This is a genomic window from Micromonospora sp. C41 (genome assembly GCF_018070485.1).
Classification (GTDB): Bacteria; Actinomycetota; Actinomycetes; order Mycobacteriales; family Micromonosporaceae; genus Micromonospora; species Micromonospora chalcea.
Genome location: NZ_JAGPXP010000024.1, coordinates 1 through 56,379 on the forward strand (window position 1 = coordinate 1; position 56,379 = coordinate 56,379).

55 protein-coding genes and 1 pseudogene (1 of these 56 only partly in view) are annotated in these 56,379 nt (G+C 72.7%); 35 read left to right on the forward strand and 21 right to left on the reverse strand.

Going from position 1 to position 56,379, the window contains the following annotated elements:
* The 3 genes and pseudogenes from KBX43_RS22970 to tkt all read right to left on the reverse strand — a co-directional run.
* Window positions 1-759, reverse strand: a pseudogene (locus KBX43_RS22970) (glucose-6-phosphate isomerase); the annotation flags it as partial.
* A 79-nt stretch (window positions 760-838) separates the two neighbouring features.
* Complete coding sequence (gene tal, locus KBX43_RS22975; RefSeq protein WP_043331133.1) at window positions 839-2,017, reverse strand: transaldolase; 1,179 nt, start codon at window positions 2,015-2,017, stop codon at window positions 839-841.
* A gap of 16 nt (window positions 2,018-2,033) precedes the next feature.
* Window positions 2,034-4,172, reverse strand: a complete 2,139-nt coding sequence (gene tkt, locus KBX43_RS22980; protein WP_043329631.1) for a transketolase — start codon at window positions 4,170-4,172, stop codon at window positions 2,034-2,036.
* A gap of 264 nt (window positions 4,173-4,436) precedes the next feature.
* On the opposite strand from tkt, the gene KBX43_RS22985 reads away from it, so the two are divergent.
* From KBX43_RS22985 to KBX43_RS22995, 3 genes are all read left to right on the forward strand, one after another.
* The gene (locus tag KBX43_RS22985) at window positions 4,437-5,396 is read left to right on the forward strand and encodes a heme o synthase (protein ID WP_043329632.1); all 960 of its coding nucleotides are present in this window, start codon (window positions 4,437-4,439) and stop codon (window positions 5,394-5,396) included.
* Window positions 5,397-5,615: 219 nt separating this feature from the next.
* A complete protein-coding gene (locus KBX43_RS22990) occupies window positions 5,616-5,948 on the forward strand; it encodes a hypothetical protein (RefSeq protein WP_013287454.1) in 333 nt (110 codons plus the stop codon).
* Window positions 5,949-5,957: 9 nt separating this feature from the next.
* Complete coding sequence (locus KBX43_RS22995; RefSeq protein WP_069089090.1) at window positions 5,958-6,875, forward strand: RimK family alpha-L-glutamate ligase; 918 nt, start codon at window positions 5,958-5,960, stop codon at window positions 6,873-6,875.
* 605 nt (window positions 6,876-7,480) lie between these two features.
* On the opposite strand, the gene KBX43_RS23000 is transcribed toward KBX43_RS22995, so the two are convergent.
* Together KBX43_RS23000 and KBX43_RS23005 are read right to left on the reverse strand one after the other, a co-directional pair.
* Window positions 7,481-9,148, reverse strand: coding sequence for a right-handed parallel beta-helix repeat-containing protein (locus tag KBX43_RS23000; protein WP_069089091.1), 1,668 nt, complete (start codon window positions 9,146-9,148; stop codon window positions 7,481-7,483).
* Window positions 9,149-9,221: 73 nt separating this feature from the next.
* Complete coding sequence (locus KBX43_RS23005) at window positions 9,222-10,184, reverse strand: heme A synthase (RefSeq protein WP_176722841.1); 963 nt, start codon at window positions 10,182-10,184, stop codon at window positions 9,222-9,224.
* Between the two features lie 208 nt (window positions 10,185-10,392).
* Here KBX43_RS23005 and KBX43_RS23010 point away from each other — a divergent pair, with 208 nt between their 5' ends.
* The 12 genes from KBX43_RS23010 to KBX43_RS23065 all read left to right on the forward strand — a co-directional run bounded on the left by KBX43_RS23010 (window position 10,393) and on the right by KBX43_RS23065 (window position 24,106).
* Window positions 10,393-11,058: a metalloregulator ArsR/SmtB family transcription factor gene (locus KBX43_RS23010; RefSeq protein ID WP_223201463.1), complete on the forward strand. Its 666-nt coding sequence runs from the start codon at window positions 10,393-10,395 to the stop codon at window positions 11,056-11,058.
* Window positions 11,055-12,485 (forward strand): Fe-S cluster assembly protein SufB, encoded by a 1,431-nt coding sequence (gene sufB, locus KBX43_RS23015; RefSeq protein WP_013287447.1) that lies wholly within the window; start codon window positions 11,055-11,057, stop codon window positions 12,483-12,485. Before KBX43_RS23010 ends, sufB begins: the two co-directional genes overlap by 4 nt.
* Before the next feature lie 56 nt (window positions 12,486-12,541).
* Window positions 12,542-13,684: a Fe-S cluster assembly protein SufD gene (sufD, locus tag KBX43_RS23020; protein ID WP_069089093.1), complete on the forward strand. Its 1,143-nt coding sequence runs from the start codon at window positions 12,542-12,544 to the stop codon at window positions 13,682-13,684.
* On the forward strand, window positions 13,684-14,028 hold the full coding sequence (locus tag KBX43_RS23025; protein WP_064445305.1) for a non-heme iron oxygenase ferredoxin subunit: 345 nt from the start codon (window positions 13,684-13,686) through the stop codon (window positions 14,026-14,028). Before sufD ends, KBX43_RS23025 begins: the two co-directional genes overlap by 1 nt.
* Window positions 14,028-14,801 carry a Fe-S cluster assembly ATPase SufC gene (sufC, locus tag KBX43_RS23030; RefSeq protein WP_064445306.1) on the forward strand — a complete coding sequence of 258 codons (774 nt, stop codon included), beginning with the start codon at window positions 14,028-14,030 and terminating at the stop codon, window positions 14,799-14,801. The genes KBX43_RS23025 and sufC overlap by 1 nt, the downstream gene beginning before the upstream one ends.
* A 6-nt stretch (window positions 14,802-14,807) precedes the next feature.
* Complete coding sequence (locus KBX43_RS23035; RefSeq protein ID WP_064445307.1) at window positions 14,808-16,112, forward strand: cysteine desulfurase; 1,305 nt, start codon at window positions 14,808-14,810, stop codon at window positions 16,110-16,112.
* Complete coding sequence (gene sufU, locus KBX43_RS23040; protein WP_064445308.1) at window positions 16,112-16,585, forward strand: Fe-S cluster assembly sulfur transfer protein SufU; 474 nt, start codon at window positions 16,112-16,114, stop codon at window positions 16,583-16,585. The genes KBX43_RS23035 and sufU overlap by 1 nt, the downstream gene beginning before the upstream one ends.
* Before the next feature lie 11 nt (window positions 16,586-16,596).
* A complete protein-coding gene (locus tag KBX43_RS23045; RefSeq protein ID WP_064446423.1) occupies window positions 16,597-17,019 on the forward strand; it encodes a metal-sulfur cluster assembly factor in 423 nt (140 codons plus the stop codon).
* Between the two features lie 423 nt (window positions 17,020-17,442).
* Window positions 17,443-18,096, forward strand: coding sequence for a LysE family transporter (locus tag KBX43_RS23050; protein ID WP_210887096.1), 654 nt, complete (start codon window positions 17,443-17,445; stop codon window positions 18,094-18,096).
* Window positions 18,097-18,312: 216 nt separating this feature from the next.
* Window positions 18,313-22,005 (forward strand): M12 family metallo-peptidase, encoded by a 3,693-nt coding sequence (locus tag KBX43_RS23055; protein WP_247677653.1) that lies wholly within the window; start codon window positions 18,313-18,315, stop codon window positions 22,003-22,005.
* Window positions 22,006-22,090: 85 nt separating this feature from the next.
* Window positions 22,091-22,729 (forward strand): acVLRF1 family peptidyl-tRNA hydrolase, encoded by a 639-nt coding sequence (locus KBX43_RS23060; RefSeq protein ID WP_166456856.1) that lies wholly within the window; start codon window positions 22,091-22,093, stop codon window positions 22,727-22,729.
* 165 nt (window positions 22,730-22,894) lie between these two features.
* Window positions 22,895-24,106, forward strand: coding sequence for a hypothetical protein (locus KBX43_RS23065; protein ID WP_210887098.1), 1,212 nt, complete (start codon window positions 22,895-22,897; stop codon window positions 24,104-24,106).
* Window positions 24,107-24,175: 69 nt separating this feature from the next.
* Here KBX43_RS23065 and KBX43_RS23070 read toward each other — a convergent pair whose 3' ends face one another.
* A complete protein-coding gene (locus tag KBX43_RS23070; protein ID WP_043331134.1) occupies window positions 24,176-25,090 on the reverse strand; it encodes a neutral zinc metallopeptidase in 915 nt (304 codons plus the stop codon).
* A gap of 247 nt (window positions 25,091-25,337) precedes the next feature.
* Here KBX43_RS23070 and KBX43_RS23075 point away from each other — a divergent pair, with 247 nt between their 5' ends.
* The 4 genes from KBX43_RS23075 to KBX43_RS23090 all read left to right on the forward strand — a co-directional run bounded on the left by KBX43_RS23075 (window position 25,338) and on the right by KBX43_RS23090 (window position 30,482).
* Entirely contained in the window at window positions 25,338-26,945 is a 1,608-nt protein-coding gene (locus KBX43_RS23075; protein WP_064445312.1) for an ABC-F family ATP-binding cassette domain-containing protein, read from the forward strand.
* A 377-nt stretch (window positions 26,946-27,322) separates the two neighbouring features.
* Window positions 27,323-27,550 (forward strand): helix-turn-helix domain-containing protein, encoded by a 228-nt coding sequence (locus tag KBX43_RS23080; RefSeq protein ID WP_007072022.1) that lies wholly within the window; start codon window positions 27,323-27,325, stop codon window positions 27,548-27,550.
* Window positions 27,551-27,596: 46 nt separating this feature from the next.
* Window positions 27,597-28,364: an enoyl-CoA hydratase/isomerase family protein gene (locus KBX43_RS23085; RefSeq protein ID WP_210887101.1), complete on the forward strand. Its 768-nt coding sequence runs from the start codon at window positions 27,597-27,599 to the stop codon at window positions 28,362-28,364.
* A gap of 135 nt (window positions 28,365-28,499) precedes the next feature.
* A complete protein-coding gene (locus KBX43_RS23090) occupies window positions 28,500-30,482 on the forward strand; it encodes an ABC transporter ATP-binding protein (protein WP_210887158.1) in 1,983 nt (660 codons plus the stop codon).
* Between the two features lie 126 nt (window positions 30,483-30,608).
* Here KBX43_RS23090 and mug read toward each other — a convergent pair whose 3' ends face one another.
* The 6 genes from mug to KBX43_RS23120 form a co-directional block, all read right to left on the reverse strand.
* Entirely contained in the window at window positions 30,609-31,229 is a 621-nt protein-coding gene (gene mug, locus KBX43_RS23095) for a G/U mismatch-specific DNA glycosylase (RefSeq protein WP_210887103.1), read from the reverse strand.
* A 43-nt stretch (window positions 31,230-31,272) separates the two neighbouring features.
* Complete coding sequence (locus KBX43_RS23100; protein WP_043329653.1) at window positions 31,273-32,034, reverse strand: SDR family oxidoreductase; 762 nt, start codon at window positions 32,032-32,034, stop codon at window positions 31,273-31,275.
* A gap of 32 nt (window positions 32,035-32,066) precedes the next feature.
* A complete protein-coding gene (locus KBX43_RS23105) occupies window positions 32,067-32,513 on the reverse strand; it encodes a hypothetical protein (RefSeq protein ID WP_210887105.1) in 447 nt (148 codons plus the stop codon).
* A complete protein-coding gene (locus KBX43_RS23110; protein WP_210887107.1) occupies window positions 32,510-33,328 on the reverse strand; it encodes a DUF692 domain-containing protein in 819 nt (272 codons plus the stop codon). The genes KBX43_RS23105 and KBX43_RS23110 overlap by 4 nt, the downstream gene beginning before the upstream one ends.
* Entirely contained in the window at window positions 33,325-34,227 is a 903-nt protein-coding gene (locus KBX43_RS23115; RefSeq protein WP_043329655.1) for a TIGR04222 domain-containing membrane protein, read from the reverse strand. Before KBX43_RS23115 ends, KBX43_RS23110 begins: the two co-directional genes overlap by 4 nt.
* 102 nt (window positions 34,228-34,329) lie before the next feature.
* Window positions 34,330-34,902, reverse strand: a complete 573-nt coding sequence (locus KBX43_RS23120) for a TetR/AcrR family transcriptional regulator (protein ID WP_030503274.1) — start codon at window positions 34,900-34,902, stop codon at window positions 34,330-34,332.
* 104 nt (window positions 34,903-35,006) lie between these two features.
* On the opposite strand from KBX43_RS23120, the gene KBX43_RS23125 reads away from it, so the two are divergent.
* The 3 genes from KBX43_RS23125 to KBX43_RS23135 all read left to right on the forward strand — a co-directional run bounded on the left by KBX43_RS23125 (window position 35,007) and on the right by KBX43_RS23135 (window position 37,677).
* Window positions 35,007-35,852, forward strand: a complete 846-nt coding sequence (locus tag KBX43_RS23125; RefSeq protein ID WP_210887109.1) for a carbon-nitrogen hydrolase family protein — start codon at window positions 35,007-35,009, stop codon at window positions 35,850-35,852.
* A gap of 56 nt (window positions 35,853-35,908) precedes the next feature.
* The gene (locus tag KBX43_RS23130) at window positions 35,909-36,553 is read left to right on the forward strand and encodes an HAD family hydrolase (RefSeq protein WP_030503276.1); all 645 of its coding nucleotides are present in this window, start codon (window positions 35,909-35,911) and stop codon (window positions 36,551-36,553) included.
* 197 nt (window positions 36,554-36,750) lie between these two features.
* Window positions 36,751-37,677, forward strand: coding sequence for a serine protein kinase RIO (locus tag KBX43_RS23135; RefSeq protein ID WP_210887111.1), 927 nt, complete (start codon window positions 36,751-36,753; stop codon window positions 37,675-37,677).
* A gap of 51 nt (window positions 37,678-37,728) precedes the next feature.
* On the opposite strand, the gene KBX43_RS23140 is transcribed toward KBX43_RS23135, so the two are convergent.
* Window positions 37,729-37,977 (reverse strand): DUF2630 family protein, encoded by a 249-nt coding sequence (locus tag KBX43_RS23140; protein WP_030503278.1) that lies wholly within the window; start codon window positions 37,975-37,977, stop codon window positions 37,729-37,731.
* A gap of 311 nt (window positions 37,978-38,288) precedes the next feature.
* Between KBX43_RS23140 and KBX43_RS23145 the strand changes: the two genes are divergently transcribed.
* The 8 genes from KBX43_RS23145 to KBX43_RS23180 all read left to right on the forward strand — a co-directional run bounded on the left by KBX43_RS23145 (window position 38,289) and on the right by KBX43_RS23180 (window position 46,563).
* On the forward strand, window positions 38,289-39,626 hold the full coding sequence (locus KBX43_RS23145; RefSeq protein ID WP_176722849.1) for a cytochrome P450: 1,338 nt from the start codon (window positions 38,289-38,291) through the stop codon (window positions 39,624-39,626).
* Complete coding sequence (locus tag KBX43_RS23150) at window positions 39,623-40,498, forward strand: terpene synthase family protein (protein ID WP_113972473.1); 876 nt, start codon at window positions 39,623-39,625, stop codon at window positions 40,496-40,498. The genes KBX43_RS23145 and KBX43_RS23150 overlap by 4 nt, the downstream gene beginning before the upstream one ends.
* Entirely contained in the window at window positions 40,495-42,042 is a 1,548-nt protein-coding gene (locus KBX43_RS23155; protein ID WP_210887114.1) for a prenyltransferase/squalene oxidase repeat-containing protein, read from the forward strand. Before KBX43_RS23150 ends, KBX43_RS23155 begins: the two co-directional genes overlap by 4 nt.
* Before the next feature lie 80 nt (window positions 42,043-42,122).
* The gene (locus tag KBX43_RS23160; protein WP_210887117.1) at window positions 42,123-44,603 is read left to right on the forward strand and encodes a nitrate- and nitrite sensing domain-containing protein; all 2,481 of its coding nucleotides are present in this window, start codon (window positions 42,123-42,125) and stop codon (window positions 44,601-44,603) included.
* Window positions 44,604-44,668: 65 nt separating this feature from the next.
* Complete coding sequence (locus KBX43_RS23165) at window positions 44,669-45,094, forward strand: roadblock/LC7 domain-containing protein (protein WP_030503283.1); 426 nt, start codon at window positions 44,669-44,671, stop codon at window positions 45,092-45,094.
* Entirely contained in the window at window positions 45,091-45,480 is a 390-nt protein-coding gene (locus tag KBX43_RS23170; RefSeq protein ID WP_030503284.1) for a DUF742 domain-containing protein, read from the forward strand. Before KBX43_RS23165 ends, KBX43_RS23170 begins: the two co-directional genes overlap by 4 nt.
* A complete protein-coding gene (locus KBX43_RS23175) occupies window positions 45,461-46,069 on the forward strand; it encodes an ATP/GTP-binding protein (RefSeq protein ID WP_043329666.1) in 609 nt (202 codons plus the stop codon). Before KBX43_RS23170 ends, KBX43_RS23175 begins: the two co-directional genes overlap by 20 nt.
* Before the next feature lie 11 nt (window positions 46,070-46,080).
* Window positions 46,081-46,563 carry a GNAT family N-acetyltransferase gene (locus KBX43_RS23180; RefSeq protein ID WP_064445324.1) on the forward strand — a complete coding sequence of 161 codons (483 nt, stop codon included), beginning with the start codon at window positions 46,081-46,083 and terminating at the stop codon, window positions 46,561-46,563.
* A gap of 9 nt (window positions 46,564-46,572) precedes the next feature.
* Here the strand turns inward: KBX43_RS23180 and KBX43_RS23185 are convergent, their stop codons facing one another.
* Window positions 46,573-47,421, reverse strand: coding sequence for a LysR family transcriptional regulator (locus tag KBX43_RS23185; RefSeq protein ID WP_043329670.1), 849 nt, complete (start codon window positions 47,419-47,421; stop codon window positions 46,573-46,575).
* 95 nt (window positions 47,422-47,516) lie between these two features.
* Here KBX43_RS23185 and KBX43_RS23190 point away from each other — a divergent pair, with 95 nt between their 5' ends.
* Window positions 47,517-48,248 carry an SDR family oxidoreductase gene (locus KBX43_RS23190; RefSeq protein WP_064445325.1) on the forward strand — a complete coding sequence of 244 codons (732 nt, stop codon included), beginning with the start codon at window positions 47,517-47,519 and terminating at the stop codon, window positions 48,246-48,248.
* Between the two features lie 146 nt (window positions 48,249-48,394).
* On the opposite strand, the gene KBX43_RS23195 is transcribed toward KBX43_RS23190, so the two are convergent.
* Both KBX43_RS23195 and KBX43_RS23200 read right to left on the reverse strand, forming a co-directional pair.
* Window positions 48,395-49,171 (reverse strand): hypothetical protein, encoded by a 777-nt coding sequence (locus tag KBX43_RS23195; protein WP_210887120.1) that lies wholly within the window; start codon window positions 49,169-49,171, stop codon window positions 48,395-48,397.
* Between the two features lie 79 nt (window positions 49,172-49,250).
* Window positions 49,251-49,721 carry a YfbM family protein gene (locus KBX43_RS23200; RefSeq protein WP_247677654.1) on the reverse strand — a complete coding sequence of 157 codons (471 nt, stop codon included), beginning with the start codon at window positions 49,719-49,721 and terminating at the stop codon, window positions 49,251-49,253.
* Window positions 49,722-49,805: 84 nt separating this feature from the next.
* Here KBX43_RS23200 and KBX43_RS23205 point away from each other — a divergent pair, with 84 nt between their 5' ends.
* Together KBX43_RS23205 and KBX43_RS23210 are read left to right on the forward strand one after the other, a co-directional pair.
* Window positions 49,806-50,210: an SRPBCC family protein gene (locus KBX43_RS23205; RefSeq protein WP_210887125.1), complete on the forward strand. Its 405-nt coding sequence runs from the start codon at window positions 49,806-49,808 to the stop codon at window positions 50,208-50,210.
* A 56-nt stretch (window positions 50,211-50,266) separates the two neighbouring features.
* Window positions 50,267-50,497, forward strand: a complete 231-nt coding sequence (locus KBX43_RS23210) for a hypothetical protein (protein WP_043329678.1) — start codon at window positions 50,267-50,269, stop codon at window positions 50,495-50,497.
* 109 nt (window positions 50,498-50,606) lie between these two features.
* On the opposite strand, the gene KBX43_RS23215 is transcribed toward KBX43_RS23210, so the two are convergent.
* Together KBX43_RS23215 and KBX43_RS23220 are read right to left on the reverse strand one after the other, a co-directional pair.
* Entirely contained in the window at window positions 50,607-50,813 is a 207-nt protein-coding gene (locus KBX43_RS23215) for a hypothetical protein (RefSeq protein WP_043329680.1), read from the reverse strand.
* Window positions 50,814-50,886: 73 nt separating this feature from the next.
* A complete protein-coding gene (locus KBX43_RS23220; protein WP_210887128.1) occupies window positions 50,887-51,855 on the reverse strand; it encodes a serine protease in 969 nt (322 codons plus the stop codon).
* A gap of 237 nt (window positions 51,856-52,092) precedes the next feature.
* Here KBX43_RS23220 and KBX43_RS23225 point away from each other — a divergent pair, with 237 nt between their 5' ends.
* A complete protein-coding gene (locus KBX43_RS23225; RefSeq protein ID WP_210887131.1) occupies window positions 52,093-52,608 on the forward strand; it encodes a GNAT family N-acetyltransferase in 516 nt (171 codons plus the stop codon).
* A gap of 5 nt (window positions 52,609-52,613) precedes the next feature.
* Here KBX43_RS23225 and KBX43_RS23230 read toward each other — a convergent pair whose 3' ends face one another.
* Together KBX43_RS23230 and KBX43_RS23235 are read right to left on the reverse strand one after the other, a co-directional pair.
* The gene (locus KBX43_RS23230) at window positions 52,614-52,799 is read right to left on the reverse strand and encodes a DUF397 domain-containing protein (RefSeq protein ID WP_064445331.1); all 186 of its coding nucleotides are present in this window, start codon (window positions 52,797-52,799) and stop codon (window positions 52,614-52,616) included.
* Window positions 52,790-53,557, reverse strand: coding sequence for a DUF5753 domain-containing protein (locus KBX43_RS23235; protein ID WP_064445332.1), 768 nt, complete (start codon window positions 53,555-53,557; stop codon window positions 52,790-52,792). Before KBX43_RS23235 ends, KBX43_RS23230 begins: the two co-directional genes overlap by 10 nt.
* Before the next feature lie 88 nt (window positions 53,558-53,645).
* On the opposite strand from KBX43_RS23235, the gene KBX43_RS23240 reads away from it, so the two are divergent.
* Complete coding sequence (locus KBX43_RS23240; protein ID WP_043329691.1) at window positions 53,646-53,960, forward strand: hypothetical protein; 315 nt, start codon at window positions 53,646-53,648, stop codon at window positions 53,958-53,960.
* A gap of 65 nt (window positions 53,961-54,025) precedes the next feature.
* Here the strand turns inward: KBX43_RS23240 and KBX43_RS23245 are convergent, their stop codons facing one another.
* On the reverse strand, window positions 54,026-56,379 hold the 3' portion of the coding sequence (locus KBX43_RS23245) for an aconitate hydratase (protein WP_043329693.1). The gene runs 502 nt beyond the window's last position; 2,354 of the gene's 2,856 nt are visible here — the last part of the coding sequence; its start codon lies off the right edge, out of view; the stop codon is at window positions 54,026-54,028.

Here is a 56,379-nt window from a genome sequence, read left to right on the forward strand (position 1 = left end):
CTTGGCCGAGGGCAGGTCGTTGCCGAACGGCTTCTCCACCACCACGCGGCGCCAGCCGCCGGACCTGTCGTTGTCCGCCATGCCGGTGCGGGCGAGCTGCTTGAGCACCACCGGGAAGGCCGCCGGGACCACGCCGAACGCGGTGAGCGCGGCCCACGGCCCGGCCACGCCGGGCTCGGCCGGGAGCACCACCGCGCCCAGCTCGTCGGCGCGCGCCGCGAGGTCCGTGCCGGGCTCGGTGACCACCACGACGTGCCGGGCGGCATCCGGGCCCTCGTCCGCCCACGCCTGCCGGTAGGCCCGCAGGTGGGCGTCGGTGGTCCGGTCCAGGCCGTGCCGGGCGGCGAGCACCAGGAGGGTACGCGCCGGGCGGTCGGCGAGCGCGGCCCGGACCGGCCCCGGATCGGCGGTGTCGAGCACCGTCACCGGCCGGCCCAGGCATTCGGCCAGCACCTCGGCGGCGAGCGTGTCGTCGGGGGCGCCGGCCAGCACCACGTGGTCCAGGTCGCTCAGCTCGGCGGCCAGCTCGGCGAGCTGGGGGAGCAGGTCCCGGCTGCGCCGGTGGGCGTGCAGCCAGCCCAGCCGGTCGAGGGCCGCCGGCTCGGCGGCGGGCCCCCAGAGGGCCGGGTCGGCGGCGGCGAGCCGGGCCGGGACGTCGTGGGCGACGAGCGTGGCGCGCGCCGACGCGCCCAGGGCGTCCGCGCCGCGCACGGCCAGACCGGCGGCCATGTCGGCCCGCCCGGCCAGCAGGTCACTCACGGTGCCGCCCCTCACCCAAACCACGGTACGGCGCGACGCGCCCCGGGGCCGGGCCCCGGGACGCGTCGGACGCCGTCTGTCACGCGTTGCCGCCGGCCTGCTGCGCCGCCTGCGCGTTCTTCCCGGCCGCCCGGTGCGGGCTGCCCGAGCCCTTGGCCGCCTCGGCGAGGGACTTCTTGACCCCCTCCAGCAGCTCCACCCAGCTCGCCTCGAACTTCTCCACGCCCTCGCGCTCCAGCGTGGCGATCACGTCGGACAGGTCAACGCCCACCGCCAGCAGGTCGGCGAAGACCTGGCGGGCGTCGTCGTACGCGACGGTGACGGTGTCCGGCTTCGTCTCGCCGTGCTCGGCGTAGGCGTGGATCACCGGCTCCGGCATGGTGTTGACGGTGCCGGGCGCGATCAGCTCCTCGACGTAGATGACGTCCCGGTAGTCCGGGTTCTTCGTCGAGGTGGAGGCCCACAGCGGGCGCTGCGGGTGGGCGCCCGCGTCGGCCAGCTTCTGCCAGCGCGCCGAGGAGAACACCTCGCCGTAACGCTCGTACGCCAGCCGGGCGTTGGCGACAGCGGCCTTGCCGCGCAGCGCCTTGGCCCGGTCCGAGCCGATCTTCTCCAGCCGCTTGTCCACCTCGGTGTCGACCCGGGAGACGAAGAACGAGGCGACCGAGCCGATCTTCGAAAGGTCGTGCCCGTTCGCCTGCGCCTGCTCCAGCCCGGCCAGGAAGGCCTCCATCACCTGCGAGTACCGGTCCAGGCCGAAGATCAGCGTGACGTTGACGCTGATCCCCTCGGCCAGCGTCGCGGTGATCGCGGGCAGGCCCTCCTCGGTGGCCGGGATCTTGATGAACAGGTTCGGCCGGTCGACCAGCCACCACAGCGCCTTGGCCTCGGCGACGGTCTTCGCCGCGTCGTGCGCCGAGCGCGGGTCCACCTCGATCGACACCCGGCCGTCCACGCCGCCGCTGGTCTCGTACGACGGGCGCATCACGTCGCAGGCCCACCGCACGTCGTACGTGGTGAGCATGCGGACCGCCTCCTCGACGTCCACACCACGTACGGCGAGGTCACGAAGCTGCCAGTCGTACTCGCCGGCGTCGCTCAGCGCCTTGGCGAAGATCGTCGGATTGGTGGTCACCCCGGCTACGTGGCTCTCCCGGCGCAGCTTGTCCAGCCCGCCGGAGCTCAGCCGTACCCGGGAGAGATCGTCGAGCCAGATCGCCACCCCGGCGCCCTGGAGCTCCTTCAGCCTGTCCGTCATGCCGTCCACGCTCCCCTCAGTTGCCGGTCGTGAAACCGGTGATGTCGCCCACCCGGGTCAGCGCCGCGTGCGCGGCGGCCACGATCCGGTCGGGGGTGAACCCGAACTGCTCGAAGAGCACGGTGTGCGGCGCGCTGGCGCCGTAGTGCTCGATGCTCACGCACTCGCCGCTGTCGCCGACGATCGCGCGCCACGACATCGCGATGCCCGCCTCCACGCTCACCCGTGCCTTTACCCCGCGCGGCAGCACCGACTCCCGGTACGCCTCGTCCTGCGCGAAGAACCACTCCTGGCAGGGCATGGAGACGACCCGGGTGGGGGTGCCGTCGGCCTCCAGCCGCTCCCGTGCGGTGAGGCAGAGCTGCACCTCGGAGCCGGTGCCGACGAGGATCACCTGCGGCTTGCCGTTCGACGCCTCGGCCAGCACGTACCCGCCCTTGGCGACGCCCTCGGCGCCGGCCAGGTCGGTGCGGTCGAACGTCGGCAGCGCCTGGCGGCTGAGCGCCAGCGCGGTCGGCCGGTCGGTGTGCTCCAGCGCCTGCCGCCACGCCCAGACCGTCTCGTTGGCGTCGGCTGGGCGCACCACGTCCAGGCCGGGGATGGCCCGCAGCGCGGTCAGGTGCTCGATCGGCTGGTGCGTCGGGCCGTCCTCGCCGAGGCCGATCGAGTCGTGCGTCCAGACGTACGTCACCGGCAGCTTCATCAGCGCGGCCAGCCGCACCGCCGGGCGCATGTAGTCGCTGAACACCAGGAACGTGCCGCCGTACGGGCGGGTGCCGCCGTGCAGGGCGATGCCGTTGAGGATCGCGCCCATGGCGTGCTCGCGGATGCCGAAGTGCAGCGTGCGGCCGTACTCGTCACCGGGGAAGTCCTTGGTGGCGTGCGCGGCCGGGACGAACGACGGCTCGCCCTTCATCGTGGTGTTGTTGCTCTCGGCCAGGTCGGCCGAGCCGCCCCACAGCTCCGGCAGCACCGGCGCCAGGGCCTCCAGGATCTTGCCGGAGGCGGCCCGGGTGGCGACGCCCTTGGCATCCGCCGGGAAGGTCGGCAGCGCGTCGGTCCAGCCGGTCGGCAGCGTACGGGTGGCCATCCGGTCCCACAGCGCCTTGCGCTCCGGGTTGGCCTGCGCCCAGGCGTCGAACCCGGTGGTCCACTCGGCCTGCTCCTGCGCGCCACGCTCCAGCACCTGACGGGCGTGCTTGAGCACCTCCTCGTCGACCTCGAAGGTGCGCTGCGGGTCGAAGCCGAGGATCTCCTTGGTGGCCTTCACCTCGTCCGCGCCGAGCGCCGAGCCGTGGATCTTGCCGGTGTTCTTCTTGTTCGGCGCGGGCCAGCCGATGATGGTGCGCAGCGCGATGAACGACGGCCGGCCGGTCTCCGCCTTGGCGGCCAGCAGCGCCTGGTACAGCGCCTCCACGTCCTCGTGGTAGTCGCCCTGGTCGGCGTCGCCGCTGCGCCAGTCGACGGTCTGCACGTGCCAGCCGTACGCCTCGTAGCGGGCCGCCACGTCCTCGCTCTTGGCGATGCGGGTGTCGTCCTCGATCGAGATCTCGTTGTCGTCGTAGATCACGCAGAGGTTGCCGAGCTGCTGGTGACCGGCGAGCGCGCTGGCCTCGTGGGTGATGCCCTCCTCGATGTCACCGTCGGAGGCGATGCACCAGATGTCGTGCCGGAACGGCGAGTCGGCGCGGTCCGGCTCGCTGTCGAACAGGCCGCGCTCGCGGCGGGCCGCCATCGCCATGCCGACCGCGTTGCCGAGGCCCTGGCCGAGCGGCCCGGTGGTGGTCTCCACGCCCGGGGTGTGGCCGTGCTCCGGGTGGCCCGGGGTGAGCGAGCCCCACTGGCGCAGCGCCTTGAGGTCGTCCAGCGACAGCGGGTAGCCGGAGAGGAAGAGCTGGATGTAGAGCGTCAGGCTGGAGTGGCCGGCGGAGAGCACGAACCGGTCGCGCCCGGCCCAGTTCGGGTCGGCGGGGTTGTGCCGCATGACCCGGTTGAAGAGCAGGTACGCCACCGGGGCGAGGCTCATCGCCGTCCCCGGGTGGCCGTTGCCGGATTTCTCCACGGCGTCCATGGCCAGCACGCGGACCGTGTCGACGGCCCTGCGGTCGAGGTCGGACCAGTTGAGAGCGGGAAGCTCGGGTCGGTTGGCAGCCACGATGGTTGTGCTCCTCGGCAGATGGGCGGAACCCTCACTGATGACCCTATCGAGCGGTGCTAAACGTCCGCCCGGGGATCTCAGCATGCTGTTCTGTACGGATCGCGGACGTCCGGTCGTTCAACCCCAGGTGTGACGGCTCGCACCGTTGCCGGGTCTGCGGGGCAGCCAAAACGACGCCGCGTAGTGTGTGGGGCGGTGTGTGGACCTCGACGGGTCCGGGCCGAACGACCTCCCCCCGCCGATGCCGGAAGGTGGCAATCCGTGAGCATGATCACCGAGCGCCCCGTCAGCAACCCTGCCGGGCAGCCGCCGGTGGGCGCGGTGGCGGAGGCGCCGGCGAGCGGCCGGCGGGACGTACGCGCCGTGGTGGCGGCGTACGTGGCGCTGACCAAGCCGCGGATCGTCGAGCTGCTGCTGGTCACCACCGTTCCGGCGATGATGCTCGCGGACGGCGGCATGCCGTCGCTGTGGCTGGTCGCCGTCGTGCTTGTCGGCGGCTCGCTCGCGGCCGGCGCGGCGAGCGTCCTGAACTGCTACATCGACCGGGACATCGACCAGCTCATGCGGCGCACCAAGCGCCGCCCACTGCCCGCGCACACGGTTTCTCCGCGCAGCGCGCTGATCTTCGGTCTGGTGCTGGCGGCCGTCTCGGTGGCGCTGATGGCGGCGACCACCAACTGGCTGGCGACGGTGCTGACGCTCGCCGCGATCGCCTACTACGACCTGGTCTACACGCTGTGGCTGAAGCGGACCACCGCCGCCAACACGTTCTGGGGCGGCATCTGCGGGGCCGCGCCGGTGCTGATCGGCTGGGCCGCCGTCACCGGCTCGCTGGCGCCGGCCGCGTGGGGCCTCTTCGCCGTGGTCTTCTTCTGGCAGATGCCGCACTTCTACGCGCTGGCCATCAAGTACAAGGCCGACTACGCGCGCGCCGGCGTGCCGATGCTGCCGGTGGTGGCCTCGGTCCGGCGGGTCAACGCCGAGATCATCGGGTTCTCCTGGCTGACCGTGCTCTCCTCGCTGGCGGTCTGGCCGCTCGGGATGAGCCCGATCTACGGTGTCACCGCGCTCGTGGTCGGCGGGATCTTCCTCGTCGAGGCGCACAAGCTGTGCCGTCGCGCGACGCGGGGCGAGGCGGTCAAGCCGATGCGGCTGTTCCACTGGTCCACCACGTACCTCACGATCCTCTTCGCGGCCGTCGCGCTCGACGCGCTGCTCTGACGCGCCCGTCCGGCGGTTCATCAGAAATTTTTTTCGGGCTTCCCCGGAGGGGTCCAACCCGGACAGATTGTGACGATCTCGCCCGCCCGCTTCGCCCAGATATAAGCGACATATGCAGGCGAATTACCTGTGGTTCTTCTTAAACCGGCGGGTAATTGGCATCACATTCAGTTCATGGTTCTCGCACATCCGGGTGGAACTCTGCTTAGGCTTCGCGTCATGGCAGATGGTTCCGATACGACGCTGACGGCTGACAAGACCGCGGAGCAGGCCCCCAACGGCCTGGTCGCGGGCATCAAGTCGTTCGCCGCCGGACACGGCGGCGCGAAGGCGGTCATCGAGTACGTCGGCAAGCGCGGCGCACGGATCGTCCTCGTGGGTTCCGACGGGGTATGGGCAGACCAGTTCGCCGACGGCACCGACGTCGCGCGGCAGGCCTGCGCGAAGGCCGGGGTCGACGTCGAGAACGCCTGGGAGCGTGAACTGATGGACCAGATGCGTCCGAGCAACGACCTGTGGCGGTCGATGGCCCGGCGCACGATGGCCCGTTGACATAACCGAATGACCAACCACCACCAGTCGACCCGGGGGAGACCCCGGGTCGCTTTCGTCACCTGCGCCGAGCTGCCCGACCTCGACCCGGACGACCGGCTCGCGCTCGGCCCGCTCGCCGCCCGCGGGGTCACCACCGAGATCGCGGTCTGGGACGACCCGGCCGTCGACTGGTCCGGGTACGACCTGGTCGTGATCCGCTCCCCGTGGGACTACGCGCGGCGGCGCGACGAGTTCGTGGCCTGGGCGCGTACCGTGCCGGCCCTGGTCAACCCGGCCGACGTGGTCGCCTGGAACACCGACAAGCGCTACCTGTCCGAGCTTTCCGCCGCCGGAGCGCCCACCGTGCCGACGCAGTGGGTCGAGCCCGGGCGGGAGTGGACCCCACCGGCGGGCGGCGAGTACGTGATCAAGCCGGCGGTCAGCGCCGGCAGCCAGGACACCGGCCGCTACGACCTGACCGACAGAGAGCACCGGGAACTGGCGGTGGCCCACGTACGGCGGCTCTCCGACGCCGGGCGGGTCACCATGGTCCAGCCGTACCTGGAGGCGGTGGACACCGCCGGGGAGACCGCGCTGCTGTTCCTGGCCGGGCCCGACGGCCTGGCGTTCAGCCACGCGATCCGCAAGGGTCCGATGCTGACCGGGCCGGACCTGGGCGAGGCCGCGCTCTACAAGGAGGAGCGCATCGACGCGCGCACCGCCACCGCGGAGCAGCGCGCGGTGGCCGAGAAGGTGCTGGCAGCCGTGCCGGGCGGCCCGGACCGGCTGCTCTACGCCCGGGTCGACCTGATCCCCGGCCCGGACGGCACGCCGGTGCTGGTCGAGCTGGAGCTGACCGAGCCGAGCCTGTTCGTCGGGTACGCCGACGGCGCCCCGGACCGGCTCGCCGACGCGGTGCTCACCCACTTGACCCCCCGCGCCTGACCCGTCCCGCCTGGCCGTGGCTGTGGGCCTGGCGGTGGCCGTGGCCGTGGCGAGCGTGCCGGCCCTGGCGGCGTCCGGGCTTCGGCAGCGGGCCCGGGACCGCGACCCTCCCCGCTGCGGACGCACCTCGCCGACCCACCCAACGCGGTGCACGCAACGCCAGGCTGTCTCAGGGCTCGAGGCACCCACGGTGTTCCACTCGCTGTCTGCCGGGGCCCTGGGTGGAACGGCATGGGTGTCTCAGGGCTGTCCAGGCACCCATGGTGTTCCACTCGCGATCCGTCCGTGCCGTGAGTGGAACGCCATGGGTGGCACGAGGGGGCGCGTTTCCACTCGGGCTGGCGGCGCGTTTGCCGGCCGTCGCCGCCATCGTGGCGTCGGCGGCTTTCGCCGGGGCCCACCGGGCCGCGTCTTCGATACCATCAGCGCGCGCTGCTCGGCCTGCACGTCGCCAGGCTGCTGCACCGCGACGGCGATCTCTGGGTGCTGATCGTCGCGTACGCGGTCAGCAACGGCAGCTTGGTCATGCTGGCTGCCACCACCGACGCCGGCCCGGCTGAACCGGAGCCGCCCGAGCCGCCGGTGCCGCCCGCGCCGCCGGGAGGTCAGTCGCGGTCGCTGTGGTTGCGTGCCCAGCGGCCGCCGATCGGCGGCGTGTCCAGCCGCAGCGCGGCCTCGGTGCCGGCCAGGTCGTTGTCCTCGAACGCGCACGAGACGCAACTGCCCGCCTCGGTGACCCAGATGCCGTACGCCTGGGTGTCGGCGTCCCGGTGCCAGATCCGGTTGCCGCGCACGGTGGCCGAGTCGAACGGCGCGGCGATGGTGATGCCGCCGCAGGCCGGTGGGCCGTCCGGCAGCTCGTACCTCGTGCCCGGCCCCGGGGTGGCCTCGTTCCAGCCGGTGGTGCCGTCCGGGCGTACCTCGGCCAGGGAGAGCCGGGTGGCGCTGTTGTCGGACACCACCGCGTCCCGTGAGCCGACCCGGACCACCTTGCCCCGGTGCCCGCCGTCGGGCCAGTCCGCGTTGCCGTCGGTGAGCTCGCGCGGGCCGTAGCGCACCGCCTCGCCGGAGCCGGAGCAGGCCGGGGCGGAGCGGCGGCCGTTGTCCCGGATCCGGTTGCCCACGATCGAGGTGTCCAGCATCGGCCGGTCGATCCGGATGCCGTCCAGCGCGTTCTCCCGGATGTCGTTGTCCTGGATCACCACGTCGGCCGCCGCGCCCCGGTAGCCGTGGCCCAGGTCGTGCTCGTGGTAGCCGAAACCGCCGTTGCGGCTGATCCGGTTGCCCTGCACCGTGTACGGGCCGGGGGTGTTGCCCATGCTGATCCCGTCGCCGACGTTGGCGTCGATCACGCAGCCGGTGAGCAGGCCGCCGCGCCCGGCCACCCCGGCGGTGCCGTTGCCGGACACGTCGAAGCCGGCCTCCAGGTTGTTGGTCATGGTGCAGCCGGAGACGATCAGCCCGTCGGCGCCCCAGTCGGAGATGCCGAACCGGTTGGCCTGGCTGTGGCAGCCGATGATCCGGAAACCGCGCGGTGGGGTCCAGTAGTCCTTCTGCAACTCCAGGAAGATCCCGTTGGTGCCGTTGCCGATGGTGGTGCAGTTGGCGATGGTGAGGCGCTCCACGTCGCCCCAGCCGCCGATGCCGACGCCGATCCCGGCGCCGCCCATCTGGTCGCCGTTGTCCAGCCGGCCGCACCCGACCACGACCACGCCGTCGATCAGGCTGTCCTGGAGGAAGTCACAGCCCAGGCCGGTCGCCCCGGTGTGGTGGATGTAGAGGTTGCGGAACACGCCGCGCACCACGTACTGCAGGCCCAGCCCCTTGGCCAGGTAGTCGTAGGAGGTCTGGGCGACCCCGGAGCCGTCGATCTCGAAGTCGGCGAACGTGCAGTCGGCGATGTGCCGGTCCCGGTCCGCGCCGTGCTGCACGGTGGTCCAGTACGCCAGCGGGACCGGTGCGCTGCGGTCGCCCTCGTTGCTGAGCAGGAACCGGGTCGCGGCCGGTCCGGCGCCGATCAGCGAGACACCGCTGCGCCAGACGGTGCCGGCGTCGCGGATCGAGTACAGGCCGGGCGGACAGTAGATCACCCGGGCCCGGCCGTCGGCGTCGTACCCGGCGCCGAGCCGGTCCACCAGGGCCGCCAGCGCCGGCTGGTCGTTCGTCACCCCGTCGCCGGTGAGGCCGTGCTCGTGGGCGTCGCACCACAGCGGCGCGCCGGCGACCGGCGTCAGCCGTTGCGGCGTGGTGGTGGCGAGGCTCTTGCGCGGCACCGGGAACTCCCCTCGGGCGTACGGTCCGTGGCCCGGACCGCTTTCCCGTTCCCGTCGCGCGATAACGCCCCGCTCAGGCGCCGGCGCCCACCGGCTCGGCGACCGGCTCGGCCGGGGCTGGCGGGGCGGCCGGCAGCCGCTCCCGGGTCGCGAACAGGACGCCGAGCGTGGCCAGCAGCACCAGGCAGGAGCCGAGCATGTGCGCGCCGACCAGCACGCCCGGCAGGTGGGTGAAGTACTGGACGAAGCCGATCACGCCCTGGCCCAGCTCGACCGCGATCAGCACCGCGGCGGCCCGCGCCGCGCGCTCCGCGCCGACCGCCCGGAACGCGAAGTACAACGCCACCGAGAGACCGATCAGCAGGAAGACGCCGTCGGCGTGCACCTGCGAGATCTGCGTCGGGTCCAGGCCGTTGCGGGCCGCGCCGTGGTCGCCGGCGTGCGGGCCGCTGCCGGTCACCCAGGTGCCGACCACCAGCACCGACGCGCTCACCGCCGTGGTGATCCAGGCGAGGGTACGCAGCGGCGCCGGCACGGTCGGGCTGTCCGGCCCGTCCGGCTCCTTGATCCGCCGCCAGAGCGCGTACGCGGCGGCGATGACCGCCATCGAGGCGAGGAAGTGCAGCCCGACCACCCACGGGTTGAGGTCGGTCAGCACGGTGATGCCGCCGATGACCGCCTGGGCCGGGATGCCGAACAGCACGCCGACGGCCAGCGGGAGCAGCCCGCGCCGGCGGGGACGGTGGGCCAGCACGGCCAGCACGACGGCGAGTGCGATGATCCCCACCGCGAAGGTGAGCAGCCGGTTGCCGAACTCGATCACCCCGTGCACGCCCATCTCGGCGGTCGTGGTGTAGGAGTCGTCGGTGCACCGGGGCCAGGTGGGGCAGCCGAGGCCGGACGCGGTGAGCCGGACGGCCCCGCCGGTGACCACGATCGCGACGTTCGCGATGATCGAGGCGAGCGCGAGGCGGCGCAGCAGCGTGGACGAGACCGGGAACCGGACGGAACGCTTCACGGAGCGAATCCTACGCACCGTAGTTGATCCCGATCGGGTGACTCCGCCACCCCGGTGGTCGGAATCACCGGACCCGGGTTTGCGAGCCCCGGACGATTTACGTAACGTTGCCGTTGTGAAAAACGCGGCGGCGCTGTCCCGGGCGTCGGTGACCGGTGCGGTCACCGGCGGTTCGCGGTCGCGTCGTGGCACCCGGCACGTCGAGCGGGAGTCCGCTCCGGCCGACCTGTCGACCCGTGACCGGGTCACCCAGCTCCTGCTGGAGCGGGGCGCCACCACCGCAGCGCAGCTCGGTTCGGCGCTCGGCCTCAGCCCGGCCGCGATCCGTCGGCACCTCGACGCCATGCTCGCCGACGGCGACGTGGTCGCCCGCGACCAGGTCGTGCGCGGCAGCCGGGGGCGGGGCCGGCCGGCCAAGGTCTTCGCGCTCACCGAGGCGGCCCGGGGCCGCTGCGGCACCCACCACTACGACAACATGGCCACCGCCGCGCTGCGGTGGATCGCCCGCACCGGCGGCGCCGAGGCGGTCGCGGCGTTCGCGGCCGAGCAGGTCTCCGCGCTGGAGACCCGCTGCCGGGCGGCCATGGAGGACGCGGGAGACGCGCCGCTCGCGCGGGCCGAGGCGCTCGCCGGGGCGCTCACCGCCGAGGGTTACGCTGCCAACGCGTCCACGATCGCCTCCGGCGGCCAGCTCTGCCAGCACCACTGCCCGGTGGCGCACGTGGCCGCCGAGTTCCCTCAGCTGTGCGAGGCCGAGACCGAGGTCATCTCCCGTCTGGTCGGCACCCACGTACAGCGCCTGGCCACCATCGCGCACGGCGACGGCGTGTGCACCACGCACATTCCCGCCCAGTCCGGTTCCACCGTCACCACTGTGAGGACAGATAGATGACCGAGCAGATCGTTCAGCCCCTGACCCAGGAGGAGCAGCTCGCGGCCCTCGGTCGTTACGAGTACGGCTGGGCCGACCCCGACGTCGCCGGGGCGTCCGCCCAGCGCGGCCTCAGCGAGGCGGTGGTGCGGGACATCTCGGCCAAGAAGAACGAGCCGGCCTGGATGCTCGACCTGCGGCTCAAGGGCCTGCGGCTGTTCGGCCGCAAGCCGATGCCGAACTGGGGCGCCGACCTCACCGGGATCGACTTCGACAACATCAAGTACTTCGTGCGGTCCACCGAGAAGCAGGCCACCTCCTGGGAGGACCTGCCCGAGGACATCAAGAACACCTACGACAAGCTCGGCATCCCGGAGGCGGAGAAGCAGCGCCTGGTCGCCGGTGTCGCGGCGCAGTACGAGTCCGAGGTGGTCTACCACCAGATCCGTGAGGACCTGGAGGAGCAGGGCGTCGTCTTCCTGGACACCGACACCGCGCTCAAGGAGCACGAGGACCTGTTCAAGGAGTACTTCGGCACGGTCATCCCGGTCGGCGACAACAAGTTCGCCGCGCTGAACACCTCCGTCTGGTCCGGTGGCTCGTTCATCTACGTGCCGAAGGGCGTGCACGTGGACATCCCGCTGCAGGCCTACTTCCGGATCAACACGGAGAACATGGGCCAGTTCGAGCGGACGCTGATCATCGTCGACGAGGGCGCGTACGTGCACTACGTCGAGGGTTGCACCGCGCCCATCTACTCCTCCGACTCGCTGCACAGCGCGGTCGTGGAGATCATCGTCAAGAAGAACGCCCGGTGCCGGTACACGACCATCCAGAACTGGTCGAACAACGTCTACAACCTGGTCACCAAGCGTGCCGTGTGCCACGAGGGCGCGACCATGGAGTGGGTCGACGGCAACATCGGCTCCAAGGTCACCATGAAGTACCCGGCGGTCTACATGACCGGCGAGCACGCCAAGGGCGAGGTGCTCTCGGTGGCCATGGCCGGCGAGGGCCAGCACCAGGACGCCGGCGCCAAGATGGTGCACGCCGCGCCGCACACCTCCTCGACCATCGTGTCGAAGTCGATCGCCCGGGGCGGCGGCCGCACCTCGTACCGCGGTCTGGTGCAGGTGCTGGAGGGCTCGACCAGCAGCAAGAGCACGGTCAAGTGCGACGCGCTCCTGGTCGACACGATCTCCCGCTCCGACACCTACCCGTACGTCGACATCCGCGAGGACGACGTGTCGATGGGGCACGAGGCGACCGTCTCCAAGGTCAGCGAGGACCAGCTCTTCTACCTGATGAGCCGGGGCCTGAGCGAGGACGAGGCGATGGCGATGATCGTGCGCGGCTTCATCGAGCCGATCGCCAAGGAGCTTCCGATGGAGTACGCGCTGGAGCTCAACCGCCTGATCGAGCTGCAGATGGAGGGCGCGGTCGGCTGACGCCGGCCCCCGTCCTCCGCCTTACCTGACACCTCGTCGCAGAACACAAGGAAGAGATGACTACCCAGGCTTCCGCGCCGCCCACGACCAAGTCGCAGGCGCTCCGCTCGTACGACGTCGCCGACTTCCCGGCCCTGACCGGCCTGGAGGAGGAGTGGCGCTTCACCCCGCTCAAGCGCCTGCGCGGCCTGACCGGGTCGGCGCAGGGCGCGACCGGCGCGGTCCGGCACGAGTACGGTGACCTGCCCGAGGGCGTCACCGTCGACCGGATCGGCCGGGACGACCCCCGGGTGGGCAGCGTGCTCACCCCGTTCGACCGGGTCAGCGCGCTCGCGTACGGCGGGGCCGACCGCGCGCTGCTGGTGCGGGTCGCCCGCGACGCGGTGGTGGAGGCGCCGGTGCGCCTGCGGGTGGTCGGCGAGAACGCCGAGGCGCTCGCCTTCGGCCACACGTTCGTCGAGGTGGACCGGTTCGCCGAGGCCACCGTGGTGATCGAGCACGTCGGCTCGGCCACGCTGGCCGACAACGTCGAGGTGTCGGTGGGCGACGGGGCGAAGCTGACCCTGGTCACCGTCGCCGACTGGGCCGACGACGCGGTGCAGGCGCAGCACCTGAAGGTGCGGCTGGGCCGCGACGCCCGGATCCTGCACGTGCAGGTCAGCCTCGGCGGCGACCTGGTCCGGCAGTACACGTCGGTGGAGTACACCCAGCGCGGCGGCGAAGCCGAGCTGTACGGCGTCTACTTCGCCGACTCCGGCCAGCACCTGGAGCACCGGCAGCTGGTCGACCACACCGTGCCGGACTGCCGCAGCAACGTCGGCTACCGGGGCGCGCTGCAGGGCGACGACGCGCACACGGTCTGGGTCGGCGACGTGCTGATCCGCGCCGAGGCCACCGGCACCGACACGTACGAGATCAACCGGAACCTGCTGCTCACCGACGGCGCGCGGGCCGACTCCGTACCCAACCTGGAGATCGAGACCGGCGAGATCGCCGGCGCCGGGCACGCCAGCGCGACCGGCCGGTTCGACGACGAGCAGCTGTTCTACCTGATGGCCCGGGGCATCCCGGAGGCCGAGGCGCGGCGCCTGGTGGTGCGCGGCTTCTTCGCCGAGCTGATCAACAAGATCCCGGTCGAGGACCTGCGCGAGCGCCTCGGTGACGCCATCGAGGCCCGGCTGGCGAAGGCCGGCGCCTGATGCTCAAGATCTGCTCCACCGAGGACGTGCCGAAGGGCACCGCGATCAGCGCCGACGTGGACGGCGTGCAGGTCGCGATCGTGCACGGCGAGGACGACGTGTTCTACGCGGTGCACGACGAGTGCTCGCACGCCGCCGTGGCGCTGTCCGAGGGCGAGGTCGAGGGCTGCACGCTGGAATGCTGGCTGCACGGATCCCGTTTCGACCTGCGTACCGGTGAGCCCACCGGGCTGCCCGCGACCGAACCCGTACCCGTCTATTCCGTCGAAGTCCGCGACGGCGACATCTACCTTTCCGTGGACGGCGACGGCCGTCCGCTGCCGAGCAATGGAGTGACCCGCTGATGAGCACCCTGGAGATCCGCGACCTGAAGGTGTCGGTCAAGCTGCCCGAGGGTGAGCTCAAGCCGATCCTGCACGGGGTCGACCTGACCGTGCGCTCCGGCGAGACGCACGCCATCATGGGCCCGAACGGCTCCGGCAAGTCGACGCTGGCGTACTCGATCGCCGGTCACCCGAAGTACGAGATCACCGGCGGCGAGGTGACCCTCGACGGCGAGGACGTGCTGTCCATGTCCGTCGACGAGCGGGCCCGCGCCGGTCTCTTCCTGGCCATGCAGTACCCGGTCGAGGTCCCCGGCGTGTCGGTGGCCAACTTCCTGCGTACCGCCAAGACCGCCATCGACGGTGAGGCGCCGAAGCTGCGCACCTGGGGCGGCGAGCTGCGCGGCGCCATGGAGCGCCTCCAGATGGACCCGGCGTTCGCCCAGCGCAACGTCAACGAGGGCTTCTCCGGCGGCGAGAAGAAGCGGCACGAGATCGTGCAGCTGGAGCTGCTCAAGCCGAAGATGGCGATCCTCGACGAGACCGACTCCGGCCTGGACGTGGACGCGCTGCGCGTGGTCAGCGAGGGCGTGAACCGGGTACGCGACACCGGTGACACCGGCCTGCTGCTGATCACCCACTACACGCGCATCCTGCGTTACATCAAGCCCGACTTCGTGCACGTCTTCGTGGCCGGCCGGATCGTCGAGCAGGGCGGCCGGGAGCTGGCCGACAAGCTCGAGGAAGAGGGCTACGAGCGCTACGTCGCCGGAGCCGGCGCGGCACGGGCCTGACCTGCCATGACCTCGATGGCCATCCCGGCGGGCATGCCGCAGTACGACGACGTGCCGCGCTTCGACGTGGCGAAGGTGCGGGCCGACTTCCCGATCCTCGACCGGGAGGTCAACGGCCACCCGCTGGTCTACCTGGACAGCGCCAACACCTCGCACAAGCCGCGGCAGGTGCTCGACGTGCTCGCCGAGCACTACGCGCTGCACAACGCCAACGTGTCGCGCTCGGTGCACACGCTGGGCACCGAGGCCACCGAGGCGTACGAGGGCGCGCGGGCGAAGATCGCCGCGTTCATCAACGCGCCGAGCGTGGACGAGGTGGTGTTCACCAAGAACTCCACCGAGGCGATCAACATCGTGGCGTACGCCTTCTCCAACGCCTCGCTGCGCGCGGACGGCGACCCCCGGTTCCGGCTGGGCCCCGGCGACGAGATCGTGATCTCCGAGATGGAGCACCACTCGAACATCGTCCCGTGGCAGCTGCTGGCGGAGCGCACCGGCGCGACGCTGCGCTGGTTCCCGGTCACCGACCAGGGCCGGCTCGACGAGTCCGGCCTGGACGACCTGGTCACCGAGCGGACGAAGATCGTCTCGCTGGTGCACATGTCGAACATCCTCGGCACCGTCAACGCCACCTCGCGGATCACCGCGCGGGTCCGCGAGGTCGGCGCGCTGCTGCTGCTCGACTGCTCGCAGTCGGTGCCGCACCTGCCGATGGACGTGGTCGACCACGACGCCGACTTCATCGTCTTCACCGGGCACAAGATGTGCGGCCCGACCGGCATCGGCGTGCTCTGGGGCCGGGGCGAGCTGCTCGCCGCGATGCCCCCGGTGATGGGCGGCGGCTCGATGATCGAGACGGTGACCATGGGCGGCTCGACGTTCGCCGCGCCGCCGGCCCGGTTCGAGGCGGGCACCCCGCCGATCGCCGAGGCGGTCGCGCTCGGCGCCGCGGTGGACTACCTCACCGCGATCGGCATGCCGGCCATCCAGTGGCACGAGAAGGAGCTGACGGCGTACGCGCTGGACGCCCTCGCCACCGTGCCCGGCCTGCGGATCTTCGGCCCGACGGTGCCGGTGGGCCGGGGCGGGACGATCTCGTTCGCGCTCGGTGACGTGCACCCGCACGACGTCGGGCAGGTGCTCGACTCGCTCGGCGTGCAGGTGCGGGTGGGCCACCACTGCGCCCGGCCGGTGTGCACCCGGTTCGGGGTGCCGGCCACGACGCGGGCGTCGTTCTACCTCTACACCACCACCGCGGAGATCGACGCCCTGGTGGCGGGTCTGGAGCGGGTGCGGAAGGTGTTCCAGTGATGCAGCTCGAATCCCTCTACCAGGAGATCATCCTGGACCACTACAAGCACCCGCACGGCCGCGGCCTGCGGGACGCGGCGGACCCGGCCGCCCGGGTCGGCGAGGCGCACCACGTCAACCCGACCTGCGGCGACGAGATCACCGTACGGGTGGCGACCGACGGCACGGTGTTCACCGACATCTCGTACGACGGGATGGGCTGCTCGATCAGCCAGGCGTCGGCGAGCATCCTGCACGAGCTGCTGCGCGGCAGGGCCGCGAGCGACGCCGCGGTGGTGCACGAGGCGTTCGTGCAGTTGATGTCCGGGCGGGGCCAGGTCACGCCGGACGAGGACGTGCTCGGAGACGGGGTGGCGTTCGCGGGTGTCGCGCGCTACCCGGCCCGGGTGAAGTGCGCGCTGTTGTCGTGGATGGCGTTCAAGGACGCCGCGGCACGCGCCGGGGTGGGCGTGAGCCCGGAGGTGAAGGCATGAGCGACGAGAACATGACCCCCGAGGCTGGCGCGGTGGCGACGGACGGCGCGGCCGTCAACGGTGCTGTTGCCGGCGGCGCGGCCGCGGGCGCGGCGGCGCCGGCCGGCGGCAAGGCCGCTATCGGCGACATCGAAGAGGCGATGAAGGACGTCGTCGACCCCGAGCTGGGCATCAACGTGGTCGACCTGGGCCTGGTGTACGGCGTCCACGTCGACGACGACAACGTGGCCACCCTGGACATGACGCTGACCTCGGCGGCCTGCCCGCTGACCGACGTGATCGAGGACCAGGCCCGGCAGGCGCTGACCACCGGTCCCGGTGGCGGCCTGGTGAACGACATCCGGATCAACTGGGTCTGGCTGCCGCCGTGGGGCCCCGACAAGATCACCGACGAGGGGCGCGACCAGCTCCGCTCGCTCGGCTTCAACGTCTGACAGTTCTCCCGGTCACCGCCACGGGCGCGGCACCCTTGAGGGGTGCCGCGCCCGCGGTGTTCTCTCGGCATGATCGACACCGTTACGCCGATGTGGTGTGGTCGGAGTGGCTCTGATGCCGCCACATCGGCGAAGTGGTGTCGATCAAGGTGACCTGGCGGCACTGCCACGGGCGTTAGTGCCCCGAACAGCGAGATCTTGGTACGAGATCGCCCCCTGCGGGGGCCCCCTGCGGGGGCAGATTCGTACCAAGATCTTCAGTTCAACCGAGGCGCGGGAAAACCGGTTCCGGGGTGGGGGAACCAGGGGGCAGGATGAGCGGGTGATCGAGGCGTACCCGAAGCAGGCTCCTGTCCGTGCGGCCACTGCCGCGCGTCGACAGCGCATCCTGCCCCCGGCCGCCTCGGCCCACCACCCCTCGTCGTGACCGGGGCGTTCCTGGCCGGCCTGGTCGCCGGCTACGGCGTCGCCATCCCGGTCGGCGCGATCGCGATCCTCATCCTCGGGCTCAGCGCGCGTACCTCGTTCCGGGTCGGTTCGGCGGCGGCGCTCGGCGTGGCCACCGCCGACGGGCTGTACGCGGCCGTGGCGGCGCTCGGCGGGGCCGCGGTGGCCAGCGGGCTCGCGCCGTTCGCGGGTCCACTGCGAATGATCGCCGCGGGGGTGCTGCTGGCCCTCGCCTGCCTCACCGCCTGGCGCGCGATGCGCCCACCCGCCCCGACGCAGGAGCCGAACTCACCCGCCCCGGCGCAGGAGCCGAGTCCGCGGGGTGGCCTGGACACGCCGGTGCGGGCGTTCGCCGCGGTTCTCGCGCTGACCCTGCTCAACCCGGCCACCGTCGTCTACTTCGTGGCGCTCGTCCTCGGCCGGGGCGACGTGCTCGGCTCGAGCCCGGTCGGCGCGGCCGCCTTCACCGCAGGCGTGTTCCTCGCCTCGGCCAGCTGGCAGTTGCTGATCGCCGGCGGCGGCTCGCTGATCGGCCGGGCCCTCACCGGTCCCCGTGGGCGGCGGGTCACCGCGCTGCTGTCCAGTGTCATCATCGCCGCCCTCGCGGTCGCCACGGTGCTCGGCGTCTGACCGAAGGGGACGGCCGCGGCCCGACGGCATCGATCGGATTCCGGGAGCCGGGACGACCTGGAGCATCGTCCGGACGCAACCGCATCATCTTCGCGGCTGATGTTCGGAGTCGCGAGTGGTCCTAGGGTCACGGAACAATCCGTGGATCGTTCACGTACATCCGGTCATCCCCACCGGTCGTGCGTCGATCCACACCAGACCCAGCAGGGAGAAGACTTGAGGATCACCCTGTGGCGTCCGCCGCGCGACCGGCAACCCGCCCGGCGCGGACGGACCGCTGCCCTCCTCGTCGCCGCGCTGGCCGCGGCGACGCTTCCCGTTCTCGCGGCGCCCGCGCCCGCCTCCGCCGCACCCGGCGTCCACGGGCCGTGGCAGAAGGTGGACGGCAAGCCGGCGGCCACCAAGGCGGGCCGCCAGGCCGCGATCAAGGCCAAGCGGCTGACCGCGTACAAGCTGGACCGCGGCACCATGAAGGGCCTGCTGGACAAGGCGCCGGCCGAGAAGCGCGTCGCGGTGGCCCGGGTGGCGAAGCAGGTGGTGTCGCTGCCCGCTCCGGACGGCACGTTCCAGCGCTTCGAGCTGGTCGACTCGCCGGTCATGGAGGCCGGCCTGGCCGCGAGGCACCCGGAGATCACCACGTACGCCGGCAAGGGCCTGGACGACCCGGCCGCGACCATCCGCGCGGACCTCACCCCGCTCGGGTTCCACGCCTCGGTCCGGTCGGCCAAGGGCAACTGGTACATCGACCCGTACTACCAGCGTGACCAGAGCCTGTACGCGAGTTACTTCGCCCGCGACCTGGAGCACCCGGAGGGCGAGTTCGTCGAGCGTGCGGACGTCACGCAGGAGGCGCACGCGCTGGCCGAGGAGATTGCCGAGGCGGACGTCCCGGCCGGGCCGCTGGTGAAGCTGCGCACGTACCGGGTGGCGCTGGTGACCGACCCGTCGTACGCCACCTACTTCGGCGCGGAGAACGTCACCGCCGCGAAGGTGACGCTGATGAACCGGGTCACCCAGATCTACGAGGACGAGACGGCGATCCGGCTCGTGCTGATCAACGACACCGACAAGACCAACCTGAACACGCCGGCCCTGGCCACCGAGCCGAACGGCCCGTGCGGCGCGGCGGCATGCTTCACGCCGGCGCAGCTCACCTCCTGCGGCAGTGGCACGCTCAGCCGTAACCGGATCGTGCTCGGCCAGCTGGTCGGCGCGAGCAACTACGACGTGGGCCACGTCGGCCTGGGCGTCAACGGCGGCGGCGTGGCCAGCCTCGGCGTGATCGGCGGCAACGGCAAGGCGCAGGGCTGCACCGGCCTGCCGACACCGGTCGGCGACTTCTACGCGGTCGACTACGTCTCGCACGAGATGGGTCACCAGTTCGCCGGCAACCACACCTTCAACGGCACCCAGTACAACTGCTCGGGCGGCAACCGCAGCGCGGCCAACTCGTACGAGCCGGGCAGCGGTTCGTCGATCATGGCGTACGCGGGCATCTGCCAGCAGGACAACCTCCAGCCGCACAGCGACCCGTACTGGTCGCACCGCAGCTACACCGAGATCACCAACTACGTCACGTCGAACCGCCCGGCCATCAACGAGGTGCAGAACGTCTCGCTGTACGGGTTCGACGCCGACGGTGACTCGTTCACCATCAGCTACGCGGGCAGCGACTCGGCGCCGATCACGCGGGGCGTCAACTACACCACCGCGGGCATCAAGGCGGCCATCGAGGGCATCGCCGGCTGGCCGGCCGGCGCGACGGTCACCGTGGCCGCGTTCGGTGGCAGCGGCACGCTCAACGACAACGGCTTCCAGGTGACCTTCGGCGGCACGCTGGCCACCACCAACGTGGCGTCGCTGGAGCTGACGAACGCCTCCGGCGCGTCCGGTTTCGTCGGTGAGACGGCGAAGGGCGGCGCCATCGACAACGGCGGCTGGCTGGTCGAGGAGACCACCAACCACGCCCCGGTGGTCACCGTCCCGGAGACCGTCACCATCCCGGTGCGTACGCCGTTCGCGCTGACCGGCAGCGCCACCGACGCCGACGGCGACACCGTCACGTACCTGTGGGAGCAGAACGACAGGGGCGCCACGACCGGCACCGCGCTGACGAACAACACGAAGGTCAACGGTCCGCTGTTCCGGGTGTTCGGCGAGGCGGCGATCGTGTCGCCGACGGACACGCTGAAGTACTACTCGCCGGGGCTGAACGCGGTCACCACCGACTCGACCCGGGTGTTCCCGGACATGCGGCAGATCCTGGCCGGCAACACCAACGCGGCCACCGGCGCCTGCCCGGCTGCCCCGGCGCCGCCGGCCACCGGTGGCGCGTCGAACGTGCCGGCCGAGCTGGTCGACTGCTACTCCGAGTTCCTGCCCACCCGCGACTGGGTCGGCATCGCGGGTGACCGGACCCTGCACTTCAAGCTCACCGCCCGGGACGGGCGGCTGGGCGGCGGCGGCATCGGCAGCGGCGACGTCGCCGTGGTGCTGGCGCCGGACGCGGGTCCGTTCCTGGTGACCTCGCAGGGCGCCGCCGCCGTCCTGGACGGCGGCTCGACCCAGACCGTGACGTGGGACGTGGCCGGCACCGACGTGGCGCCGGTGAACGCCGCGCAGGTGAAGATCTCGCTGTCCGCCGACGGCGGGCTGACCTTCCCGTACGTGCTGGCGGAGCAGACCGCCAACACCGGCTCGGCGACGGTGACGCTGCCGAACGTGGCGACCGGGAAGGCCCGGATCAAGATCGAGGCGGTCGGGAACGTCTTCTTCGACGTCAATGACGCCGACTTCACGATCCGGTCCGCCCCGGCCGTCACCAGCACCGCCCCGGCCGGCGTGAGCGTCCAGTACAGCGACGCGCTCTCGCCTGCCGTCACGGTCACCGCCACCGACGGCGACACCACGGGCGGGGACCTGACCGCCGCCGCCACCGGGCTGCCCGCCGGCCTGTCCCTGGCCGTCACGAGCACCTCCGCGGCCGACGCCCGGCCGGGCTCGCGTACCTGGACGGTCGCCGGCACCACCACGGCGGCCCCGGGTGCCTATCCGGTCACGGTGACCGTCTCCGACGGCTCCGGGCTGACCGGCAGCACCTCGTTCACGATCACGGTCACCGCCGAGGACGCGGCGGTCAGCTGGGCCGGTGACACGCTGGTGAACACCGCGACCGGCGGCGCCTCCGGCAAGGCCCTGCTGCGAGCCGTGGTCCGGGACAGCTCGGTGCTGCCCGGCGCGACGGACACCACAGCCGGTGACATCCGGACCGCCACCGTCACCTTCACGAAGGACGGCGTGACGCTCTGCGCCGCAGTGCCGGCCCTGCTGGGCACGGCCACCACGAGCGCGTCCGCGGCGTGCGAGGCCACGCTGCCGAAGGGCACCCACACCGTCACCGCGACGGTGGGCGGCAACTACACGGGCAGCACCACCGCGCAGGTGACAGTCGCCGTCTCCGACGGCGGGTTCCTCACCGGCGGCGGTCACCTGACCGCCACCCGCTCGGCGGGCACCTACCCGGCCGACGTGAACTCCACCGTCGAGGTGGAGCTGAACGCGAAGCCGGGCAAGGCGAACAAGCCCGCCACCGGCAAGGCCGAGATCGAGTTCCGCTCCGGCGGGAAGGCGTACACGATCAAGGCCGGCACCGTCGACGCGCTCGGCGTCACCTCGGCGGGCAAGGTCGCCCAGGTGCGCTACCAGGCCGCCCTGTACGACAACAAGGGCAAGCTGGTGGCCTCCGGCCTGACCCTGGCCGTCACGGTGACCGACCGGGGCGCCCCCGGCAGGAACGACACCGTCGGGGTCACGCTGTGGAAGGGCGGCGCGCTGCTCTTCGCGTCCGACTGGACGGGCGGCGGCACCGCCGAGGTCACGCTGAAGGGCGGCAACCTCACCGTCCACTGATCCACCCGGTAGACGCGGGAGGGCACCGGTCACGGTGTCCTCCCGCGTTGCGTTCCCGGGTCCGGCGATGGCGTACCGTCGGGCCATGAGCAGCCGACCCGCCGCCGGCGGCGGCCGGTGGGTCGAGGTCGACCCCGGCCGCGTCGCCCGCTGGGTCGAGGGTTTCACCGACCGGCACGGCCCGCCCACGACCACAGTCCAGGAGTACGGGCTCCTCCTCACCGCCCCGGACGACGCCACCGCCGAGCTGCACACCCCGCCCGGGGCGAGCGCGTCGGCGGACGTACCCGGATTCGTCGCCTCCGCCACCGCGGCCCGCCGGATCGGTCTGCTGCTTGCCCGCAAGGGCGCTGTCGCGGTCGGCGTCGCCGACGGCGCCGACCTGGTGGTCTCCAAGGTGGACACCCGGTACGTGCAGGGGCGTACCGCGGCGGGCGGCTGGTCCCAGCAGCGGTTCGCCCGGCGGCGCGACAACCAGGCGAAGGCGGCCCTGGGCGACGCGGCCGAGCTGGCCGTACGCCTGCTGTTGCCGGAGGCCGGAACGCTGTCGACGCTGGTGTGCGGCGGCGACCGGCGCGCGGTGGACACGGTGCTGACCGACCGACGGCTGGCCCCGCTGGCGGCGCTGCGCGCGCCGCGCCTGCTCGACGTGCCGGAGCCCCGGCACGCGGTGCTGGTGGCCGCCGTCGCGGCCGCCCGGGCGGTCCACATCCTGGTCCGCTGAACAGGAAAGATCACCTCAAGACGGCGCAATCCCGCTCCTCGATGATGCATCGAATCGACTCGATGCCTATCGTCGGTGTCACGAAGCGGCGGGTCTCCGGGCGACCCGCAGGGGCAGCTTCGCCTCCGCCATCACGCGCCGACATCGTTGGGAGACAACAACTTCATGAGCGGATATCAGGACGGCCGGCTGCGAGCCCGGTGGCGCCGTGCGACGAGACTCCTCGTCGCGGCGGCGGCAATGAGCGCCGGAAGCCTCGTGCTCACCGCCACACTCACCGCCGGTACGGCGAACGCGGGCCCGGCACAGCGCGCCGCGCTCGCCGCGCCCACCGTCAGCAGCGTCACCGCGGGCGGCGCGCACACGTGCGCGATCAGCACCGACGGGGGACTGTGGTGCTGGGGCTCGAACTACGGCGGCCAGCTCGGCGACGGGACCACCACCAACCGCAGCGCCCCGACGCAGGTCGGCACCGCCACCTGGACGAACGTCGACGCCGGCACCGGCCACACCTGCGCGGTCCGCACGGACGGGACGCTGTGGTGCTGGGGCTCGAACTTCCGGGGTCAGCTCGGCGACGGCAGCACCACCAGCCGCAGCGCCCCGGTGCAGGTCGGCACCGCGACCACCTGGGCCCGGGTCGACGCCGGCCCCCAGCACACCTGCGCGATACGCACCGACGGCACGCTCTGGTGCTGGGGCTTCAACCGGACCACGCAGCTGGGCGTCGGCGCCTCGCCGTACGTCGCGAACACCCCGCTGCAGGTCGGCACGGCCACCGACTGGGTGAGCGTCTCGACCGGTTACGGGCACACCTGCGGCATCAGGACCGGCGGCACGCTCTGGTGCTGGGGGGCCAGCTCGGACGGCCAGCTCGGGCTCGGCAACCTGACGCCCCAGACCGCGCCCGCGCAGGTCGGCACCGCGACCGGGTGGACCGGCGTCGCGGCCGGGTACGTGCACACCTGCGGGGTCCGCTCCGGCGCGCTGTGGTGCTGGGGTGAGAACGGCTACGGCCAGCTCGGCGTGAGCGGCTCGTACCGGACCGCGCCGGTGCAGATCGGCACCGCCACCACGTGGAACCGGATCGCCGCGAGCAGCGACACGTCCTGCGCGTCGCGTACCGACGGCAGCCTGTGGTGCTGGGGCAAGAACTCCGCCGGCCAGGTGGGCGACGGCAGCACCACCCACCGGTCCGCGCCCGCGCAGGTCGGCACCGCCACCAGCTGGACCGGCGGGCTCGCGGTCACCGACCACGGCTGCGCGATCCGTACCGACGCCGGCCTGTGGTGCTGGGGCGACAACAGCGGAGGCCAGCTCGGTGACGGGACGACCGTCAACCGGTCCACTCCGGCTCAGGTGACACTGCCGGCCTGACCGGCCCCGGAAACGACATCGGCCCGCACCGCCGTCCGTGGCGGTGCGGGCCGATGCGCCGAGCGGGGATCAGGCCCCGGCGCCGAAGGTGTCGCAGGACTTCGGGTCACCGGTGGTGAAGCCCTTGGTGAACCACTGCTTGCGCTGCTCCGAGCTGCCGTGGGTGAACTCGTCCGGGTTCACCGGCCGACCGGAACGCTCCTGGATCGCGTCGTCGCCGATCTTCTCGGCGGCGTCGATGGCCTGGGAGATGTCCTCCTCGGTGATGCTCTTGAAGATCTTCTGCCCGCGCTCGTCGGCGGTGCCGGTGGCGTTCTTCGCCCACGCGCCGGCGTAGCAGTCGGCCTGCAGCTCCAGCTTCACCGACAGCGCGTTCGCGCTCTGCGGGTCACGCTCCTGCTGGCGGCGCATCTGCGCCTCGGTGCCGAGCAGGTCCTGCACGTGGTGGCCGTACTCGTGGGCCAGCACGTACGGCTGGGCGAACTCGCCCTTGGCGCCGAGCTGGTCGGCCAGCAGCCGGTAGAACGTGAGGTCGATGTAGACCTGGTCGTCGGCCGGGCAGTAGAACGGGCCCACGCCGGAGTCGGCGGCGCCGCAGGCGGTGCTGACGTTCTGGCTGAAGAACACGGTCTTCGACGGCTTGTACTGCTCGCCGAACGCCTCCGGCATCGCGGTACGCCAGTACGCCTGGATCGAGTTGACGTAGAGGGTGTTGCGGCAGTCGAGCTGCTCCAGCGCGTCCTGCGCCGAGCACTTCTGCTCCAGCGAGGTGTTGTCACCCTGCTCGGAGCCGCCGCCGTTGGTGGCGGCGTTGAGGCCGAAGCCGCCGCCCACCAGGGCGACGAGCACGGCGATGATGATGCCCACGATCCCGCCCCGGCCGCCGCCGATCGGGATCGGAATGCCCATCCCGCCGCCTCCGCCGGACCCTCGCCGGTCGTCCACCTGGCTGGTGTCGACCCGCGCGTTCTCGTTCAGCTCCATGTTGACCCCGATCACCGATGTGTCCGTTTGTGATGGTTGCGGTACCGGACCGGGTCCGGACGGCGGATTTCGTACCCGATGATCTTGCACGGTAATCCGGCGGAGGGGGCCCGCGGGGACCGGTACACTTGCCCCCGTGCTGCGCTGCGAAGGCTGAACCGCCCCGCGCCGACGGGAAAACACCACCCGCCGGCGCTTTCGCGTGCCCTGAATCAGCCCTTCCGGACCCGAGAGCGAGTACTCCGAGATGATCACTGCCACCGGCCTGGAACTGCGCGCCGGTTCCCGGATCCTGCTGTCCGACACCACCCTGCGGGTGCAGCCGGGGGACCGGATCGGCCTGGTCGGCCGCAACGGCGCCGGCAAGACCACCACGCTCAAGGTGCTCGCCGGCGAGGGGCAGCCGTACGGCGGCCAGATCGACCGGCGCAGCGCCATCGGCTACCTGCCGCAGGACCCGCGCACCGGTGACCTGGACGTCACCGGCCGGGACCGGGTGCTCTCCGCCCGCGGTCTGGACGTGCTCATGGCGCAGATGAAGGAGCTGGAGAACAAGCTCGCCGAAGGCGCCGACGACGAGCGGCTGGTCCGCCGCTACGGCGCGCTGGAGGACCAGTTCGCCTCCCTCGGCGGCTACGCGGCCGAAGCCGAGGCCGCCCGCATCTGCGCCAACCTCGGCCTGCCCGACCGCGCCCTGGCGCAGACCATCGGCACGCTCTCCGGCGGTCAGCGCCGCCGCATCGAGCTGGCCCGGATCCTGTTCCGCGACGCCGGCGAGAACGGCGGCGGCATCCTGCTGCTCGACGAGCCCACGAACCACCTCGACGCCGACTCGATCACCTGGCTGCGCGGCTTCCTCGCCAACCACAAGGGCGGCCTGATCGTGATCTCCCACGACGCCTCGCTGCTGGAGGCGGTGGTCAACAAGGTCTGGTTCCTGGACGCCACCCGGTCCGTGGTCGACACGTACAACCTGGGCTGGAAGGCGTACCTGGAGGCGCGGGAGACCGACGAGCGGCGCCGCCGCCGGGAGCGCGCAAACGCCGAGAAGAAGGCCGGCGCGCTGATGGCGCAGGCGGACAAGATGCGGGCCAAGGCCACCAAGACCGTCGCCGCCCAGAACATGGCCCGGCGCGCCGAGCGCCTGCTCTCCGGCCTGGACGAGGTCCGCGTCGCGGACAAGGTCGCCAAGGTACGGTTCCCGAGCCCCGCCCCGTGCGGCAAGACGCCGCTGACCGCCACCGGCCTGTCCAAGTCGTACGGGTCGCTGGAGATCTTCACCGACGTCAACGTGGCGGTGGACCGGGGTTCCCGGGTGGCCATCCTCGGCCTCAACGGCGCCGGCAAGACCACGCTGCTGCGGATGCTCGGCGGGCTGCTGGAGCCGGACACCGGCGAGGTACGCCCCGGGCACGGGCTGCGGCTGGGCTACTACGCCCAGGAGCACGAGACGCTCGACGTGGACCGGACGATCCTGGAGCACATGCGCAGCGCCGCGTCCGACCAGACCGACACCGACCTGCGCAAGATCCTCGGCGCGTTCCTCTTCTCCGGCGAGGACGTGGACAAGCCGGCCGGCGTGCTCTCCGGCGGCGAGAAGACCCGGCTGGCGCTGGCCACGCTGGTCTGCTCCGGCGCCAACGTGCTGCTGCTGGACGAGCCGACGAACAACCTCGACCCGGTCAGCCGCGAGCAGGTGCTCGACGCGATCGCCCGTTACCCGGGCGCGATCGTGCTGGTCACGCACGACCCGGGCGCGGTCAGCGCGCTCAAGCCGGACCGCGCCATCCTGCTGCCCGACGGCGACGAGGACGCCTGGTCCGACGACTTGCTGGAGCTGGTCGAGCTGGCCTGACCCTGCCCTCTTTTCCCCGTTGACCATGAAGTTGGCGGCACTTTTGGAGATCCACATCGCCGCCAACTTCATGATCGACGGGGTGGGTCCCGGTGGGAGGGTGGGGTGCGCATGATCCACACCAGTTCGCCGAAGTGGGGGTGTCCGGAGCGCGGTGATGCAGCCACTTCGGGGAGGTGGTGTCGATCATGGGGGAGGATGCGCTCGTCCGGCGGGGCGGTACGGATCAGCCGGTCGGAAGGATCACTCTATCGGGAAGCTGACATTGCGTAGCGTGTCGGTTGGCGAATAGTTGATATCTGGCGCATGATCGTCCGAGGCGGTCTAATAGGTGGGACCGTATCCGAACCGCACAGTCTGGGACGTGAGGGATCAGCATGGCAGCCACCGGCACAGCCACCAGCACTGAGAAGGGTCGCCGGATCGTCGGGGCCGAGCGTCAGACGCTCGCCAAAGACCTGGTAAAGCGGTACACCGGGGGTGAGAGCATCCGTGCTCTGGCGGCCTCTACCGGCCGTTCCTACGGGTTCATCCACCGTGTGCTCACCGAATCCGGCGTGCAGCTGCGGCAGCGCGGCGGCGCCCGGCGCCGGAAGAAGGCGTGACCCGCCGCCCAGCGTCGTCCATCAGCGCAGTGTTCCGGGGCGTCCGGTGACCGCCGAGACGACCGGAGTGCGCTTCGACTGCGACGGGCCGGTTGCGACGGTGACGTTGTGCCGGCCCGACGTGCTCAACGCCCAGACCCCGGCGATGTGGCGGGCGATGAGCGACTTCTCCCGCGACCTGCCCGGCGACGTCCGCGTCGTCGTCGTACGCGGCGAGGGGCGCGCCTTCTCCGCGGGCCTGGACCTGGCGGTCGCCGGTGCCACCGGGCCGGGCTCCTTCGCCGAGCTGGCCGCGCTCCCGGAGGCGGAGTGCGCCGACCGGATCGCCGAGTACCAGGGCGGCTTCACCTGGCTGCACCGGCCGGACGTGGTGTCGATCGCCGCGGTGCAGGGCCACGCCATCGGCGCCGGCTTCCAGCTCGCGCTCGCCTGCGACATGCGTGTGCTCGCCGCCGACGCCAGGCTCTCGATGGCCGAGGTGACACTCGGCCTGGTGCCCGATCTGGCCGGCACGCGCCGCCTGGTCGAGCTGGTCGGCTATTCGCGCGCCCTGGAGATCTGCGCCACCGGCCGCCGGATGGACGCCACCGAGGCGGACCGGATCGGCCTGGCCACGCTCGTGGTGCTGAACGACGAGCTGGACGCCGCGGTGCGTGACCTGTCGGCCGGGCTCCTCGCCAACAACCGGGACGCGATCGTCGAGATCAAGGCGCTCCTGGCGGGCGCGGCCGACCGTACGCACGCCGAGCAGCAGCGCGCCGAGCGGGAGGCGCAGACCCGGCGTATCCGGGATCTGGCCGGCCGGGGCGAGTAACCGGCCCGGAGCGCGATTTCGTAAGGACCGTTCGGGAAGATCTGGGTTACTCGCGAGGTTGTCACAGGCGTCTGGAGAATGGACTCCGACGATTCATGCTGCCTGACGACCTGGAGGTGACGAGTGTCCCACCCGATGGCCGGCGGCGGCATGGGCGGCTGGAGCATGCTCCGGTCGCTGCGCAACCGGGACGAGGTCACCGCCCACGAGCTCAAGCGCGGCACGGCCCGGCGGATCGTCGCGTTCGCCCGGCCCTACCGGCGTGACATCGTCGTCTTCCTGATCACCGTGATCATCGCCGCGGTGATCGGCGTGGCCACGCCGCTGCTCGCCGGCGACGTCATCGACGCGATCGCCGGCGGCGGTCCGGACGCCCGCACGACTGTGGTCCGGCTCGCCCTGATCATCGCCGCGCTCGCCGTGGCCGATGCCCTGTTCTCCCTGGTCCAGCGGTGGTATTCGGCCCGCATCGGCGAGGGCATCATCCTCGACCTGCGCACCCGGGTCTACGACCACGTCCAGCGGATGCCGCTGCAGTTCTTCACCCGCACGCAGACCGGCGCGCTGGTGAGCCGGCTCAACAACGACGTGCTCGGCGCGCAGCGGGCGTTCACCTCGACGCTGTCCGGGGTGGTCAGCAACGTCATCCAGCTCGTGCTCACCGCCGGCGCGATGCTCGTGCTGTCCTGGCAGATCACCGTGCTGGCGCTGGTGCTGCTGCCGATCTTCATCATCCCGGCCCGCCGGGTGGGCCGGCGCCTGGCCGAGATCACCCGCGAGTCGTACAACCTCGACGCGAAGATGAACGCGACCATGACCGAGCGGTTCGGCGTGGCCGGAGCGCTGCTGGTCAAGCTGTTCGGCGCGCCGGAGGTCGAGGCCGACCGGTTTGCCCGCCGGGCCGAGCGGGTGCGCGACATCGGCATCCAGTCCGCGATGTACTCGCGGACGTTCTTCGTGGCGATGCTGCTCGTCGCGTCGCTGGCCCAGGCGCTCACCTACGGGGTGGGCGGCTGGCTGGCGGTCACCGGTGCGGTCAGCGCCGGCACCGTCGTCAAGCTGGCGCTGCTGCTGACCCGCCTCTACGGCCCGCTCACCGCGCTCTCCAACGTCCGGGTCGACGTGATGAGCGCGCTCGTCTCGTTCGACCGCGTCTTCGAGGTGCTCGACCTGCGTCCGGGCATCGCGGAGAAGCCCGACGCGGTGCCGGTGCCGCGCGGCAGCGGCCGGGTCGAGTTCCGCGACGTGCGCTTCCGCTACCCGAGCGCCGCCGAGGTGTCGCTCGCGTCGCTGGAAGAGGTCTCGACCCTCGACCGTACGGTGAACGAGCCGGTGCTCAAGGGCGTGTCGTTCGCCGTCGAGCCCGGGCAGATGGTGGCCCTGGTCGGCCCCTCCGGCGCCGGCAAGTCGACGCTGTCCATGCTGATCTCCCGGATCTACGACGTCAGCGAGGGCCAGGTGCTCGTCGGCGGCGTCGACGTGCGGGACGCGACGCTCGCCTCGCTGCGCGACGAGATCGGCGTGGTCACCCAGGACTCGCACCTGTTCCACGAGACCATCCGCGAGAACCTGCGGTACGCCAAGCCCGACGCCACCGACGACGAGATCTGGGCCGCCCTGGCCGGCGCGCAGGTGGCCGACCTGGTCCGGGCGCTGCCGGACGGGCTCGACACGACGGTCGGCGAGCGCGGCTACCGTTTCTCCGGCGGCGAGAAGCAGCGCATCGCCATCGCCCGGTTGCTGCTCAAGGCCCCGTCGATAGTGATCCTGGACGAGGCCACCGCCCACCTGGACTCGGAGAGCGAGGCAGCGGTGCAGCGGGCGCTGTCGGTGGCGCTGACCGGCCGTACCGCGCTGGTGATCGCGCACCGGCTCTCGACGGTGCGCGACGCGGACCAGATCCTCGTGCTCGACGAGGGGCGGATCGTGGAGCGCGGCCGGCACGACGAACTGGTGGCCGTCGGCGGCCTGTACGCCGAGCTGTACCGCACCCAGTTCGCGGTCACCGACTCGCCCGCGCCGCACGCCGAGGCGGAGCAGCCGGAGCCGGTGGTGACCACTGTGCCGATGGGCACCTACGTCGCCCACGAGGCCATGCCCCCGGCGGCAGCCAACTAGCGGCCCGCGAGGCCTCAATCCCGGCGCCGGCGGGCGTGGATCGGCACCGACCGGGTGGACGGGCACCCGGCGGCCGGGCCGTGGCGACCCGGACGGCCGCAGCCCTAGCTCGCGGCGACCGGGGCCCTAACCCGCGGCGACCGCGGCACGCAGCTCGGCGAACGCGGCGCCGAGCGTCTCCGGGGTGAAGTGGGCGTTCAGGCCGCTCGGGTTGGGCAGCACCCACAGCCGGGCCGGCCCGAGCGTCTCGGGCTGCGGCCCGAAGCCGGCCTTCGGCCGGGTGAACCCGATCCGGTACGCGGTCACGCCGACCACCGCCACCCAGCGCGGCCGGTACCGCTCGACCTTCGCGGTGAGCGTCGCCGCGCCGTCGACCAGTTCGGTGGCGGTCAGCTCGTCGGCGCGGGCACTGGCGCGGGCCACCATGTTGGTGATCCCGAGGCCGAGTGCGGGCAGCGCGTCCTGCTCGCTGGGGTGCAGCAGACGCGGGGTGAACCCGCCCCGGTGCAGGGCGGGCCAGAACCGGTTGCCCGGACGGGCGAAGTGCCAGCCGGTCGCCGCCGACCACAGACCGGGGTTGAGGCCGACGTAGAGCCCGTCCAGGCCGGGCGCGAGGACGGCCGGCAGCAGCCGGGCGGCCGCCGCCGCGAGCTGCTCGCGGCTGGGGCGTGGGTGCCGCCGGGCGGGCGTGCCCGGCCCCGGGGCCGCCTCGGGCCGCCCACCGCCCGGGCGCCGTCGGTCGCTCACCGGCCCACCGCCCCGGGCGCCCGGCCCACCACAGCGGCCACTGTCACAGCCCGCGCAGCGCGCCGCCGTCGACCGGGACGGTCACCCCGGTGACGTACCCGGCGGCGGGGGAGAGCAGGAACGCCGCCACCCGGCCGAACTCCGCCGGGTCGCCGATTCGCCCGAGCGGGATCGCCGCCTCCGCCTGGGCGCGGGCGCGCTCGGGATCGCCGGAACCGGCCAGCAGCTCCCGGTTGCGGTCGGTCATGATCCGCCCGGGTAGCAGGCTGACCACGCGGACGCCGCGCGGGCCGAACTCGTCGGCCATGTCCTTGGCCACGCCGGCCAGGCCCGGTCGCAGCCCGTTGGAGATGCCGAGGCCGGCCAGCGGTCCGCGTACCGAGGTGGACAGCACCAGCCCGATCGCGCCGCCGTCGGTGAGCGCGCCGGCCACCGTGCGGGCGAGCCGGACGCTGCCCAGGAAGACCGTCTCGAACGACTCGCGCCACTGCTCGTCGGTGACGGTGGCGGCGGTGCCGGGCGGCGGGCCGCCGACCGAGATCAGCGCGCCGTCGAGGCGGCCGAAGTGTTCGCGGGCGGCGGCGACGAGCCGCTCCGGGGTGGCGGGGTCGGCGAGGTCGGCGGTCAGCCCGATCGCCCGCTGCGGGTCGCCGAGCGCCTCGATCGCGGCGGCCACCCGTTCCGGGGTACGCGCGGAGATGACCACCCGGGCGCCGTCGGCGACGAGTTGTTCGGCGGTGGCGAAGCCGAGGCCGCCGGAGGCGCCGGTCAGCACGTACACCCGGTCGGCGAGTCCGAGATCCATACGCCCGATCCTGCCGTACCCGGGGACGCGTGTCAGCGCGGGGCGGGCCGCAGCAGGCGTACCCGGCCGGCGAACTGGGCCGCGACGGCGCCGCCGGCCCGGGCGACGGCCGGCATCCGGCGGGGCCGGGGCGGGCGGTGGCCGTCGTAGCGGCTCGCGGCCTCGCGCGCGGCCAGCTCCTCCGCGCCCAGCGGCGGCAGCGTGCCCCGGTCGCGCAGCTCGCGGGCCAGGTCCCAGCCGTCGCGCAGGGAGCCGTTCGAGGGGCGTCCGTCGGCCCACGCGGTGAACGTCGCCGGCCAGTGCGCGCCGAGGCCGGCGGCGAGCAGCGGCCAGTGCCGGGCCACGTCCGCGGCCCGCTTGCGCAGCAGCGCCCGGCGGGCCGCCTCGACCGGGGCCGGTGCGAAGCCGGGCGGCAGCGGTCCACCGGCGACGAGCGCGGCGACCAGCTCGGCCTGCCGGGCCGCCAGGTCGCCGCTCACGTGACCGCCGGGTGGCCGGAGGCGGCGGCGAGCGCGTCCAGCTCCGCGCGCAGCTCGGCGGCGGGCGGGTAGTGCCCGTCGCGTTCCAGCAGCAACGCGGGCGGCCGGCGCCGCTGACACAACTCGCGGACCAGGTCCAGCACGGCGGCGGGCACCGGGTCGGTGTGCGTGTCGTGGTAGAAGCCGCCGTGTTCGGCGCCGCCCGCGACGTGCGCGTAGGCGATGCGTTCCAGCGGCAGCCGGTCCAGCAGCGCGGTCGGCTCGCCGCCCCGGTTGCGGGCGTTGGCGTGCACGTTCGCGACGTCGAGCAGCAGCAGCGCGCCGGTGGCGTCGAGGATCTCGGTGAGGAAGTCCGCCTCGTCCAGCTCGTCGTCGGGCCAGTCGAAGAGCGCGGCGATCGGCTCCAGGGCCAGCGGCACCGGCAGCTCCGCCTGCGTCCGCCGCACGTTCGCCACCACCGCGGCGACCGCCTGGCGGCTGCGCGGCAGCGGCAGCAGGTGACCGGCCTCCAGACCGCCGGCCCGCACGAACGCGATGTGCTCACTCACCAGCGGCGCGTCCAGGGCCGCGGCCACCGCGGCCAGGTGCGCCACCCGGGCCGGATCGACCGGTTCCGCGCCGCCGAGGGACAGCCGCACCCCGTGGGGTACGACATCGACGCCGCGTCCGCGCAGCTCGGCGAGCCCGTCCGGGAGCGGCCCGGCCGGTGCGACCGCCTCCGCGACCACCTCGACGAAACGCAGCCCCGGCAGCCCGGCCACGAAACCGGCGATCTCGGGACGCCAGCCGATGCCGACGCCGGACGGGCCGCTCATCCGCCGCACCCGCCTCCGCCGCAGCCACCGCCTCCGCCGCAGGAGCTGCCACCGCCGCACGTGGAGGCGCCGCCTCCACAGGAGGTGCCGGAGCTCGCGCCGCCGACGTTGCCCATCGCCTGCCGCTGGATCTCGGCCTGCTCGGCGAAGCCCGGATCCATGGTCCAGAGCGTGGCGGTGCCGAACAGCGCCACGCCCAGCGCCACGTCCGTCGCGCCGTACGTGGCGTACGCGGGGGAGGCGGCCGGTCGCAGCCAGGCGTGCCGGCGGCGCATGTCGTTCAGCGCGGCGGTGGCCGCCCGGGTACGCCAGGGCACGCGGTTGAGCAGCAGGAACGCGAGGCCGAGCGGGAACAGGCTGAGCAGCAGCCAGCCGGTGGGCCGGTCGTTGAGCAGGCCGGAGATCGCACGCACGACGCCAATTGCCAGCAGGAAGCCGATCAGCAGCGCGCCGCGCCGCAGCGTCCGGCGCCGCTCCTGGTCCAGGGCCAGGCCCCGGCGTACCAGGCCGTCGCGCAGCTCGTCGAGCGCGCGCCGCACCCACTCGTCGGCGGCCAGGTCCCGGGTCCGCAGGCCGCGGCTCGCCGCGTGGTGGACCGCCTGGTCCAGCGGGGTGGCCCCGGCCGGCAGCGGACCGCCGGTGGTGAGCCGCCGGTCGGGTCGTACGCCGACCGCGCCCGCGTGGCGCAGCGCGCCGAGCGTGGCCCAGACGGCGAGCTGGTCGCCGCCGTTGAGGTAGGCGACCTGCTGCGGACCCAGCGCGCCGTGATCGGTCACCGGCGTGCCGGCCAGCATCCGACGCCGGTACACGATCGCGCCGATGACCAGGACGACGGCGAGCAGGAGGTACCAGCGCAGGAATACGGGGCCGGGGATGCCCCAGGTGTCGGAGGGGGTCATCGTCTGCTCCTGTCGCGAGGAGGGGTCGCGGCTCATTGTGGAGCAGGCGTGCCAGAGTCGATCTCCTGGAGCGGCGCAGTTACCGGACCGAGACCGGCGGGCTCAGTGCCGGCGCACTGCCTCCTCGACCAGGTCGAGCACCCGGGCCAGGTCGCCGGCCGGGCGGCCCATCGCCAGGTGCAGCACCAAGCCGTCGTAGGCCAGCTCCAGGAACTGGGCAAGCACGTCGATCGGGACGTCGTCGCGCAGCACGCCGGCCTCGCGCTGGCGTACCAGGCGCTCCCGGGTCGCCGCGGCGATGGCTTCGGAACGCTCCGCCCAGCGCTTGGCGAAGGCCGGGTCGGTACGCAGCCGGCGCGAGACCTCCAGCTGGCTGCCGAGCCAGCCGGTCGTGTCGGGCGAGACCGCCCGGGCCAGTAGGTCGCGCATGACCTGCACCAGGCCGTTGCGGGCGACCGTCTCCACCATGGCGGCGGCGTCGTCCTCGGCGACGGCGAGGAACAGGGAGTCCTTGTCCCGGAAGTGGTGGAAGATCGCGCCCCGGGACAGGCCGGTGGCCTCCTCCAGCCGCCGCACTGTGGCGCCCTCGTAGCCGTGCCGGGCGAAACACGCCCGCGCCGCCGCGAGGATCTCCTGCCGGCGCGCGTCGAGCTGGTCCTGACTTACTCTGGGCACGAACGGATCGTCGCAGGTGGAACCGCGTGATGCAAACCGTACGTACGGCTTGAGATGCGAATTCGGAAGATCATCCGGCCGCGTCCGATGGTTAGGATCGGCGTGTGACCGCCCTTCCCGCGCGCCCGCTCAGCGTCGCCGCCGTCCAGGCCCAGCCCGTCCCCGGTGACGTCGCCGGCAACGCCCGCGCCGCCGCCCGCCTCGTCGCCCGGGCCGAGGGCGCCCGGGTCGTGGTGCTGCCCGAGCTGTTCCTGCCGGCGTACCACCCGCCGACGCTGGGCGCCGACCCGGAGGGCACCGACGTGGCCGCCGACGCCGACGGCCGGGTCGCCGACCCCCGGCTGGACCCGCTGCGGACCGCCGCCGCCGACACGGGCGCGGCAGTGGTGATCGGCGCCGCCGTCCGCCACCCCGACCGGCGGCGCACCATCTCCTCGCTCGTGGTGGACCCGGCCGGCACGGTCACCGCCGCGTACGACAAGCAGCAGCTCTGGAGCGGCGAGCGCGAGCTGTTCGACGCCGGCCGCCGGGGCGCCACGCTCGAAGTCGACACGTGGCGGCTGGGCCTGGGCGTCTGCTACGACGGCTGCTTCCCGGAGCACGCGCGGGCGGCGGCCGGGGACGGCGCGCACGGGTACCTCTGCCCGAGCGGCTACCTGGCCGGCTCGGCGCACCGCCGCGACCTCTACTACGCCGCCCGGGCGCTGGACAACACGATGTACGTCGTGTTCGCCAACGCGGTCGGCGGCGCGGACCCCTGGCGGTTCAACGGCGGCGCGGCGGTGTACGACCCGGAGGGCCGGCCGCTGGCGCGGGGCGCCGACACCGGCGAGGACGTGCTGGTGGCGACGCTGGACCCGGACGCGCTGGCGGCCACCCGCGCGGCGCACACCATGCTGCTCGACCGGCCGGCGGACGCCGGCGCGGCCCGTACGGCGCTCGTCGCCTGACCGTGGCTGGGCCCGGGGCCCTGTCGGTGCTCCGAGCGTTCCCGTAGGGTGCCCAAGTGCCGTTGCTCCTGCTCGATCTGGACAACACCCTGCTGGACCGCGACGGGCCGTTCCGTGTCTGGGGAGAACGCTTCCTGGCGGGCATCGGCGCGCCGCCCGCCGACCTCGACTGGCTGGTGTCGGTGGACGCCGACGGGCTGACCAACCGGTGGGACGTCGCGGACGCGATCCGCGACCGGTACGCGCTGCGCATCCCCTCGATCGACCTGGTGGACGAGCTGCACGACGGCGTGGTGGCGCACATGCGGCTCGATCCGCTGGTGGCCTGCGCGCTGCGGATCGCCGCCGACGCCGGCTGGGTGCCGGTGGTGGTCACCAACGGCGCGTCCCGCCAGCAGGACGCCAAGATCCGCAAGACCGGCCTGGACCGCTACGTCGCCGACTGGGTGATCTCGGAGGAGGCCGGCGTCAGCAAGCCGAACCCGAGGATCTTCGCGCTCGCCGCCCAGCGGGCCCGGATGCCGTTGCGTGGCGCGTGGGTGGTCGGCGACAGCCCGGAGGCGGACATCGGCGGCGCGACCGCGGTGGGCCTGCCCAGCGTCTGGCTGCATCGGGGACGCCGCTGGTCGGACCCCCGGTTCGCGCCGACCCGGATCGAGGACGGGCTGATCGCGGCCGTCGCCGCAGTGCTGGCCGGCTGACCGGCGGCGCGGGCTGGCAGGCAGCGCGGCGGCACCGCGCGGAAATCCGTTGACCCGCGCCGGGGCGCGTACGAGCATGGTGCCGCGCGAGTGCGCAGCCGGGGGTGCCCGGTCGAGGAGAGGAGGTCGGTCATGGCCGTTTTCGCAGGGTCGTACCACCTGCCTCCACCAGCCTCGATCGAAGGACAGATCCACCCGTGCGCGATCATGACTTCCCGGCGCCGCAGCGCCGTGGCCGCGGCAAGAGCCGCTTCGACGACGACGAAACCGACTTCCTGAAGCGGGGGCGGCCCGCGCCGGCCCTCGCCGACCCGGACGCCGAGCCCGACGCGGAGGACAGCTGGTCCTCCTGGGACCGGGCCGTCCACGGCCCCGAGCCGTACCCGGACTGGCTGGTCACCGAACTGGCCGCCCGGGACACCGAGCTGGGGGTGCTCAAGACCGGCAAGGAGGCGGACGTCCACCTGGTCCGCCGCGCCGTGCCGGACACCGACCGCTCGTGCCTGCTGGCGGTCAAGCGGTACCGCGACGCCCAGCACCGGCTCTTCCACCGCGACGCCGGTTACCTGGAGGGCCGCCGAGTACGCCGGTCGCGGGAGATGCGGGCGATGACCGGCCGGACCGCGTTCGGCCGGCAGATGATCGCCGGGCAGTGGGCGGCGGCCGAGTTCGCCGCGCTGTCCCAGCTCTGGGAGATCGGCGCCGCCTCCGGGCGGATCGCGGTGCCCTATCCGGTGCAGCTGCTCGGCACCGAGCTGATGCTGGAGTTCGTCGGCGACGCCGAGGCGGGGGAGGCCGCGCCACGGCTGGCGCAGGTCCGGCCCGACGCGGCCGAGCTGCGTGACCTGTGGGATCAGCTGGTCGAGGCGCTCACCGTGCTGGCCCGGGCCGGGTACGCCCACGGCGACCTGTCTCCGTACAACCTGCTGGTGCACGCGGGCCGGCTGGTGATGATCGACCTGCCGCAGGTGGTCGACGTGGTGGCCAACCCGCAGGGCGGCGAGTTCCTGGGCCGGGACGTGCGGGTGGTGGCCGCCTGGTTCGCCGCCCGCGGCATGCCGGCCACCGTCACCGATCCGGAGGCGCTCACCGAGGCGCTGCTGCGGGAGGCGGGGATCCGCTGACGGGCGGGCGTCCCGGGTGGTCGAGCCGCCCGGGACGCCCACCCGTGCGGGTCATTGCAGGTAGCGCTCGACCTCCGGCACCGGGCGCTCGCCCTGGGCGTCCGGGTCGCCGTGCGCCTGGCGCGCGGCCCGGCGACGGCGCAGCAGGTCCCAGCACTGGTCCAGGGACTCCTCCAGGGCCCGCAGCCGCTCCCGGGCCTCGTCGTCGGTGCCGGACTCGTGCTGCTGCGCGTCGGCCCGCAGCCGGTGCTCCTCGTCGACGAGTTCCGAGATCCGGCTCAGGATGGTCTTGTCGTCCATGCCCGAAGCTTGGCACAGCGGACGGGTCCGCGCCCGCGTTCTGCCGGCGTCCGCGATAGGTGAGCGCTGCTCGCGCTCCGCAACCACCACTGTGTACGGGAGTGACGCACATCCCACGGGCTCCATTCTCGACAAAGAGATTGTTGTTACGTGAAATATCCTCCGACCTGCCTTTTGATCTGCGGCTCAGGATGGCATGCTCGCGAGCAACGTCACGGGTCGATACGAAGCCGCGACCCTGAGTCAACCGAGGGAGCGTTCAGGTGCCCGAACCAACGGACACACCGGGACCCACCGGCCGACCCCGAACCGTGCCGCTGCGGCAGATCCTGCCGGCGGTGCTCCGCGACCCCGCCCGGGCGCTCATCGACATCGGCAACCGTACCGAAGGTGAACTGGTCCGGCTGAACCTCGGCTCGTTCCGCCCCTACCTCGTCACCCACCCCAAGCACGTGCAGCACGTCCTGCGCGACCGGGCGGACAACTACGAACGAGCAGGCGACGGGCTGTTCTGGCGTCCGGTCAAGCGGCTGTTCGGCGAGGGCATCCTCGGCGAGGGGCAGATCTGGTCGGCCAGCCGGCGCATGCTCCAGCCGATGTTCACCGCCAAACGGGTCGAGGCGCTGGTCGACGGCATGGCCGACGCGATCCGCGACGCGGTCGACGAGCTGGACGAGCCGGCCCGCGCCGGCCGTCCGGTCGACATCGGCGTGGAGCAGGCGCGCATCGTCAGCCGGGCGATCATGAAGGTGCTCTTCGCCGACCGCATCTCGGTGCCGGACGCGATGCGCGTGATCGAGGCGCAGGACCGGATCGCCACCGCCGTCATCCCCCGCATCATCGTGCCGTTCGCGCCGCTGTCGCTGCCGATGCCGGGCGACCGCACGTTCGCCCGTGCCGTACGCATCGTGGACGACGTGCTGGTGCCGATCGTCCGCGAGACCCGCGAGTCGGCCGACCAGGGCGACGACGTCATCTCGACGCTCTGGCAGGCCCGCACCGACGACGGGCGGCAGCTCGACGAGCGGCAGGTCCGCAACGACACAGTGGCCATGTTCGCCGCCACCACCGAGACCACGATCAACGTGCTGACCTGGGCCTGGCCGCACCTGGACCAGCACCCCGAGGTGGCCGAGCGGCTCTACGCCGAGATCGACGAGGTGGTCGGGGGCGAGCCGGTACGCCGCGAGCACCTGAGCCGGCTCACGTACACCCGGATGGTGCTGGACGAACTGCTGCGTCTCTACCCGATCGGATGGATCATCCCGCGCCGCGCGGTCGCCGGGGACGTCATCGACGGCGTGCCGATCGAGCCCGGCGCGACGATGGCGGTCAGCCCGCTGATCACCCAGCGGATGCGGCAGTTCTGGGACCGTCCGGACGAGTTCGACCCGGAACGGTTCCGGCCCGAGCGGGTCCGGGCCCGGCACCGGTACGCCCACTTCCCGTTCGGCGGCGGGCCGCACCAGTGCCTCGGCATGTACCTGTTCTACCTGGAGGCGCAGCTCATCCTCGCCACCATGCTCAGCCGCTACCGGTTCCGGCTGCATCGCCCCGGCGTACCCGGGTTGCGGCTGGCCGCGGCGCTGCGGCCGCGCGAGCGGGTGGAGCTGACACTCGTCGCGGCCGGGCGGGCGGAGCGGGCATGACCGACGGGCCGACACCGGATTCACTCGCCGTCGCCGCGGAGCAGGGCCGGGTCTGCGCGCTCGCCGCGCAGGGCCAGCGCGGCCTGCGCAAGGCCGCCGCCGCGCACCCGGAGCTGTTCCCCGCGGACCCGTTCGACGCGACGCTGTTCAGCAGCATCGCCCAGGCGATGGCGTTCAGCGCCCCCTGGCACAGCGCCGCCGAGCTGGCCGTGACCAACCGCGCCGTGCTCTGGGGCTTCGCCGTGGACTGGCTGGTCGACCACCAGGCCACCAGCCGGGCCGAGGTCGACCGGATCACCGGCGTCTGCCTGGACGTGCTCGACGGCGCCGGCACCGACGACCCGCTGGGCCGGTTCCTGGCCGAGCTGCGCGACGACGTGGCCGCCGCGCCCGGCTACCCGGCGCTGCGCGGCCACTGGCGTGCGGCGATGGAACGCACGCTCGACGCGATGGCCCGCGAGTGGGACTGGCGGCGCACCGGCCGCCCCACGCTCGCCGACTACCTCGCAAACGCCGACAACCTCGCCGCCACAGTGGTCAACGTGGCGCACTGGATCCACACCGGATCGGTGTCCACCGCCGAGGCGATGGACCACGCGGTCGCCGTCAGCGACGAGGTGCAGCGGGCCCTGCGGCTGGTGAACGACCTCGGCACCCACCGCCGCGACGCCGAGTCCGGCGACCTCAACGCGCTGCTGCTGGTGGACGACCCGGCCGAGGTCGAGCGGCGGTTCGCCGAGCAGGTCGACCACTGCCGCGTCCGGCTGGCGAAGCTGGCCGGTGAGGCGCCCCGGGAAGCCGACTTCCTGTCCCGGCAGCTCGGCTTCACCACCGGCTTCTACCGCAACACCGACTTCTGGGGCGTGCGGTGACGCTCACCGCCGGATCGGTGCCCGCCACCCGGTCCGGGACCGCGCACGACCTGGTCGCCGCGCTCACCGGCGAGCCGGCCGGGCAGACGTCGCCGTCGGTCTACGAGACCGCCCGGCTGGTCGCGCTCGCGCCCTGGCTGGACGGCCACGACCGGCGCCTGACCTGGCTGCTGGCCCGGCAGCGGCCGGACGGCGGCTGGGGCGGTCCCGGCGGGTACGCGCTGGTGCCGACGCTGAGCGCGGTCGAGGCGCTGCTGACCGTGCTGCGCCGCGACGGCCCGGCCGCCGTGCCGGCCGCCGCGGCCCACCGGGGCCTGACGTTCCTGTCCGGCGCGCTGCGCGGCGACGCCCCGCCCGACCTGCCGGCCACCGACCTGATCGTGCCCGCGCTGCTCACCGCCGTGGACCGGCACCTCACCGGACCGGCCGGGCCGCCACCCGGGCTGGCCGAGTGGGCCGGCCGGCCCCGCCTGCCGCTGCCGGCCGGTCTCGACCCGGCCCGCCTGACCGGGGTACGCGCGCTGCTGGCCGCCGGGCGGCCCGTGCCGGAGAAGCTGGCGCACGCGCTGGAGGTCGCCGGTGAGCTGGCGTACCGGGCGGCCGGCGTGCGTCCCTCGGCCAGCGGCGCGGTGGGCGCCTCCCCGGCCGCCACTGCCGCCTGGCTGGGCCGTCCGGAGCCCGGAGCGGCGCTGGACTACCTGCGCGCGGTGGCCCGGCCCGGCCCGGTGCCCTGCGCCAGCCCGATCACCGTCTTCGAGCGCGCCTGGGTGCTCGGCATCCTGGTCCGGGCCGGTGTGCCGGTCGGCGCGCCCGAGCCGGTGCTCACCGAGCTGCGCGCCGCCGTCGGCCCGTCCGGCGCGGCCACCGCGCCCGGCCTGCCCGCCGACGCGGACACCACAGCTGTCGCGCTCTACGCGCTGGCCCGGCTGGGCCGCGCCCCCGGCGCCGGGCCGCTGGCCGGGTTCGACACCGGGCGGCACTTCTGCACCTGGCCGGGGGAGGACGGCGCGTCGCTGACCACTAACGCGCACGTGCTCGACGCGCTCGGCGAGCAGCCGAGCGGACCCGGCGTCACCGGCGCCCGCCGCCGGGTCACCGAGTGGCTGGTGGAGCGGCAGCAGCCGGACGGGCGCTGGGAGGACCGCTGGCACGCCTCGGCCTGCTACGCCACGTACGCGGTGCTGCTGGCGCTGGCCGACCACGCGCCCGACGGCACGGCGCGCGCCGCCGTCGAGCGGGGCGTCGCCTGGCTGCTGGACACGCAGCGCCCGGACGGCTCCTGGGGACTGTGGCACGGCACCGCCGAGGAGACCGCGTACGCGGTGCTCGCCCTGGCCGGCGCAGGCCGTTCCGGGGACGCGCGGATCGCCGCGGCGCTCGCCCGCGGACGCCGTCGACTGTCCGAGCTGGACGGATGCGACGACGAACCGGCACTATGGCACGACAAGGATCTCTACCGCCCGACGCAGATCGTGCGCGCGGCGGTGCTGGCGGCCTCCGGCCGCGCCGTCGAGGCCGGACCCACCATGATCAGGATCGCTTGAATGGAGTTCACGACGGCTGCTAGCGTGCGCCGGAGTCGATCGGATTTCGGACCGACCGTAGACCGGGCCAGGACGGTGTGATGGGTTCCCGCAGTACGAATCTCCGTACGAAGATCATCGCGCTGCTGGCGTCGCTGACCGCGCTCTGGGCGTTCGCCGCGTGGGTGACCGTGCGGGACGGGTTCAACCTGCTCGGCGTGCAGACGCTCAACGCGCGCGTCTTCGAGCCGAGCGACCCGCTGCTGCAGGAGCTGCAGGCCGAGCGGCGGCTGTCGCTGCGCTATCTGGGCGAGTCCGATCCGGGCCGGCTGCGGGAGCTGGACGCCCAGCGCGCCCGTACCGACGAGACCGCCACCGCGCTGTGGCGCTCGGTGCAGGACTGGCGTACCGAGATCCCGGCCAGCGAGGAGCTGATGCAGCGGCTCGGCGAGCTGAAGACCGAGCTGGACCAGATCGGCCAGGTACGCGCCGACGTCAGCCGCAAGACCATCGACCGCACCGCCACGCTCACCGCGTACGACGAGGCGGTCGACGCGATCTTCGCCGTCTTCGACGCGCTCGGCGGCCTCGACGACGACGAGATCGCCAAGGACACCGCCGCGCTCATCGACCTCAACCGGTCCCGGGAGCTGCTGTCCCAACAGGACGCGCTGATCACCGGCGCGATCGCGGCCAACCGGATCACCGTGGCCGAGCAGACCGCGTTCGCCCGCCTGGTCGGCGCGCAGTGGTTCCTCGCCGACCGCACCGCCCGGGAGCTCGCCCCGACCGACCGCGCACGCTTCGAGCGGATGGTCCAGGGCGACGCGTTCCAGCAGTTGCAGACCCTTCAGGACCGGGTCCTCGCGGCCAAGGGCGCCGACGTGCGCCCGCCGGTGACCGCGGCGGCGTGGCAGGCCGCCGCCGAGCAGGCGATGGCCGACCTGCGCGGGGTGATCCTGGCCGGCGGCGAGGACATCGTGTCCCGGGCGATGCCGGTAGCGATCGGCGTCATCGTGCGGCTGGTGCTCGCCGCCGGTCTCGGCCTGCTCGCCGTCATCGCCTCCGTGGTCGTCTCGATCACCACGGCCCGGTCGCTGGTGCGGCAGCTCGAACGGCTGCGCGAGGCGGCCTTCAACCTGGCGCACGAGCGGCTGCCGAGCGTGGTGGAGCGGCTGGGCCGCGGCGACGAGGTGGACGTCGCCCGCGAGGCGCCGCCGTTGCAGTTCGGCGACGACGAGATCGGCCAGGTGGGCAAGGCGTTCAACGTCGTGCAGGAGACCGCCGTCCGCACCGCCGTCGAGCAGGCCGAGCTGCGCCGCAGCGTACGCGACGTCTTCCTCAGCCTGGCCCGGCGCACCCAGGCGCTCGTGCACCGGCAGCTCACACTGCTGGACGCGATGGAACGCCGGGAACACGACGCCGAGGAGCTGGAGGACCTGTTCCGGGTCGACCACCTGGCCACCCGGATGCGGCGCAACGCGGAGAACCTGATCGTGCTCTCCGGCTCCACGCCCGGCCGGGCCTGGCGGCGCAACGTGCCGATGGTCGACGTGGTCCGCGGCGCGGTAGCCGAGGTCGAGGACTACACCCGGGTCACGGTGCGCCCGCTCGGCGAGGTGTCGCTGACCGGCCGCGCCGTCGGTGACGTCATCCACCTGCTGGCCGAGCTGATCGAGAACGGGCTCTCCTTCTCGCCGCCGCAGACCACTGTCGAGGTTCGCGGTCAGCTCGTGGCGAACGGCTTCGCCATCGAGATCGAGGACCGGGGCCTCGGCATGAGCCCCGACGAGCTGGCCGCCGCCAACGCGCGCATCGTCGACCGGTCCGAGCTGAACCTGGCCGACGCCGCCCGGCTGGGCCTGTTCGTGGTCAGCCGGCTCACCGAGCGGCACGGCGTCAAGGTGCAGCTCAAGGAATCCGCGTACGGCGGGACCACCGCCGTGGTGCTGATCCCCCGTGAACTGATCACCGCTGACGGCGCCGACGCGGCCGAGGCCCTTCCCGCACCCGGGACGGCCCTGCCCGTGGCGCCCGCGCCGGACCCGGTGCGGAGCACTCCGGCCGGCGACGGGCCGGCGATCCCGTCCGGCCCGGACGGCGCCGCCGAACCGGACCAGCCGGCCGATCCCGCCCCGCAGGTGCCGGAGCCGGTGACGCGGGCGCCCCGGCTGACCCCGTCCGGGCTGCCGGCGCGTACCCGCAAGCGGCAGCCCGCGGTGGCCGGGCCCACCACGGAGCTGGCGGTGGTGGAGCGGCGGCCCGCCGCCACGACCGCCGCGGCGGAGGCGTCGCCGGCGACGGAGCCGGAGACCGAGGCGGAGACGACGCCGGTCACCGACGCGGGACTGCCGGTCCGGGTACGCCAGGCCAGCCTCGCGCCGGAACTGCGGCACGACCAGACCGAGGCGGACGACGACGACGCCGACGATGACACGGCGCGTGCACCGGAGCAGGTGCGCCGGATGATGAGCTCCTACCAGAGCGGCACCCGACGCGGCCGTACCGATGCCGCGCGCCTGCTCGGCGGGGCTCAGGGGGCCGGCGGTGCGCCGGCCGACGCGGACGAGCAGGTTACCTGACCGGGACGTCGACGCGACGGAAACCGGAAGCTGACGGCACACAGCCGGAAAGAAGAGGACGACGAGTGGCGCAGAAGACGGCTTCGAGCGCGGATCTGACGTGGCTGCTGGATGACCTGGTCGGCCGGGTCAAGCAGGCGGAGCACGCCGTGGCGCTCTCCACCGACGGACTGCTGATGGCCTCGTCCCGCGGATTGAGCCGGGACGACGGCGAGCACCTGGCCGCCATGGCGGCGGGCATCCAGAGCCTGGCCCGTGGCGCGGGCAAGCGGTTCGGCGGCGGGCAGGTGCAGCAGACCATCATCGAGATGCAGTCCTCCTTCCTGTTCGTCACAGCGGCTGGGCGTAACGCCTGCCTGGCGGTGCTGGCCTCGGAGGACGCGGATGTCGGCCTGATCGCGTACGAGATGGCCATGCTCGTCACCCGGGTCGGCCGGTTCGTCGCGTCACCGACCCGGGAACAGCCCCTCGGCGAGAACGCGGCACGATGACCGGCCGGGGGGAGTCCGCGGAGCAGGAGTGGGTGGACGACCACGCCGGCCCGGTGGTGCGCCCGTACGCGGTCACCGGCGGCCGGGCCCGCCCGGTGACCGGCACGTTCGACCTGATCTCGCTGGTCACCGCGACCCGCACGGATGTCGGGTCGGAGTCCGGGCTGGGCCCGGAGCACGTGGCGATAGTCGGCCTCTGCCAGCGGATTCTCTCCGTGGCCGAGATCGCCGCCCATCTCGACCTGCCGGTGGGCACGGTCCGGGTCCTCCTCGGAGACCTGGCCGCCCGCAGTCTGGTGCAGGTACGCGAGCCGCGCGCGACCACCGCCGGCCTTCCCGACGAGCACGTTTTCGAGGCGGTTATCAATGGACTACGGGCGCTCTGAGCGGCCGGCGGGCGCCGGGCCGCTGCCCACCGCGATCAAGATCCTGATCGCGGGCGGGTTCGGCGTCGGCAAGACCACCATGGTGGGCGCGGTCAGCGAGACCAAGCCGCTGCGCACCGAGGAGGTGCTGACCGAAACCGGGATCGGCATCGACGACCTGTCCGGCGTGGAGGAGAAGTCGACCACCACCGTGGCGATGGACTTCGGCCGGATCACCATCAGCGACGACCTGGTGCTCTACCTGTTCGGCACGCCCGGGCAGGACCGGTTCTGGTTCGTCTGGGACGAGCTGGCGCTCGGCGCGCTCGGGGCGGTGGTGCTCGCCGACACGCGCCGCCTGGCGGACTGCTTCCCGTCGATCGACTACTTCGAGGGGCGCGGCACGCCGTTCGTGGTGGCGGTGAACTGCTTCGAGGGGGCCAAGAAGTTCCGGCTCGACGAGGTGCAGGCGGCGCTCGACCTGGACCCGGGCGTACCGGTGGTGCTGTGCGACGCGCGCAAGCGTGAGTCGGCCAAGGAGGTGCTGATCACGCTGCTGGAACACGCCATGAAGCTGCGCGAGGCGCGCCGCCGCGCCGCCGGCGACTGAGGCTGCGCCGCATGACCGAGCTGAGTGTCCGGGCGATGTCACCGGAGGAGTTCGACAGCTGGCAGGACGAGCTGGCCGCCGGGTACGCGCGCGAGCACGTCACGGCCGGCAACTGGACGCCCGAGGAGGCGCTCGACCGGGCCCGGGAGGCCACCGCCGGCTTCCTGCCGCAGGGCATGGCCACGCCCGGCATGCTGTTCCTGGTCGGCGAGCTTGCCGACGGCTCACCGGTCGGCTGGCTGTGGATCGGCCTGACCCACCCGCGCGGTCTCGCCGACTGCGCGTTCCTCTACGACATCGAGGTGGCCGCCGGGCACCGGGGCCGGGGGCTCGGGCGGGCGCTGCTCGCGGCGGGGGAGCGGGCGGCCCGGGAGCACGGCGCCCAGGCGCTGGAGCTGAACGTCTTCGGCACCAACGAGACGGCGCGCAAGCTGTACGAGACGTCGGGATACCGGGTGGTCACCCAGCAGATGCGCAAGGACCTGCCCGCCTAGGCGCGGGCGTCAGAGGCGGGTGGCGGTCCGGATCAGGCCGGCCAGCGCCCGGGACCGGCTGTGCGGTGGCCACGCGATGACTGTGGTCACCGCCGGCGCGTCCGGCACCGGCACGGTGGCCAGGTCGGCGAGCAGCAGCGACCGGGCCGACTCCGGCAGCACCACCACGGTCCGGCCGAGCGCGATGAGCTGGAACAACTGGGCGTGGTCCCGGACCTCGGGGCCGGGCCCGTCCGGATACGACCCGTCGGCCCGGGGCCAGCGCGGCATGGGCAGGCCCGGCAGCGCCTCCACCTCGGCCATCAGCAGGTGCGGTCGCCGGGCCAGCGGATGCCCGGCCGGCAGGATCGCCACCTGCGGCTCGGTGATCAGCTCTTCGGTGTCCAGCCCGGTCGTCGAGTCGTACGGCAGGTGCAGCAGCGCCACGTCGGCCCGCCCGTCGCGCAGCAGCCGTTCCTGCTCGCCGATGCCGCACAGCAGAACCTCGACCGGGACCGCGTCCGGCTCGGCGGCGTACGCGCCGAGCAGTTTCGGCAGCAGCTCGCTCGACGCCCCGGTCTTGGTCGCCAGCACCAGCCCGGGGCCACCGGTAGCGGCCTGCCCGGCGCGTCGGGTGCGGCGGTCGGCGGCGGCCACGGCGTCGAGTGCGGCCCGGCCCTCCCGCAGCAGCACCGACCCGGCCGCGGTGAGCGCGACGCTGCGGCTGTCCCGCTCCAGCAGAGTCACGCCGAGACGGCGTTCGAGCTGCCGGATCGCTCGCGACAGCGGCGGCTGGGCGATGCCCAGGCGGCGCGCGGCGCGGCCGAAGTGCAGCTCCTCGGCGACCGCCACGAAGTAGCGAAGCTCCCGCGTCTCCATCCCGCCACCGTACCGCCGTATCGATACCTGCCAGGTATCGCGCGCCACCGAAGCGGTGTTGGAGGCCCGCGCGGCCCGCGGACAGGATCGAGGGCATGAGCGAACGGACGATCGCGCTGGTGACCGGCGCGAACAAGGGAATCGGGTACGAGATCGCGGCCGGCCTGGGCGCGCTCGGCTGGCGGGTGGGCGTCGGCGCCCGGGACGAGCGGCGGCTCGCCGAGGCGGTGGCGAAGCTGCGCGCGGGCGGCGTGGACGCGTTCGGCGTACCGCTGGACGTCACCGACGACGCGAGCGTGACCGCCGCCGCCCGGCTGCTGGAGACGGAGGCCGGCGGTCTGGACGTGCTCGTCAACAACGCGGGCGTGACAGGTGGCGTGCCGCAGCACCCGGGCGACGTCGACCTCGCGACCATCCGGACCGCCGTCGAGGTCAACGTGATCGGGGTGGTCCGGGTGACCGAGGCGATGCTGCCGCTGCTGCGCCGCTCGGCGTCGCCCCGGATCGTCAACATGTCCAGCGGTGTCGGCTCGCTGACCCGGCAGAGCGCCTCCACCGGAGAGGACCAGACCGGGCCGCTGTCGGTGGCTTACTCACCGTCGAAGAGCATGCTCAACGCGGTGACCATCCAGTACGCGCGGGCGCTGGCGGACACCGGCATCCTGATCAACGCCGCCTGCCCGGGTTTCACCGCGACCGACCTCAACAGCTTCCGCGGTGTGCGGACCCCGCAGCAGGGCGCGGCGATCGCGATCCGGCTCGCGACGCTGCCCGACGACGGGCCGACCGGCGGCTACTTCGAGGACGCGGGCACGATCCCGTGGTGACTCCGGTCAGCGTCTAGACGTGACTGAGCGTGACGCTCACGGCGGGGTATACCGCTCTCAGGTGACGTCACCTTCCCCGGACGACACGCCCGGACATGCGGTGGTCCATCAGAGCGCGGTGCGGACCGGCTGTCGAGGGTGGCCCGTCAGAACCACATCACCGGGTTGCCGGTGGCCACCGACGCCGCGCACAGCCGGCGCAGCGGCTCCACGATGTAGGCGAAGTCGTTGCCCGACCGGCTCCGGGTCCGCACCGCGAGCCGTTCGGGCGGCGGCTCGCCGTGCTCGCCCACGGGTCGCATCGCCAGCACCGTCCGTGTCCCGCCGGCGGTGAGCTCCACCCGGTCGCCGGGCAGCGGCCGCTGGCCGAACCGGACGGCCCGGAACAGCGTCACCGGCGGGTCGGCGGTGTCGACGACGAAGAAGCCGTCCGGATCTACCCCGGCCCGGAAGTCCGGGCCGAGCATGAACACCCCGTGGTAGCTCTCGACGTACTGCATCAGCACCCGGCCGGTCGCCTCGTCGATCAGTTCGACCCCGTCGGTGATCCGATCGGTGCGCGCGAACGCGTCCAGCTCGGCGAGCGCCACCGCCGCCCGGTCGGCCGGCAGCGAGCCGCCGTTGAGGTTCGGCAGCGCGGTGGCGAGCGTCGGGAAGCGCTCCGGGCCGGCGGCGCGTAGCGCCTGCTGGAACAGCCGTACGCCGGCCCAGTTGGAAACGTGCTCGCTCGCCTGCTCCATGGCCTTGTGCGGGCACGCCTCCGCCAGCCAGGCGTCGAACGTGCGGTGCGCGGCCTCGTTGCCCTCCCACTGCCGCAACAGCGCGAGACAGCCGTCCTCGTCGATGCCGACCGGTTCGACCGGGCACGGCGTGGTGAGGCCGTCCTGCCAGCACCGGCAGTACACGAACGCGTCGAGTCCCACGCCGGCACGCTACCGGCGCCCGATCGTCGGCGCGTACCCGTTTCCGCCGGCCCGCTTCCGTAGGCACGCTTCCGGCGGGTCACGTGATGGCGAGCAGCATGCCGTCCCCCTGTTCGGCCGCGGCGCGGTAGAAGTCACGCAGCGCGGTGAAGTTCGGCAGCAGGTAGGCGTCGAACTCGTCGACGCCGTCGTCCCAGATGTGCGGGTAGATCTCGGCCTCCGACAAGGCTGCCGGGTCGAAGCGGGCCCGCAGCGTCGCCTCGTCGATCGCGTCGAGCCCGCCGGCCACAGCGCGGACGGCGTCGGGCATCAGCAGCCGGGCCGGGCCCATCCCCAGGTCCGGCCCGATCGGGTCACCACCCAGGACGGCCGGCCCGGCGTCGCCCCGGATCTCGTACGTGTCGCCGGTCAGTAGGTAGTGCAGCCCGTGCCACGCCTTGTCGAGGTCGAGCTCGTCCGGGCCACCCTGGAACAGGGTGTCGACCTTCTCCGGGTCGGCGAGGACCGCCGCCAGCTCCTCGGCGGACAGCCGGCGTGCGTTGAAGATCATGCCCACGGGGTGCCTCTCGGGGGTGCCGGTCGGAATCGGCGGCAGCGTAGCGTGCGCTTGCGACAGGCATGGCACCATCGGCTCATGGCCACTGACACCCGCCACCTCGCCGTCCACATCGACCGTCCGGTCGCGGAGGTCTACGCCTTCGCCGCCGACCCGGCGAACCTGCCCCGCTGGGCGCCGGGCCTCGGCGGTTCGGTGAACCTCATCGACGGCCAGTGGTTCGTGGACACACCCGAAGGGCGGGCGCGGCTCACGTTCGCCCCGGCCAACGAGTACGGCGTGCTCGACCACGAGGTGCGGACGCCGTCGGGCGAGACGGTGTACGTGCCGTTGCGCGCCATCGCCGACGGCAGCGCCACCGAGGTGGTGTTCAGCCTGCGCCGGATGCCCGGCATGAGCGACACGGACTTCGACCGGGACACCGCGCTGGTCGAGGCGGATCTGGCCCGGCTCAAGGCCGTGCTGGAGAGCGCCGCCGGCTGAGAGGCGCGCGTGGTCAGTCGGCAGTCCGGCCCCGACAGTGGCAAGGAGGGCGCGTCATGCCCCTGCTGCGGATCCACCTCGACAGCGACCCGACCACCGCCCGCCGCGTCCTGCAGACGCATCGCGAGGGCGGCGTGCATCACGAGTCGCGGGAAGCGGCCCGGGAGCAGGTGTGGCGCCAGGGCCGCACCCCGGCCGGTGACCCGGTCTTCGTCGGCATCACCAACGGACGCCGCAACGTGCAACTGCTCTACGACGTCGAGGTCTACTCCGATACCGTCCCGTGAACGCACGCGGCACTCACGCCCCTGAAATGGGAATTGCGCGCCGGGCTCGGCCGGTGATCGTGAGCGGGACGAAATTCGACGCACCTGGGCGCTGAATGCAATTCTTGATTCAGTCGCCGATCGCGTCCCGCATTCGTTCCCTCGTCCAGTATTCGGACGGGTCGGTGGCACCCGGGCTCGGATTGTGGGTAGCGACCACCGGGCCGGGCGGCGCCGGCCGCGCCGCGCCGCCGTCGCGCGCCGCGACGACCACGACGGCCACAGCCACGGCGAGCGCCGCGACGGCGGCCGCGCCGAGCAGTACACGATGTGACATGTCGCCTCCTCCGGACCGGTCGACCGGTGCCGGTCCGCCTGGTGCGCCTGCGGCACACCAGGCGGACCGTCGTTCACCAGGTGTCGTTCGCGTACGTGTCGTAGAGCGTCCCCACCACCGCGGCGGAGAAGTACGGCGAGCCGTTCGTGTTCGTGCCGCTCGAGTAGCTCATCACCCCGTGCACGTCACCGCGCCTGGTGGTGTTGTCGTAGCTGTAGTACCACGGGCCGCCGCTCGAACCGCCCCCGAAGCCGCAGTTCATCTCGATCCGGTTGCTGCCCGCGTCCCGCGACGTGCCCGAGCAGACCCACTGGATCTCGCCGCTGTCCTTGTTGCTCGGGTAGCCGAAGACGTCGTAGTGGTACGCGCGCCCACCGCCGGTGAGCAGGCCGTTCGCGCCGACCGCGTCCACGATCGACCGGCTGCCGTAGACGAGCGCGACCGCCACGTCGTACTGCCGCTCGCGGGTGCTGATCCAGCCGCTGGGCACCGCGAGCGTGGACCAGTCCCAGGTGCCGTACGGCTGCGCGCCGTTGCGGTAGGACGGCACGAACATCCAGTTCGCGGTGTGCCAGTCCCGGCCCGGCCCGTCGTGCACGCAGTGCGCGGCGGTGAAGACCATGTTGCGCGCCGGGCTGTTCACCACGCTCGCCGAGCAGTAATGGCCCAGGCCGTCGGTCGAGCTGGTGTAGAAGATCTTCCCCACCGTGATCGACTCGTTGAGCTGGGCGCCGAAGCCGCTGCCGTCCTTCGGCGCCACCGCCTCCGCGAAGCGCCGTACCCGCTCCGCCGTGGGGCTCTGGGTGACCGGGCCGGCGGCCTTCTCCACCTCGTCGGCGGGAGTGGCCGCCGCCATCCGCTCGGCCGTCCAGTATGCCCTGGCCTGCCCGGCCGACGACCCCACCTTGCGCTCGATCGAGGTCACCGCGGCCGGAGCAGCGGTGCCGGAGGTGGTGTCGGTGGCGGCCTGAGCCGGAGTGCCGGCGAGGATCGTCGGCAGGATCAGGGCCGGCAGGGCCAGAAGTCTGATCGTCGTCTTCATGAAATCCTTCCCAGTTTTCGATTCCCGGATCGAAACTGGAGCGCCCCGTTGTTCATCGCGATGTCGGCAACGTATCGACGGGATTCGGAGCGTGTCAATGAATTATGGACGTCGATTGTTTGCGGTGTCGGATGTGCGATCGGGGGGGCGGGGACATCATCGAATTGCAATTCCGGGTCCGTGAGCGGCGCTCGACCTCGGTAGCCTCGAAGCCGTGACGAAGCGACCGGGGCCACGATGACTGCTGATCCGCCGCCTGCCGCCGAACGACTGATCTTTGCCGAAATGACCGTCGACGACCTCGACGACATGGCCGCCATGCTCGGCGACCCGCTCGTGATGCGCTACTACCCGCGGCCGAAGACCCGGGCGGAGGCACTGGACTGGATCCGCTGGAGCGAGGGCCTCTACCGCAGCCACGGCTTCGGACTGTGGGTGCTCAGGTCACGGGCGACAGGCGAGTTCGTCGGCGACTGCGGTCTCACTCCGCAGCCGGTGGACGGGGTGATGGAGGTCGAGGTCGGCTACCACCTGCGGACCGGGATGCAGGGTCGCGGATTCGCCGCGGAGGCGGCGGCCGTGTGTCGCGACCACGCGCGCGACCGGCTGGGCGTCGACCCCCTCGTCGCGATCGTCCACCCGGACAACACGCCCTCGCAGCGGGTCGCGGAGCGGATCGGGCTGAGCTTCGAGCGTGCGACGACGTCCGGATCGGGGGATCCGGTGCACGTGTACGCCGCGCGGCTGGCCTGACCGGCTCAGCGGCGGGTCGACGTCAGGAACCGGGTCCACGCGGCCGGGGTGAAGGTGAGCACCGGCCCGGCCGGGTCCTTCGAGTCGCGGACGCCGACCACACCGGGCAGGTTGCCGGCGACCTCGACGCAGTCGCCGCCGTTGCCGCCGCTGCGGGTGCTCTTGCGCCACCGGGCGCCGCTCAGGTCCATGCCTTCGCCACTTCCCTCAGCAGTTCCAGGGTCCGCGCGCGGGGCAGCGCCTCGCCCCGGATGCGTTCCCACCGACGCTCCAGGGTAGCAATCTCCGAGGGCTGCTCGATGATCTGCGCGCGGGCCTGGCTGTCCACATGCGCCACCCGGCTGCCGTCGCGCAGCTCCGCGATGACGAACGGCCCGTCCAGCCCGGGATAGGTCGGCGTGTCGGCCGGCACCACGTGGAGCTGCACGTTCGGCAGCTCGGCGCAGGCCAGCAGGTGGGCCACCTGCGCGGTCATCAGCGCCCGGTCACCGGCGGCGGCGCGGCGCAGCACCTGCTCGTCGAGCACCACGACGTACAGCGGCCCGCGCGGCCGGGTGAGGATGCCCTGCCGGTCCAGCCGGGCGGTGACCAGGTCGGTGATCTCGTCGGCGGTCAGCGGCTGGCCGATGAACGTGGCCCGGGCGTACGCCTCGGTCTGCAGCAGCCCCGGCACCCACGCCAGTTGGAAGGCTCGCAGCGCGACCGCCTCGCGTTCGATGTCCACCCATGGGCGGAACCAGACGGGCTCGCGGCGGCGGACCGCGTCCGGCCAGAGCGCCTCGATCGGCTGGCCCAGCAGGTTCGCCACAGTCGCGCGGTGCCGGCTCTGCGGGATGTGCCCGGGGTTCGCCCACCGGGCCACCGTCTTCGGGTGCAGGCCGAGTCGCTCCGCCAGGCTCTCGGCGGTGTGGCCGGCGCCGGCCAGCGCGGTGACGAAGGCATGGTTCATGCCCATTCCTCCCCGGAGCAAAAGAACCGTCCGGAGGAGATTACACAACGCTGTGTGATTGTTCGGGCACCCTCGGCACGGTGGAGGCATGACCGAACCGACACCCACATCGGCGTACCCCCGGGTGGTGCTGCCGCTCACCGGCCACCGCGCGTGCGGTCCGGCCTGGCGCTGCGACCGCTGCGGCGAGCCCTGGCCGTGCCCGACCCTGCGGGCCGCGCCCACCGACGCGGCCCGCCGCGCCACGATGATCCCCGAGTTCTCCCGGCTCACCCGGCAGGCCATCCGCGACCTGCGCGGCCACCCCGACGGCCCGGACCCGATCGCGATCGTGCGGCGCTTCCTGTGGTTCCTGCCGCTCACCGACGCCGAGGCACGCGCCGTCGCGCTCCGCCTGCGCTGAGATGTAAGGAAGGGCCCCTTCTTAACAGACGTCTGTTAAGAAGGGGCCCTTCCTTACATCCAAGGTCAGCTGGCGATCATGCGGCGCAGCACGTACTGCAGGATGCCGCCGTGCCGGTAGTAGTCCGCCTCACCCGGGGTGTCGATGCGGACCACGGCGTCGAACTCCACGCCGGTGTCGGTGGTGACCTTGACCGTACGCGGGGTGTCGCCGTCGTTCAGCGCGGTGACGCCGCTGATCGAGAACGTCTCCGTGCCGGTCAGGCCCAGCGACTCGGCGGTCTCCCCGCCCGGGAACTGCAGCGGCAGCACGCCCATGCCGATCAGGTTCGAGCGGTGGATCCGCTCGTACGACTCGGCGATGACCGCCTTCACGCCCAGCAGCATCGTGCCCTTGGCAGCCCAGTCACGCGACGAGCCGGAGCCGTACTCCTTGCCGGCCAGGATGACCAGCGGGACGCCCGCCTCCTGGTACGCCATCGAGGCGTCGTAGATCGAGGTCTGCTCACCGGTCAGGTGGTTGACGGTGAAGCCGCCCTCGACACCCGGGACGAGCTGGTTGCGCAGCCGGATGTTGGCGAACGTGCCCCGGATCATCACCTCGTGGTTGCCCCGGCGGGAGCCGTACGAGTTGAACTCGTGCCGGGCCACGCCGTGCTCGGCCAGGTACTTGCCGGCGGGGGAGTCCGCCTTGATCGAGCCGGCCGGGGAGATGTGGTCGGTGGTCACCGAGTCGCCCAGCTTCGCCAGCACGCGCGCGTCGGCGATGTCCTGCACCGGGGCCGGCTCCTGCTGCATGCCCTCGAAGTACGGGGGCTTGCGCACGTACGTCGACTCGCCGTCCCAGGAGAACGTGTCGCCGGTCGGGGTCGGCAGCGACTGCCAGCGCTCGTCACCGGCGAACACGTCGGCGTACGCGGCGCTGAAGCCGGTCGCGCCGATCGCGGAGGCGATGACGTCCTGGATCTCGGCGCTGTTCGGCCAGATCTCCCGCAGGTACACCGGGTTGCCCTGGGCGTCCTCACCGATCGGCTCGTTGGCCAGGTCGATGTCCATGGTGCCGGCGAGCGCGTACGCGACCACCAGCGGCGGGGACGCCAGGTAGTTCATCTTGACGTCCGGGTTGATCCGGCCCTCGAAGTTGCGGTTGCCGGACAGCACCGACACGACGGCGAGGTCGCCCTCGTTGACGGCGGCGGAGACCTCCTCCGGCAGCGGGCCGGAGTTGCCGATGCAGGTGGTGCATCCGTAGCCGACCAGGTTGAAGCCGAGCTTCTCCAGGTACGGGGTGAGGCCGGCGCGGTCGTAGTAGTCCATGACGACCTTCGAGCCCGGCGCGAGGGTGGTCTTCACCCACGGCTTGCGGGCCAGGCCCTTCTCCACCGCGTTACGGGCCAGCAGCGCGGCGCCGATCATGACCTGCGGGTTCGAGGTGTTGGTGCAGGAGGTGATCGCGGCGATCACCACGGCGCCGTGGTCCAGCTCGTACTCGACGCCGTCGGCGCCGGTCACGCGTACCGGATTGCTGGCCCGGCCGCCCGCGCCCACGGCGGCGGTCTCCAGGTCGCGCGGCGCGTCCGCCGGGTCGTTCACGCCGTTGGCGGGGGAGTCGCTGGCCGGGAAGGACTCGGCGGACGCCTCGTCGGCCGGGCCGTCGGCGCCGAACGGCTTCTCCTGCTGCGGCACGCCCGGCTTGCGGCCCGGGTCGCCGCCGGTCTCGTCGGCGGCCACGTAGTCGCTGAGCGCGGAGCGGAACAGCGTCTTGGCGCTGCCCAGCGGCACCCGGTCCTGCGGGCGCTTCGGGCCGGCCAGCGACGGCTCGATGGTGCTCAGGTCCAGCTCGAGGCGCTCGGAGTACTCCGGCTCGCGCTCCGGGTCGTGCCAGAGGCCCTGCTCCTTGGCGTACGCCTCGACCAGCGCCACCTGCTGTGCGTCGCGGCCGGTCAGCTCCAGGTAGCGGACGGTCTCGGCGTCGATCGGGAAGATCGCCACGGTGGAGCCGTACTCCGGCGACATGTTGCCGATGGTGGCGCGGTTGGCCAGCGGCACGGCGCTCACGCCGGGGCCGTAGAACTCGACGAACTTGCCGACCACGCCGTGCTTGCGCAGCATCTCGGTGATGGTCAGCACCAGGTCGGTGGCGGTGGTGCCGGCCGGCATCTCGCCGGAGAGCTTGAAGCCGACGACGCGGGGGATCAGCATGCTGACCGGCTGGCCGAGCATCGCGGCCTCGGCCTCGATGCCGCCGACGCCCCAGCCCAGCACGCCCAGGCCGTTGACCATGGTGGTGTGCGAGTCGGTGCCGACGACCGTGTCCGGGTACGCCTGGCCGTTGCGCTCCATGATCGTACGAGCCAGGTACTCGATGTTGACCTGGTGCACGATGCCGGTGCCCGGCGGGACGACCTTGAACTCGTTGA

Coding starts and splice junctions, on each gene's coding strand:
- tal (WP_043331133.1), bottom strand. CDS start 2,017: ATGACGGACAGGCTGAAGGAGCTCCAGGGCGCCGGGGTGGCGATCTGG.
- KBX43_RS22990 (WP_013287454.1), top strand. CDS start 5,616: ATGGCAGATGGTTCCGATACGACGCTGACGGCTGACAAGACCGCGGAG.
- KBX43_RS22995 (WP_069089090.1), top strand. CDS start 5,958: ATGACCAACCACCACCAGTCGACCCGGGGGAGACCCCGGGTCGCTTTC.
- sufB (WP_013287447.1), top strand. CDS start 11,055: ATGACCGAGCAGATCGTTCAGCCCCTGACCCAGGAGGAGCAGCTCGCG.
- sufD (WP_069089093.1), top strand. CDS start 12,542: ATGACTACCCAGGCTTCCGCGCCGCCCACGACCAAGTCGCAGGCGCTC.
- KBX43_RS23025 (WP_064445305.1), top strand. CDS start 13,684: ATGCTCAAGATCTGCTCCACCGAGGACGTGCCGAAGGGCACCGCGATC.
- sufC (WP_064445306.1), top strand. CDS start 14,028: ATGAGCACCCTGGAGATCCGCGACCTGAAGGTGTCGGTCAAGCTGCCC.
- KBX43_RS23035 (WP_064445307.1), top strand. CDS start 14,808: ATGACCTCGATGGCCATCCCGGCGGGCATGCCGCAGTACGACGACGTG.
- sufU (WP_064445308.1), top strand. CDS start 16,112: ATGCAGCTCGAATCCCTCTACCAGGAGATCATCCTGGACCACTACAAG.
- KBX43_RS23045 (WP_064446423.1), top strand. CDS start 16,597: ATGACCCCCGAGGCTGGCGCGGTGGCGACGGACGGCGCGGCCGTCAAC.
- KBX43_RS23060 (WP_166456856.1), top strand. CDS start 22,091: ATGAGCAGCCGACCCGCCGCCGGCGGCGGCCGGTGGGTCGAGGTCGAC.
- KBX43_RS23065 (WP_210887098.1), top strand. CDS start 22,895: ATGAGCGGATATCAGGACGGCCGGCTGCGAGCCCGGTGGCGCCGTGCG.
- KBX43_RS23070 (WP_043331134.1), bottom strand. CDS start 25,090: ATGGAGCTGAACGAGAACGCGCGGGTCGACACCAGCCAGGTGGACGAC.
- KBX43_RS23075 (WP_064445312.1), top strand. CDS start 25,338: ATGATCACTGCCACCGGCCTGGAACTGCGCGCCGGTTCCCGGATCCTG.
- KBX43_RS23080 (WP_007072022.1), top strand. CDS start 27,323: ATGGCAGCCACCGGCACAGCCACCAGCACTGAGAAGGGTCGCCGGATC.
- KBX43_RS23090 (WP_210887158.1), top strand. CDS start 28,500: ATGGCCGGCGGCGGCATGGGCGGCTGGAGCATGCTCCGGTCGCTGCGC.
- KBX43_RS23100 (WP_043329653.1), bottom strand. CDS start 32,034: ATGGATCTCGGACTCGCCGACCGGGTGTACGTGCTGACCGGCGCCTCC.
- KBX43_RS23110 (WP_210887107.1), bottom strand. CDS start 33,328: ATGAGCGGCCCGTCCGGCGTCGGCATCGGCTGGCGTCCCGAGATCGCC.
- KBX43_RS23115 (WP_043329655.1), bottom strand. CDS start 34,227: ATGACCCCCTCCGACACCTGGGGCATCCCCGGCCCCGTATTCCTGCGC.
- KBX43_RS23140 (WP_030503278.1), bottom strand. CDS start 37,977: ATGGACGACAAGACCATCCTGAGCCGGATCTCGGAACTCGTCGACGAG.
- KBX43_RS23150 (WP_113972473.1), top strand. CDS start 39,623: ATGACCGACGGGCCGACACCGGATTCACTCGCCGTCGCCGCGGAGCAG.
- KBX43_RS23160 (WP_210887117.1), top strand. CDS start 42,123: ATGGGTTCCCGCAGTACGAATCTCCGTACGAAGATCATCGCGCTGCTG.
- KBX43_RS23170 (WP_030503284.1), top strand. CDS start 45,091: ATGACCGGCCGGGGGGAGTCCGCGGAGCAGGAGTGGGTGGACGACCAC.
- KBX43_RS23175 (WP_043329666.1), top strand. CDS start 45,461: ATGGACTACGGGCGCTCTGAGCGGCCGGCGGGCGCCGGGCCGCTGCCC.
- KBX43_RS23180 (WP_064445324.1), top strand. CDS start 46,081: ATGACCGAGCTGAGTGTCCGGGCGATGTCACCGGAGGAGTTCGACAGC.
- KBX43_RS23185 (WP_043329670.1), bottom strand. CDS start 47,421: ATGGAGACGCGGGAGCTTCGCTACTTCGTGGCGGTCGCCGAGGAGCTG.
- KBX43_RS23190 (WP_064445325.1), top strand. CDS start 47,517: ATGAGCGAACGGACGATCGCGCTGGTGACCGGCGCGAACAAGGGAATC.
- KBX43_RS23200 (WP_247677654.1), bottom strand. CDS start 49,721: ATGATCTTCAACGCACGCCGGCTGTCCGCCGAGGAGCTGGCGGCGGTC.
- KBX43_RS23205 (WP_210887125.1), top strand. CDS start 49,806: ATGGCCACTGACACCCGCCACCTCGCCGTCCACATCGACCGTCCGGTC.
- KBX43_RS23210 (WP_043329678.1), top strand. CDS start 50,267: ATGCCCCTGCTGCGGATCCACCTCGACAGCGACCCGACCACCGCCCGC.
- KBX43_RS23215 (WP_043329680.1), bottom strand. CDS start 50,813: ATGTCACATCGTGTACTGCTCGGCGCGGCCGCCGTCGCGGCGCTCGCC.
- KBX43_RS23220 (WP_210887128.1), bottom strand. CDS start 51,855: ATGAAGACGACGATCAGACTTCTGGCCCTGCCGGCCCTGATCCTGCCG.
- KBX43_RS23225 (WP_210887131.1), top strand. CDS start 52,093: ATGACTGCTGATCCGCCGCCTGCCGCCGAACGACTGATCTTTGCCGAA.
- KBX43_RS23230 (WP_064445331.1), bottom strand. CDS start 52,799: ATGGACCTGAGCGGCGCCCGGTGGCGCAAGAGCACCCGCAGCGGCGGC.
- KBX43_RS23235 (WP_064445332.1), bottom strand. CDS start 53,557: ATGAACCATGCCTTCGTCACCGCGCTGGCCGGCGCCGGCCACACCGCC.
- KBX43_RS23240 (WP_043329691.1), top strand. CDS start 53,646: ATGACCGAACCGACACCCACATCGGCGTACCCCCGGGTGGTGCTGCCG.